This window comes from Pedobacter psychrotolerans (assembly GCF_004340665.1).
GTDB classification, from domain to species: Bacteria; Bacteroidota; Bacteroidia; order Sphingobacteriales; family Sphingobacteriaceae; genus Pedobacter; species Pedobacter psychrotolerans.
In genome coordinates this window covers 1-57,671 of the sequence record NZ_SLWO01000012.1, presented here as the reverse complement: position 1 = coordinate 57,671, position 57,671 = coordinate 1, and the positions used below count along the sequence as shown (strand labels likewise).

General features: G+C 37.1%; 44 protein-coding genes (1 of these 44 running past the window's edge). 32 read left to right on the top strand and 12 right to left on the bottom strand.

The annotated features are described in order from the left end of the window. Positions 1-308, bottom strand: the 5' portion of a protein-coding gene (locus EV200_RS21255) for a DUF4783 domain-containing protein (RefSeq protein WP_132536413.1). The gene continues 91 nt to the left of window position 1, outside the view; the window shows 308 of its 399 coding nt (coding positions 1-308); it begins with the start codon at positions 306-308; its stop codon lies off the left edge, out of view. 170 nt (positions 309-478) lie between these two features. On the opposite strand from EV200_RS21255, the gene gpmI reads away from it, so the two are divergent. Continuing rightward, the gene (gene gpmI, locus EV200_RS21250) at positions 479-2,002 is read left to right on the top strand and encodes a 2,3-bisphosphoglycerate-independent phosphoglycerate mutase (RefSeq protein ID WP_132536411.1); all 1,524 of its coding nucleotides are present in this window, start codon (positions 479-481) and stop codon (positions 2,000-2,002) included. Next, a complete protein-coding gene (locus EV200_RS21245) occupies positions 2,002-2,535 on the top strand; it encodes a hypothetical protein (protein WP_132536409.1) in 534 nt (177 codons plus the stop codon). The genes gpmI and EV200_RS21245 overlap by 1 nt, the downstream gene beginning before the upstream one ends. A 49-nt stretch (positions 2,536-2,584) precedes the next feature. On the opposite strand, the gene EV200_RS21240 is transcribed toward EV200_RS21245, so the two are convergent. Beyond that, positions 2,585-3,205, bottom strand: a complete 621-nt coding sequence (locus EV200_RS21240) for a tetratricopeptide repeat protein (RefSeq protein WP_132536407.1) — start codon at positions 3,203-3,205, stop codon at positions 2,585-2,587. Between the two features lie 311 nt (positions 3,206-3,516). Between EV200_RS21240 and lon the strand changes: the two genes are divergently transcribed. Both lon and EV200_RS21230 read left to right on the top strand, forming a co-directional pair. Continuing rightward, the gene (gene lon / locus EV200_RS21235) at positions 3,517-5,988 is read left to right on the top strand and encodes an endopeptidase La (protein WP_132536405.1); all 2,472 of its coding nucleotides are present in this window, start codon (positions 3,517-3,519) and stop codon (positions 5,986-5,988) included. Positions 5,989-6,070: 82 nt separating this feature from the next. Then, positions 6,071-7,018 carry a lipid A deacylase LpxR family protein gene (locus tag EV200_RS21230; protein ID WP_132536403.1) on the top strand — a complete coding sequence of 316 codons (948 nt, stop codon included), beginning with the start codon at positions 6,071-6,073 and terminating at the stop codon, positions 7,016-7,018. A 74-nt stretch (positions 7,019-7,092) separates the two neighbouring features. On the opposite strand, the gene arfB is transcribed toward EV200_RS21230, so the two are convergent. Beyond that, on the bottom strand, positions 7,093-7,512 hold the full coding sequence (arfB, locus tag EV200_RS21225) for an alternative ribosome rescue aminoacyl-tRNA hydrolase ArfB (protein WP_132536401.1): 420 nt from the start codon (positions 7,510-7,512) through the stop codon (positions 7,093-7,095). 74 nt (positions 7,513-7,586) lie between these two features. Here arfB and cmk point away from each other — a divergent pair, with 74 nt between their 5' ends. From cmk to EV200_RS21170, 11 genes are all read left to right on the top strand, one after another. Next, the gene (gene cmk, locus EV200_RS21220; RefSeq protein ID WP_132536399.1) at positions 7,587-8,267 is read left to right on the top strand and encodes a (d)CMP kinase; all 681 of its coding nucleotides are present in this window, start codon (positions 7,587-7,589) and stop codon (positions 8,265-8,267) included. 60 nt (positions 8,268-8,327) lie between these two features. Continuing rightward, positions 8,328-9,158 (top strand): 3-keto-disaccharide hydrolase, encoded by an 831-nt coding sequence (locus EV200_RS21215; protein ID WP_132536397.1) that lies wholly within the window; start codon positions 8,328-8,330, stop codon positions 9,156-9,158. Positions 9,159-9,183: 25 nt separating this feature from the next. After that, complete coding sequence (locus EV200_RS21210) at positions 9,184-10,689, top strand: TPM domain-containing protein (protein WP_132536395.1); 1,506 nt, start codon at positions 9,184-9,186, stop codon at positions 10,687-10,689. A gap of 128 nt (positions 10,690-10,817) precedes the next feature. Next, positions 10,818-11,798: an SH3 domain-containing protein gene (locus EV200_RS21205; RefSeq protein ID WP_132536393.1), complete on the top strand. Its 981-nt coding sequence runs from the start codon at positions 10,818-10,820 to the stop codon at positions 11,796-11,798. Between the two features lie 27 nt (positions 11,799-11,825). Then, the gene (locus EV200_RS21200; RefSeq protein ID WP_132536391.1) at positions 11,826-12,032 is read left to right on the top strand and encodes a hypothetical protein; all 207 of its coding nucleotides are present in this window, start codon (positions 11,826-11,828) and stop codon (positions 12,030-12,032) included. Beyond that, the gene (locus EV200_RS21195; RefSeq protein ID WP_132536389.1) at positions 12,022-12,351 is read left to right on the top strand and encodes a type II toxin-antitoxin system RelE/ParE family toxin; all 330 of its coding nucleotides are present in this window, start codon (positions 12,022-12,024) and stop codon (positions 12,349-12,351) included. Before EV200_RS21200 ends, EV200_RS21195 begins: the two co-directional genes overlap by 11 nt. A gap of 314 nt (positions 12,352-12,665) precedes the next feature. Next, on the top strand, positions 12,666-14,600 hold the full coding sequence (rpsA, locus tag EV200_RS21190; RefSeq protein WP_029288947.1) for a 30S ribosomal protein S1: 1,935 nt from the start codon (positions 12,666-12,668) through the stop codon (positions 14,598-14,600). Between the two features lie 149 nt (positions 14,601-14,749). Beyond that, on the top strand, positions 14,750-16,417 hold the full coding sequence (locus EV200_RS21185; RefSeq protein WP_132536387.1) for a beta-N-acetylhexosaminidase: 1,668 nt from the start codon (positions 14,750-14,752) through the stop codon (positions 16,415-16,417). Between the two features lie 67 nt (positions 16,418-16,484). Then, entirely contained in the window at positions 16,485-16,664 is a 180-nt protein-coding gene (locus EV200_RS21180) for a hypothetical protein (protein WP_132536385.1), read from the top strand. A 12-nt stretch (positions 16,665-16,676) separates the two neighbouring features. Beyond that, a complete protein-coding gene (locus tag EV200_RS21175; RefSeq protein ID WP_132536383.1) occupies positions 16,677-17,153 on the top strand; it encodes an RNA polymerase sigma factor in 477 nt (158 codons plus the stop codon). Between the two features lies 1 nt (position 17,154). After that, positions 17,155-17,754 (top strand): hypothetical protein, encoded by a 600-nt coding sequence (locus tag EV200_RS21170; protein ID WP_132536381.1) that lies wholly within the window; start codon positions 17,155-17,157, stop codon positions 17,752-17,754. On the opposite strand, the gene EV200_RS21165 is transcribed toward EV200_RS21170, so the two are convergent. Next, entirely contained in the window at positions 17,743-18,669 is a 927-nt protein-coding gene (locus EV200_RS21165; RefSeq protein ID WP_132536379.1) for a helix-turn-helix transcriptional regulator, read from the bottom strand. The two genes, EV200_RS21170 and EV200_RS21165, sit on opposite strands and share 12 nt — an antisense overlap. A gap of 250 nt (positions 18,670-18,919) precedes the next feature. Here EV200_RS21165 and EV200_RS21160 point away from each other — a divergent pair, with 250 nt between their 5' ends. The 3 genes from EV200_RS21160 to EV200_RS21150 all read left to right on the top strand — a co-directional run bounded on the left by EV200_RS21160 (position 18,920) and on the right by EV200_RS21150 (position 21,218). Beyond that, positions 18,920-20,425, top strand: coding sequence for an aldehyde dehydrogenase family protein (locus tag EV200_RS21160; RefSeq protein ID WP_132536377.1), 1,506 nt, complete (start codon positions 18,920-18,922; stop codon positions 20,423-20,425). Between the two features lie 101 nt (positions 20,426-20,526). After that, on the top strand, positions 20,527-20,901 hold the full coding sequence (locus tag EV200_RS21155) for a DUF779 domain-containing protein (protein WP_132536375.1): 375 nt from the start codon (positions 20,527-20,529) through the stop codon (positions 20,899-20,901). A 110-nt stretch (positions 20,902-21,011) separates the two neighbouring features. After that, the gene (locus tag EV200_RS21150) at positions 21,012-21,218 is read left to right on the top strand and encodes a hypothetical protein (RefSeq protein ID WP_132536373.1); all 207 of its coding nucleotides are present in this window, start codon (positions 21,012-21,014) and stop codon (positions 21,216-21,218) included. Here EV200_RS21150 and EV200_RS21145 read toward each other — a convergent pair. Further along, positions 21,209-21,613, bottom strand: coding sequence for a thiol-disulfide oxidoreductase DCC family protein (locus EV200_RS21145; RefSeq protein WP_132536371.1), 405 nt, complete (start codon positions 21,611-21,613; stop codon positions 21,209-21,211). The genes EV200_RS21150 and EV200_RS21145 overlap by 10 nt on opposite strands. A gap of 68 nt (positions 21,614-21,681) precedes the next feature. On the opposite strand from EV200_RS21145, the gene map reads away from it, so the two are divergent. From map to EV200_RS21120, 5 genes are all read left to right on the top strand, one after another. Continuing rightward, on the top strand, positions 21,682-22,446 hold the full coding sequence (gene map / locus EV200_RS21140) for a type I methionyl aminopeptidase (protein WP_132536369.1): 765 nt from the start codon (positions 21,682-21,684) through the stop codon (positions 22,444-22,446). A 70-nt stretch (positions 22,447-22,516) separates the two neighbouring features. Then, complete coding sequence (pyrR, locus tag EV200_RS21135) at positions 22,517-23,071, top strand: bifunctional pyr operon transcriptional regulator/uracil phosphoribosyltransferase PyrR (RefSeq protein ID WP_132536367.1); 555 nt, start codon at positions 22,517-22,519, stop codon at positions 23,069-23,071. A gap of 93 nt (positions 23,072-23,164) precedes the next feature. After that, positions 23,165-24,094: an aspartate carbamoyltransferase catalytic subunit gene (locus EV200_RS21130; RefSeq protein ID WP_109932580.1), complete on the top strand. Its 930-nt coding sequence runs from the start codon at positions 23,165-23,167 to the stop codon at positions 24,092-24,094. A gap of 527 nt (positions 24,095-24,621) precedes the next feature. Further along, on the top strand, positions 24,622-27,645 hold the full coding sequence (locus EV200_RS21125) for a tetratricopeptide repeat protein (protein ID WP_132536365.1): 3,024 nt from the start codon (positions 24,622-24,624) through the stop codon (positions 27,643-27,645). Between the two features lies 1 nt (position 27,646). Beyond that, positions 27,647-29,347 (top strand): TonB-dependent receptor, encoded by a 1,701-nt coding sequence (locus EV200_RS21120; protein ID WP_229676894.1) that lies wholly within the window; start codon positions 27,647-27,649, stop codon positions 29,345-29,347. Between the two features lie 1,717 nt (positions 29,348-31,064). On the opposite strand, the gene EV200_RS21115 is transcribed toward EV200_RS21120, so the two are convergent. The 4 genes from EV200_RS21115 to EV200_RS21100 are packed head-to-tail and all read right to left on the bottom strand — an operon-like array spanning position 31,065 to position 37,495. After that, on the bottom strand, positions 31,065-32,663 hold the full coding sequence (locus EV200_RS21115) for a SusD/RagB family nutrient-binding outer membrane lipoprotein (protein WP_229676893.1): 1,599 nt from the start codon (positions 32,661-32,663) through the stop codon (positions 31,065-31,067). Positions 32,664-32,669: 6 nt separating this feature from the next. Continuing rightward, positions 32,670-35,771 carry a SusC/RagA family TonB-linked outer membrane protein gene (locus EV200_RS21110; protein ID WP_132536363.1) on the bottom strand — a complete coding sequence of 1,034 codons (3,102 nt, stop codon included), beginning with the start codon at positions 35,769-35,771 and terminating at the stop codon, positions 32,670-32,672. Between the two features lie 32 nt (positions 35,772-35,803). Beyond that, positions 35,804-36,805, bottom strand: a complete 1,002-nt coding sequence (locus EV200_RS21105) for a FecR family protein (RefSeq protein ID WP_132536361.1) — start codon at positions 36,803-36,805, stop codon at positions 35,804-35,806. A gap of 48 nt (positions 36,806-36,853) precedes the next feature. After that, positions 36,854-37,495 carry an RNA polymerase sigma-70 factor gene (locus EV200_RS21100; protein WP_165877997.1) on the bottom strand — a complete coding sequence of 214 codons (642 nt, stop codon included), beginning with the start codon at positions 37,493-37,495 and terminating at the stop codon, positions 36,854-36,856. Between the two features lie 293 nt (positions 37,496-37,788). Between EV200_RS21100 and EV200_RS21095 the strand changes: the two genes are divergently transcribed. Beyond that, complete coding sequence (locus EV200_RS21095) at positions 37,789-40,902, top strand: SusC/RagA family TonB-linked outer membrane protein (RefSeq protein WP_132536357.1); 3,114 nt, start codon at positions 37,789-37,791, stop codon at positions 40,900-40,902. 17 nt (positions 40,903-40,919) lie between these two features. Continuing rightward, positions 40,920-42,557, top strand: coding sequence for a SusD/RagB family nutrient-binding outer membrane lipoprotein (locus tag EV200_RS21090; protein WP_132536355.1), 1,638 nt, complete (start codon positions 40,920-40,922; stop codon positions 42,555-42,557). A 729-nt stretch (positions 42,558-43,286) separates the two neighbouring features. Here EV200_RS21090 and EV200_RS21085 read toward each other — a convergent pair. Then, on the bottom strand, positions 43,287-43,481 hold the full coding sequence (locus EV200_RS21085; protein ID WP_132536353.1) for a hypothetical protein: 195 nt from the start codon (positions 43,479-43,481) through the stop codon (positions 43,287-43,289). 11 nt (positions 43,482-43,492) lie between these two features. Further along, the gene (locus EV200_RS21080; RefSeq protein ID WP_132536351.1) at positions 43,493-44,653 is read right to left on the bottom strand and encodes a YeiH family protein; all 1,161 of its coding nucleotides are present in this window, start codon (positions 44,651-44,653) and stop codon (positions 43,493-43,495) included. Between the two features lie 537 nt (positions 44,654-45,190). Here EV200_RS21080 and EV200_RS21075 point away from each other — a divergent pair. The 7 genes from EV200_RS21075 (at position 45,191) to EV200_RS21045 (ending at position 55,956) form a co-directional block, all read left to right on the top strand. Further along, complete coding sequence (locus tag EV200_RS21075; protein WP_132536349.1) at positions 45,191-47,107, top strand: HU domain-containing protein; 1,917 nt, start codon at positions 45,191-45,193, stop codon at positions 47,105-47,107. Further along, on the top strand, positions 47,107-47,814 hold the full coding sequence (locus tag EV200_RS21070) for a MotA/TolQ/ExbB proton channel family protein (RefSeq protein WP_132536347.1): 708 nt from the start codon (positions 47,107-47,109) through the stop codon (positions 47,812-47,814). Before EV200_RS21075 ends, EV200_RS21070 begins: the two co-directional genes overlap by 1 nt. Then, entirely contained in the window at positions 47,814-48,215 is a 402-nt protein-coding gene (locus EV200_RS21065; protein ID WP_132536345.1) for an ExbD/TolR family protein, read from the top strand. The genes EV200_RS21070 and EV200_RS21065 overlap by 1 nt, the downstream gene beginning before the upstream one ends. Continuing rightward, the gene (locus EV200_RS21060; protein WP_132536343.1) at positions 48,215-49,030 is read left to right on the top strand and encodes an energy transducer TonB; all 816 of its coding nucleotides are present in this window, start codon (positions 48,215-48,217) and stop codon (positions 49,028-49,030) included. Before EV200_RS21065 ends, EV200_RS21060 begins: the two co-directional genes overlap by 1 nt. Positions 49,031-49,213: 183 nt before the next feature. Beyond that, positions 49,214-50,503 carry a bifunctional folylpolyglutamate synthase/dihydrofolate synthase gene (locus tag EV200_RS21055; RefSeq protein WP_132536341.1) on the top strand — a complete coding sequence of 430 codons (1,290 nt, stop codon included), beginning with the start codon at positions 49,214-49,216 and terminating at the stop codon, positions 50,501-50,503. A 68-nt stretch (positions 50,504-50,571) separates the two neighbouring features. Further along, the gene (gene pafA, locus EV200_RS21050) at positions 50,572-52,230 is read left to right on the top strand and encodes an alkaline phosphatase PafA (RefSeq protein WP_132536339.1); all 1,659 of its coding nucleotides are present in this window, start codon (positions 50,572-50,574) and stop codon (positions 52,228-52,230) included. A gap of 333 nt (positions 52,231-52,563) precedes the next feature. Then, positions 52,564-55,956 (top strand): methylmalonyl-CoA mutase family protein, encoded by a 3,393-nt coding sequence (locus EV200_RS21045; protein WP_132536337.1) that lies wholly within the window; start codon positions 52,564-52,566, stop codon positions 55,954-55,956. A gap of 58 nt (positions 55,957-56,014) precedes the next feature. Here EV200_RS21045 and EV200_RS21040 read toward each other — a convergent pair whose 3' ends face one another. After that, a complete protein-coding gene (locus EV200_RS21040) occupies positions 56,015-56,995 on the bottom strand; it encodes an acyl-ACP desaturase (RefSeq protein ID WP_132536335.1) in 981 nt (326 codons plus the stop codon). Positions 56,996-57,671 lie beyond the last annotated feature (676 nt).

Below are 57,671 nucleotides of genomic sequence, written 5' to 3'. Positions count from 1 at the left end.
GAGGTACTTAAAATTACAACACCAAACCGATAATTTGGACTATTGTTAATTTTATGAAAAACACTTGTTTTAACAGGAGGATGTTTGACAAAAAAATCCCTCAAAATTTGTTCACCCTGTGCTTTAGAATAGACATCTTCTTCGTCAACAATAATCAGTTCAATAGTTGAAGCAAAATTTTTAGCAATCTCTTTAGCATTACCTGCTTTAAAATACGATGATAAATCATCAATAATATCAGCCTGAATGGCTTTAGAACTATATAATGACGATAAACTAATGATAAGTAAAAAGAAGCTCCGGATCATTTCTGTATTTTATGCAGAAAGAGTAGCTAAAATTATGCCATTAGCTTATCAAAAAACAGATTTCTTAATGTGTATAACCTTCAATAAAGTTATATTTGCCATGTGAATAGAATACTAGAACACGATTTACAAGAAAATGTTTTGTTCTTAATTATAATTTTTGAATATATATGGTAAATAATAAAAAAGTCGCTCTTATCATTTTAGATGGCTGGGGTTACGGACATCAGGATAATTCTGATGCTGCATACGCTGCAAAAACACCTTTTTTTGATTCCTTATTACAACACTATCCAAATTCAAAGCTGGAAGCATCCGGCGAAGCTGTAGGATTGCCTGCCGGACAAATGGGAAATTCAGAAGTTGGACATATGAATTTAGGTGCTGGTAGAGTTGTTTATCAGGAACTTGGAAGAATTAACAAATCCATAACAGACCGGGAATTGCATGTAAATCCTATTTTACTTAATGCTTTTGATTATGCGAAACAAAATAATAAAGCTGTTCATTTTATCGGTTTAGTTTCAAATGGAGGTGTTCACGCACATATTGAACATTTAAAAGCACTCTGCGATGCAGCAAATGAAGCTCAGGTTGAAAAAACTTTTGTACATGCCTTTTTGGATGGCAGGGATACAGATCCAAATTCTGGATTAGGTTTTATTACCGATCTACAAAATCACCTTCAGCATGGAAACGCAAAACTGGCTACAATGATCGGCCGTTACTATGCAATGGACCGTGATAACCGCTGGGAGCGTGTAAAACGTGCCTATGATGTAATGGTGAACGGTGTTGGAGAAAAAACACAGGATGCTTTGAACGCCATTCAAAATTCATATCACAATGGCATTACGGATGAGTTTTTAAATCCGGTAGTGCTTACCCAAGCAAATGGAGCGCCTATCGCAACTATTCAGCCTGATGATGTGGTAATCTGTTTTAATTTCCGTACAGATAGAGGACGAGAAATTACTACTGCATTAACACAAAAAGATTTTCCGGAGCAGCAAATGCATAAGTTACCATTGTATTATGTAACCATGACCACATACGATGAAAGCTTTGAGAAAGTGAATGTGATGTTTACCAAAGATGATCTGACCAAAACTATTGGTGAGGTTCTATCTCAAAATAATAAGAATCAGATTCGTATTGCAGAAACGGAAAAATATCCTCATGTTACCTTCTTCTTTTCGGGCGGAAGGGAAACTGAATTTCCAAATGAGAAACGCATCTTAATTCCTTCACCTAAGGTAGCCACATATGATTTGCAACCAGAAATGAGTGCAGCCGGAATAACAGAAGCCATCACCGCAGAAATGGAATCGGGATGGGCAGATTTTATTTGCTTAAACTTTGCCAATCCGGATATGGTAGGCCATACAGGTGTTTTTGATGCGGTGGTAAAAGCCGTAGAAACAGCAGATAAATGCGCTGAAACTGTAGTCAATAAAGGTTTGGAAAATGGTTATTCATTTATTTTATTAGCAGATCATGGGAACTCTGAGTTTATGGTTAATGGCGATGGATCTGCAAATACGGCCCATACCACTAATCTGGTTCCTTGTATCCTTATCGACAGTGATTATAAAACTATTGCCGATGGAAAACTTGGTGATATTGCCCCTACCGTTCTTAAAATTTTAGGCGTTGATATTCCAGCTGAAATGACTGGAAACGTATTAATATAATGATCAAACCCCTTTATATACTGGTATTTGCTTTGGCACTTCTTTCATGCAATCAGCGTGAAGAAGCTAAAGCAAATACCGATTTAACTTATTTCGATTTAAAAGGCTACTTTGGAAAAGAGATTCTTCGTTTGAAAAAAGCCAAAACCAAAGTAAATAAAACGGTAAGTATTAACGGTATCGAAGAGAATAAAACCTCACTGATTAATGACTGGGATAAAGAACTTGCCATTTTTGTAAATGCAGATATTAACAAAAACTCCTGGAAAGGTAGTTTTGAAGTTAATAAAAAAGTTGACGTAGATACTTATACAACTAACAATAAGAAGATTCCAATTAAGAAAATCTCAGTAACACACCGATTCTCTCAAGTAAGTAAAGTTGAAATCATCATTAATAACAAGAATATTTTATTTCAATCACGGGATACGCTTATCTATGTTCCAGATCAATTGTATCAGATTAAAAAACAACAGAAAATAAGATTTCTTGACACTAAAAATTATTCAATAATTGCCAGATTTAATCCATAAAAAAAGCAGTCAAACTAATGTTGACTGCTTTTTTTATGGATTTTTAAATTTATTTTAAGCTGGCTATCTGTGCTTTATCGTAAGTAACCCAGTCGATAATATCTTTTCTTAATGGCTGCATGGTGAGTACTTTCTGAAAATCGGCAATTGAACTGTTAAATAAACCGATACAGGCAACCTTCTCTGCTCCCTTTTTTACTTTGTAAGATTTATAAATTGCATAATCTTTATAGGCTAACCCACGATTTTGAAACATCTGTGTATCCTCATCTCCATTAATTTCAATGGCTTTGGTAAAATCCTTAATGGCAGCAGTATAGAAATTTTCACGCATGGTATTCAGCGATTCTTTCGGATCATTTGCGATATTTAATCTTGCTTTTCCACGGTAATAATAGGCAGAAACCTCATTAGGCTTCATGGCCAGTAAACGACTATAGGTTGCAATACACTTTTCATATTCTCCATTTTGAAAATAAGAATAACCCAACATTTTTAAAACATTGGCATTATCAGGGGTTTTGGTATCAGCTTTTTCTAATTGTGTAACAGCAGTTTTATAATCACCCTTCATCATGGCCTGCATGCTCTTTTCATAATTGTTCTGGGCAAAACTTGTAGTTGATGAGAAAATAATTAATCCTAAAATCGCTTTTTTAAAATAGTTCATGTATGAATAATAATTTAGATAAATCTAGCACCTTCAGGGGGTGTTTTTTTTGCAATATAATTCTATTATAATAATTTAATAGTTTTTAATTTTTTTACCCTTAAAAAACGGAATGCCCCAGATATTAGCATTAACGCTAAATTAGAAGAATTATGATATTTATCTCAACAATTATATTTCTCTGCCTTTTTAACATAAGATTAATATAGTTTTTACTTTGGCACAAGAGTTGAATTTATTATATTACTAACATAATTAAACAATGTGAATACGATCAAACTGCCAGTTTGTCGTGAGAGGAAAACGTGAAAATGAGTAAACAAGATATATTTGATTTCCATTCTGCTATGCCAATAATCAATGAGGATACCGAATTTTTCCCTTTAATGTCTCAACAAGACGAAGAGGAAATGAACAATGAGGATACGCCTGAAACATTAGCTATTTTACCCTTAAGGAACACCGTTTTATTTCCAGGAGTGGTTATTCCAATTACCGTTGGAAGGGATAAATCAATAAAATTAATAAAAGAAGCTTACAAAGGAAACAAAATTATTGGGGTAGTATCTCAAATGGATGTTTCTATTGAAGACCCTACCTTTGAGCAACTTAACACGGTGGGTACAGTGGCTAATATCATTAAATTGCTACAAATGCCAGATGGCAATACCACTGTAATTATACAAGGTAAGCAAAGATTTAGTCTGATTGAAGAAGTTCAGAATGAGCCTTACATCAAGGCTGTTGTCAAAAAATTTGAGGAGCAAAAACACAAGGCTGATAAAGAGTTTAAAACTTTAATTGCGTCTATACGTGAAATGTCAGCTCAAATTATTCAGCTGTCTCCAAATATTCCAAGCGAGGCTAGTATTGCTTTGAAAAACATTGAAAGCAATTCATTTCTGATCAATTTTATTTCATCAAACATGAATGCCGAAATGGCCGATAAGCAAAAGATTCTGGAAATGAATAAATTGCTGGATCGGGCACAGAAGGTAATGGAATTGTTGATGGTTGAATTACAGATGCTGGAATTAAGAAATCAAATTCAATCTAAAGTTCGTACCGATCTGGATAAACAACAACGTGATTATTTCTTAAACCAGCAGTTAAAAACAATTCAGGAAGAATTAGGTGGAAACTCTGCCGACTTAGAGTTTGATGCTTTACAAGAAAAAGCAAAACTGAAGAAATGGACAAAAGAAGTTAATGATCACTTTGAGAAGGAGCTTGATAAACTAGGTAGGATGAATCCGGCTGCTCCAGATTATTCTGTTCAATTGAATTACCTTGAATTGCTATTGGATTTACCCTGGAGTGAATTTACAAAGGATAATTTTGATTTAAAAAGAGCACAACGCATTTTAGATAAAGACCACTTTGGCTTAGAAAAAGTAAAACAACGTATTGTTGAATATCTTGCTGTACTGAAGCTTAAGCGAGATATGAAGGCGCCGATCTTATGCCTGGTTGGCCCTCCGGGTGTTGGTAAAACTTCATTGGGAAAATCCATTGCGAAAGCTTTAGGCCGTAAGTATGTTAGAATGGCTTTAGGCGGCATTCGCGATGAAGCAGAGATTCGTGGTCACCGTAAAACGTATATCGGTGCAATGCCAGGTCGTATTATTTCATCCATCAAAAAAGCTGGTGCAGATAACCCTGTATTTGTTTTAGACGAGATTGATAAAGTTGGAACTGATCACCGTGGCGATCCATCCTCAGCGTTACTTGAGGTATTAGATCCTGAGCAAAATAATGCTTTCTATGATCATTATGTAGAAATGGATTATGATTTATCTAACATTTTATTCATTGCAACAGCCAATTCATTGAGTACTATACAACCAGCATTATTGGATCGTATGGAAATTATTGAGGTGAATGGTTACACAATTGAAGAAAAGATTGAGATTGCTAAGAAATACCTTCTGCCAAAACAGAAAGAAAACCACGGCTTACAAAATAAACATATCAACCTCAAACCTGCGCTGATTGAAAAGGTAATTGAAGACTATACCCGTGAATCTGGCGTACGTGGTTTAGAAAAAAGAATAGGTTCTCTAGTGCGTGGTGTGGCTACTAAGGTAGCTATGGAAGAAGAATACAATGTAACTTTAACCAATGAAGATGTTGAACGCATTTTAGGTGCACCAATTTATGATAAAGATTTATATGAGGGCAATGAAGTAGCAGGTGTGGTTACTGGTTTAGCCTGGACAAGTGTTGGTGGTGATATCTTATTTATTGAATCTAGCTTAAGTCCGGGTAAAGGGAAACTGACTTTAACGGGTAATCTGGGGGATGTCATGAAAGAATCAGCGGTAATTGCGCTGGCTTACTTACGTGCACATGCAGCAGAATTTGGCATTGATTATGCGCTATTCGATCATTGGGATGTTCATGTTCACGTACCTGCAGGTGCAACACCTAAAGATGGACCTTCAGCTGGTGTAACGATGTTAACCGCACTAACCTCTGTATTTACCCAACGTAAGGTAAAACAACATTTAGCCATGACGGGTGAAATCACCTTGCGTGGTAAAGTTTTGCCTGTAGGGGGGATTAAAGAAAAAATCCTGGCTGCCAAAAGAGCAAATATTAAGGAAATTATCCTTTGTAAAAGTAACCGAAAGGATATTTTAGAGATTAAAGAAAGCTACATTAAAGACCTTACTTTCCATTACGTAAGCGAAATGAGTGAGGTAATAGAATTGGCTTTAACAAAAAATAAAGTTAAAAAACCATTAGACCTGAGTATTAAAGCTGCTCCGATTGTCAATTAAATGGTAAATCTTTTGGATGATCTTTCGAAAATTCAATAACAATAAATACATTTATAGCCCGGGTAATCATCCGGGCTTTTTTATGAAATTATTTTTCACCACTGCTATTCTTTGCTTAATCTGTCTAACAGGTTTCAGTCAGTCTTTCAAAAATGAATTTGGTTTTAAAACCGAAAATGATGCTTACTTAGCTACCTTAAACGACCGTTACTATACCAATGGATTATTCCTTTATTTTCGTAGGGCAATAGATCCAGCAAAATTTTCAGAAAAAATAGAAAAGAAAACCTATGAAATTTCTGCCGGTCAGAAAATGTATACACCATATTGGGGGCAGGTAGCTAAAAGAGAAGATCAAGACCGGCCTTTCGCCGGTTATTTATATGCCGGTGCTGCTTATTCTGTATTTTATAAAAATGAAAGTGTTTTGAAAACCAGTGTAGAAATAGGAACCGTTGGGCCAAATTCACTGGCACAGGATGCACAGAAATTCCTACATAAAACAGTTGGCTTTTATACCCCTGCCGGATGGGAATATCAAATTAAAAATGAATTCGCTGTTAACCTTGCTGCAAACTACAGTAAGCTTTTGGTACGATCTAGCGATAATATAGTTGATTTAAGTGGCCAGGGTTATGCAAACTTAGGTACTACATTTTCAGGCTTAGGTACATCAATTTTATTTAGAGCAGGAAGATTAAACCAGTTGTTTAATAGTGCTTATCATAATGCGGTGATAGGTGACTCAAAAACAGCTGCATTAAATAAATCAGAATTTTTCTTCTATGCCAAACCCCAATTAAATGTTGTGGCTTATGACGCTACTATACAAGGCAGTTTATTTAAGAACAATAGTCCGGTTACTTTTGATGTACAACCAATTGTTTTCGAACAACAGTTTGGCGTAAACTACAGCTCAAAGAGATTTACGGCAGATTTCAATATTATATTTAAAACAAAGGAAGTTAAAAGTGTTGCTAAGGCGCAGAATTATGGTGGCTTGAGTTTGTATTATCGATTCGGAATATAAAACCACTAAATCAACTAAAAGGACTTTTGACTTTCTATAGTATTAATAAAAATAGCAGTTTTTTACTTTGGGTTTTATTCCCCGTTTAGGGTGTTTGGGGCTTTTCGGCTTTTCTTTCGATCAGAATTAACTGCCTTATTTTTTAAGCGCTTTTGAATAACAGCTTTAGGAATTTTGGTTGGCTTTCTCCTTTTCTGTACATGAAGAGACTGTTTAAGAAGTTCAATTAGTTTCGCAACAGTTTTCTCCTTATTTAGCAATTGGCTTCGATCTTCCTGAGATACAATATGGAGTAAACCTTCGCTATCTAACCTATTTTCCAAACGAGATTTCAATAGAGTTTTCTCCTCTTCACTAAGATAATCATTTGCTTCTAAAGCGAAAATCAATTCGACCTTACTAGAAACTTTGTTTACATTTTGCCCACCTTTGCCCCCACTTCTGGAAGTTTTGAAAGTAACTGATTTTAAAATTTCTTCTCTGGTGGGTAACATGTTACAAAATTATAAAAGATAATCCAACTAAAAAAGCTAGTAACTAAACAGTCTTTTTTTACCTTTGTAACAGAATGAAGAAGAACTTAGTTATAGCTATTGATGGCTATTCATCGTGTGGAAAAAGCACCCTTGCAAAGGCCCTGGCTAAAAAATTAGGTTTTATTTATGTAGATAGCGGCGCCATGTACCGTGCCGTTACACTATATTTTTTGAGAAACAATATTGATGTGAGTGATGATGCAGCTGTTATTGATGCTTTACAACATATTGAATTAAACTTTCATTCCAGAGATTATGAGTCACATATCACTTTAAATGGTGAGGAAGTTTCTGATGAGATTCGTTTAATGCCAGTTTCACAAAACGTGAGTGAAGTGTCTGCTCATAAAATTGTTCGCCATGAAATGGTAAAACAACAGCAGCGGATGGGCAAATCAAAAAGCATTGTGATGGATGGCCGCGATATTGGCACCACCGTTTTTCCGCATTCACCTTTAAAGTTTTTTATGACTGCTGATCCGAAAATCAGGGCTGAAAGAAGGTTTAAAGAATTAGAAAGCAAAGGCAATAATCAAACCACGCTGGAAGAAGTTTTTGAAAACCTGGCACATCGTGATTATGCTGACACCACCCGTAAAGAAAGTCCCCTAGTGCGGGCTGATGATGCCATTATTTTAGACAATACAAATTTAACCCAGGAGGAACAGCTCAATTTTGCAATCGGAAAAGTTGAACCGTTGATGGCCGGATAGTATTTTATATTTATCTGCTTATTTTAATTTCATACATTTAGTGGTAATTATGATGCTACTATGAAATTAAAACACCTAACCGCACTTGCTCTATTTTTTACTATTATTTCTTTTAATGCCCATGCGCAAAAAGGCTGGATCAATCTTTTTAATGGAAAAGATTTAAAAGACTGGAACATCAAAATTTCCAAGCATAGTTATAAGGAAAATTATGCCAATACTTTTCGGGTAGAAAATAGCTTAATGAAAGTGAGTTATGATGGCTATCAGGAGTTTAATCAACAATATGGCCATATCTTTTATAAAAAACCATTTTCTGCTTATTTATTAAAAGTAACTTATCGGTTTGTTGGCAACCAAGCCAAGGGCGGAGAAGGTTGGGCAATTCGCAATAGCGGTGCCATGTTGCACTGTCAGAATCCGGCAACCATGTTAAAAAATCAGGATTTTCCCATTTCTATTGAAGCACAAATTTTAGGTGGAGATGGCGAACATATTCGCCATACCAGTAATGTCTGCACACCGGGAACACTGATTAATTACCAAGGTAAGCTGTTTACCGATCATTGTTTAGATTCAAAGTCGAAAACATATTCCGGAGATCAATGGGTTACTGCAGAATTTCTGGTTCTTGGAGATTCTGTAATTAAACACATCATCAATAAAGAGGTAGTACTGGAATATACCAAACCACAAATTGGAGGTGATAACGTTTCTAATTATGACCCAAAAATAAAAATTGATGGCACCCCTTTAAAATCTGGCTATATCTCATTGCAAAGTGAAAGTCACCCAATAGAATTTAAAACTGTTCAACTTTTTGACCTGGAACCTTATCTGAAAAATAAAACGAAACTTGATCAGGTAGTCAATCAGTTATTAGAAAAGTAACCTTAATCTATTTATTGCTAGATAAATGATGCGCTTAACCCATTCTTCGATCAGACACTTTATTCCTTTTTTATTTTTATTTATAACTACAATTGCCTTCGGACAAAAAGCATATACAATTACTGAAATACCTGATCCGAAAAAACAAGATGGTGGTTGGGTAAGTGACCCGGACAAAATATTATCGCCTGATGATATTTTACAAATTAATAGTAAAATATCTGAATTTGAAAGTAAAACCAATGTTCAGATGGCTGTTGTAATTGTAAATGATTTCAACCATGATCAGGAAGATTTTGACTTTGCCTACACCCTTTTTAATACTTGGGGAATTGGCTCAAAAACCAGTAATAACGGTTTACTTTTATTTATTGCTAAAGACAGACGCAAATATCGATTTATTACGGGCACCGGAGTTGAAGGTGTTCTACCGGATGTGAAACTTAAACACATCGCAGAAAAAAATCTTATTCCAGCTTTTAGAGAAAATAATTTTGGCACTGGCATTATCAATACCATTGATGCACTTGGCGTAATCATTTTGAAGCCAGAAAACAATTCTGAACTCAATCAATTCTTCACCCAAAAAGAAAGCAATAGTTCATTGGGAAAGTTTTGGATTCCCATGCTGCTCATCATTTTAGGCTTTTGGGCGATTTTTAAAATCGTAAACAGGCAGTCTAAAAAAGAAAAGAAATCAAAATCTTCAAAACAGGAAAGTTATGATCCCGCTCTTATAAAAGGCTGTGCCGGCTTTATTTTTTTTGGTTTCCTTTTAGTATTCGCTATTGTATTTTTCGGAGGGTTCGATCTTATTGAAAAAATAAAACTAGCCCAAATACCTATTATTGCTTTCATTATTTTGTCCATCATGCTTTTCTTCAGGTATTTGTTTTTCATTGCCTCCATCAGAAATCAACATCAGGACGATAAAAATTTCTTTAATGCAGTTAAGGCTTTTCATCAGAAAAACTGGTGGCTGATCTTTTTTTCTCCGCTTATCATCATTGCCATCATCAGACATCTGATCAAGAGTACTAAAACTAATGATCGTTTTAAGCCTGTTTTAGATAGCAAAAACGAGGAGATGACCCGTGTTGACAGGGATATTAATATAGAGGGAACTCCTTATTTAACACCCGGCCAACGTAAAGAAGAAAAGGAGAAAGTTTATGATTACGACATTTGGGAAAATAAAGGCAAAACAGAACATATTATAAAACAGTGGCCTGCTGAAGAATTTGACAAATTTTTGGAGTGTCCGGCTTGCGGATTTAAAACTTACAAACTAAATAAAAAAATCACAACTAAATCTGCAACTTATAGCCATGAAGGGCAAGCCAAGATCATTAATGAGTGTAGCTTCTGCAAAAAAACTGAGTTTATCAGATGGATAACATTGGCCATGCTGGTGGAGTCAAGTTCATCATCGGGATCATCTTCATCTAGCAGTAGCAGCAGTTCTTCGTCTTCCTCGAGTAGCTGGGGTGGCGGTAGCAGTAGCGGCGGTGGCAGCGGAGGAAGTTGGTAGCTAAACGACATTTTAACTGTTTTCTATGCCTAATTAAAAGTATTTCCTAATTTTGACTTGCTTAGCACGATGTTTGCGCTTTGCGTCGTTATCCTATCACCCTTTAAAACTGATTGCAGAATCCCATTATGATGAATAGAATTTTCTTTATATTAATTGCCCTTTTTATTTTCTCCAGCCGTGTTAGTGCTCAAGATACCTATCGTGTAACGGCTGATGAATTACGGGTTAGAGAAACCAATAACCCTAAAAGTAAGGTTATAGGCTCCATTATGCAAAATGGAAAGGTTGAGGTTTTAGACACCACGAATGCGAAATTCTATAAGGTTAAAATAAAAAAACGTGAAGGCTGGGCAAGTAAAGATTTTATTCAAAAAACTTCGGTTACAAAACCAGCAGTACCTCAAGCGAATGCACCTACACCAAATGCAACAACCAGTTCTACAGCAGATGTGATTTATCGGGTAACTACCGATAACCTGAGAGTAAGGGAAAAGGCTGATGCTAAGAGTAAGATAACCGGATATTTACCTGAAAATGAAAATGTAGCTGTAATTGATTCTACAAATAACAGTTATTATAAAATTAAAGTAAGTAATGGCGAAGGTTGGGTAAGTAAGTCATTTTTGGTTAGGGTTTCGCCAATTACTAAACCTGTTGCTGCAAAAACAGGTGTTTCTGTTGAAGTACCAAAAATTGCTAAAGATTATTCTAATATTATTCTTTTCGCTATAGTTGCACTGGTTTTTGGCACTATTCTTTATTTTATCTTTAAATATTCCAATCAGAATAAAATACTGATTGGCATTTCTGCAATAGTAGTTCTGGTGGTTGTTTATTTTTGCTTTGTTACTTTTATACAGCCAAAAAAAGTTTCAGGAACTTATGTCAGTGATAGTGATACACAATATAAAACCTTCGATTTTGGCACTCAAGATTCTGTATTAGTAAAAGACACTTACACGGATTCTACCTTTAAAGCAAAGTATGTTATTGAAGGAGACATGATCAAACTTTATGATCAGCAAAATATGATCTTACTATTGATTAGAGATGAACAAACCTTGGTTGGAGAAGGATTTACCAGGGGAACTTTTACAAAGAAGTAGGGCTATAAAATTTGTATATTTGGTATTATGAAAGTATTATTAGAGATTCCAGATCACAAAGCATCTTCTTTATTGGATGTGCTGAATAGCATTCCTTATGTTAAAGCTAAAAAAATTATTGAGCCTAAGGATCTTTTAATAGCAGAAATAAAAGAAGCCGTTGAAGAACTTAAATTGATCAAGCAGGGTAAATTGGAAGGAATACCAGCAAAGCAGCTGCTTGATGAATTATGATGTTATAGCAGTTCCTAGTTTCAGAAGGGAGCTTAAAAAACTTTCAAAGAAATATCATTCACTAAAGGCGGATTTAGCTGTCTTATTCGATGATTTAGAAAAAAACCCCGCGATAGGTACTCCTATTGGCAAAAACTGCTTTAAAATTCGAATTGCAATTACATCCAAAGGTAAAGGCAAATCAGGCGGAGCCAGAGTTATTACAAACTTTATAATCACTGAGTCCACAGTTTATCTACTTTCCATTTATGATAAATCTGAGCAAGATAACATTTCTGATAAGGAGCTTCTCGAGCTATTAAAAGAAATATCAGGATAACTTTTCTGCTTTAGCATATTTATCAATTTAAACCCGTTAGAGCGAATAGCATATAGCACAGCGAGGACTATTAGCAATAATGGGACTGCTACGTCCAAATAATTAACGCACACTCATTTCTAAATAATTGAGAAAAATCGCATTAATGTTATTTGAATTTTACGATTCAGATGCTGAAATAAATTCAGCATGGCGACTAGTAGAATCTTAATAACCTAAAAATCAGCAACATTTATTAAAAAAATCTTTTCTATTAATTAAAAAATTTTTACCTTTGCAGTCCCTAAATAGGGGAAAAAGGAGATAATTAATTAATGGCTAAAAAACAAGTAGCAGAAAAAGAATTAGCAGCAAAAACAGCTGAACTTCAGGGAGAAGGCGGACGCCTGACTGAAAAAGAAACGATTGAATCAGAAGCTGATTCAGTTTCGATCGAATCGATCAAATCATCATTAGCAACACCAACCGAAGATTTCGACTGGGATGCAGATGAAAAAGTTTTCGGCAATTACAATGATGCAGACCGTAAAAAGTTTGAGGACATGTATGCTGGAACCTTCAATCAGATCACTAAAGGTGAAATCATCAGCGGTATTGTTGTTTCAATTAACAACAAAGATGTAGTATTAAACGTTGGTTTTAAATCAGACGGTTTAGTTTCTACTTCAGAGTTCCGTGATACACCAGATCTTAAAATCGGTGATTCAGTTGACGTTTTCGTTGAAGCACCAGAAGATGCTAACGGTCAGTTGATCCTTTCCCGCAAAAGAGCAAAAACACAAAGATCATGGGAAGCAATTAATGAGGCGCTTGAAAATGATAGAATCATCAATGGTTTCGTTAAGAGCCGTACTAAAGGTGGTTTAATTGTTGACATCATGGGCGTTGAGGCTTTCTTACCAGGATCTCAGATTGATATTAAACCTATCCGCGATTACGATGTATACGTGGGTAAAACAATGGAATTTAAAGTTGTTAAAATTAACCATGAGTTTAAAAACGTAGTAGTTTCTCATAAAGTGTTAATTGAAGACGATTTAGAAAGCCAAAAAGTTGAAATCGTTTCTAAATTAGAAAAAGGACAAGTATTAGAAGGTACTGTTAAAAATATTACTGATTTCGGTGTGTTCATCGATTTAGGTGGTGTTGATGGTTTACTTCACATTACTGATATTTCTTGGGGCCGCATAGAGCATCCAAAAGAAGTATTATCATTAGATGAAAAAATCAACGTTGTTGTTTTAGATTTCGATGATGAGAAAAAACGTATCGCTTTAGGCTTAAAACAATTAACTCCACACCCTTGGGAGAATTTAGATGCTAACTTAGCTGTTGGTTCTAAAGTAAAAGGAAAAATCGTAACTGTTGCAGATTACGGTGCTTTCTTAGAAATCATCCCAGGTGTTGAAGGTTTAATCCACGTTTCTGAAATGAGCTGGTCACAAAACTTAAGAAATCCACAAGAATTCTTAAAAGTTGGTGATGAGATCGAAGCTGAAGTTTTAACTTTAGATAGAGACGAACGCAAAATGAGCTTAGGTATTAAACAATTATCTAACGATCCATGGCAAGAAGTAGCTGCTAAATTCCCAGTTGGAAGCAAGCACCAGGCTACTGTTAAAAACATGACTAACTTCGGTGTTTTTGTTGAAATCGAAGAAGGTATTGATGGTTTAATCCACATCTCTGATTTATCTTGGTCTAAAAAAGTAAACCACCCTAATGAATTCACTAAAGTTGGTGATGTATTAGACGTTGTTGTTTTAGAATTAGACGTTGATAACCGTAAATTAAGCTTAGGTCACAAACAATTAGAAGAAAACCCTTGGGATACTTTCGAAACGATCTTTACTTTAGATTCGGTTCACCAAGGTACTGTTGTAAAAGTAACTGATAAAGGCGCTGTGATTGCTTTACCATATGGTGTAGAAGGTTTCGTGCCAACTAAACACATGGTTAAAGAAGACGGTACTTCAGTTAAAGCTGAAGAAACTAACGACTTCAAAATCATTGAGTTTAACAAAGAAGCTAAACGTATCGTAGTATCTCACGCCCGTATCTGGGAAGAGGTTAAAGCTGAAGCTGTAGCAGAAGAAAGAAATGCTAAGAAAAAAGAAGCTAAAGCTGCTGTAACTGCGGTTAAAAAAGTTAAAGATTCTGTAGAGAAATCTACTTTAGGAGACTTAGACGTATTGGCTCAATTGAAATCGCAATTAGAAGGCGAAGAAAGCAAAGCTAAAAAAGGCTAGTTCTTTTTAACTGATAAATTTAATCCCGATAGCGAAAGTTATCGGGATTTTTTTTTGCAGCCAAACCTATCAGTTTTTTAAAAACTGATAGGTTTAAATATTCATCCGCCTATAATTATTACTTTTGACAGGACTTATCAACCCTTGTTATGAAGAAATTTATCTTTTTGTTTCTAACCTTATTTGCATTAAATCTTTCTGCCCAGGAAGTAAATATTATTCCGCTACCGGTTAAACTTGATATAAAACAAAAGATTGTACCATTTACTATTGACCAAAACACGCAGATTATTGCGCCAGACTCGCTAATTAACAGCATCACCTATCTCAAAGATTATATTTTAAAATATTATGGAATCGTAATCGGCGGAGATAGTACTTTCAATAAAAAAGGTAACATCATCAAACTGGAAATAAACGCGATCAAAACCGTAAATCCAGATCGGTATGAGCTTTCTTCGGACGATAAACAAATCCAAATCAGTGCTTCATCTCCAAAGGGAATTTTCTACGGCATCCAAACTTTAATTCAACTATTACCGTATTCCCGTAAAGCTTTTCCTGTTCAAATCCCTGCCGTTTCTATTGTCGATTATCCCCGTTTCGGTTACCGAGGCATGCACCTCGATGTAAGCCGCCATTTTTTTGATGTAGCCTTTGTAAAACAGTACATCGACTACTTAGCGCTGCATAAAATGAATTATTTTCATTGGCATTTAACCGATGATCATGGATGGAGAATCGAAATCAAAAAATATCCTAATCTTACTGAAATCGGCGCATGGCGTAACGGAAGCATTATTGGCTTGTGGCCGGGAAAAGGAAATGAAAATATAAAATATCAAGTATTGTCATCAGAAGTAAAAATTACACCAAAGGATGCTAAGATTAAAACTGATGAGATTCGCTACGGTGGTTTTTACACCCAGGAACAAATTAAAGAAGTAGTTGATTATGCCGCTAAACGTTATATCACCATTATTCCTGAAATAGAAATGCCTGCCCACAGTATGGCTCTACTAGCAGCTTATCCAGAACTTGGCACTGAACCAAATAAAAAATATGAAGTTGCCCAAACCTGGGGTATGATGAATAAGTATAACAATGTACTTCAAGCTTCTGATACTACTTTTAAATTTCTCGAAAATGTTTTAACGGAAGTGATGGCATTATTTCCCTCACCCTATATCCACATCGGTGGCGATGAAGCATCTAAAATTTGGTGGAAACAATCTGCGGTTTCTCAACAAATTATTAAAGCGAACGGTTTAAAAAATGAAAGTGAGTTACAAAGTTATTTCATTAGAAGAATGGAAAAATTTGTGAACAGTAAAGGTAAAACCATTATCGGCTGGAACGAGATTTTGCAGGGTGGATTGGCTCCAAATGCCGTAGTGATGAGCTGGCAAGGAGAAAAAGGCGGTATGGAAGCTGCTAAGCAACAACATAAAGCCATTATGACGCCAGAAGATAAACTTTACTTTAACCATGCTCAATTTATTAAAGAAGACAGTTTAACGGCAGGTAAAGCCTCTTTGCTTATTAATGTTTACAATTACGAACCAATACCTGCTGAATTAAACAACGAACAGGCTAAATACATTTGGGGCGGACAAGGTTGTTTATGGAGTGAGTATATTACTAATCCAGCGAAAGTTCAATACCAGCTCTTTCCGCGATTAGATGCCTTAAGCGAAATTTTATGGAGCCCTAAAGAAAAACGGAATTATACCGATTTCCAAAAAAGATTAAGAATTCAATTTAAACGATACGATTTAATGGGTATCACTTATTCAAAAAGGTATCTCGAAAATTAATTTTCATTTCCTGTAATTTTTTAACATGCATTGCTTACTAACTGTTCACATAATTTAAAAAAAAGCAATGGATAACAGAAACTCAAAATTTGGCTTAATAGGATTTTTTCTTATTGTAGCCAGTCTTCAGGCTACGCCTATCTATATTAAGTATTTTCTACTCACATTAGCAGTAATATCTTTAGTTAGGGTAATTTATCAGTACCAGAAAGAATTTAAAAACAATCGTTTATCAAAAAGCAGATAAGGAATATCTAAAATGATTGAAAAATCTTATCTGGAAAAATTGGAGGAGCATAAAGGCATTATCTATAAAATGGTAAACCTTTATGCCGACAACGATGAAGATCGTAAAGATTTATATCAGGAAATTATTTCCCAAAGCTGGAGTGCTTATCCGCGTTTCAAAGGTGAGGCTAAATTTTCTACCTGGCTTTACAAAATAAGTTTAAACGTGTCACTTTCATTTTTAAGCAAACAGAAGAAGCTAACCCAAATCAGGGATCATGATGAATTTAACTCTTATTTCGAACCTCCGGAACTTTCTGAACGTGCCGATTGGCTTTACCGTTGCATTAAACAATTATCCGAAATAGATCGAGGTATAATTATGCTTCACCTTGATGGATTTACCAATACAGAAATAAGCGAAATGACAGGCATTTCGAGAAATAGCACAAACGTTAAACTACACCGAATTAAACAACAATTGACTACACTTTTAACCGGAAAGTAATATGAATTTAGAACAGGAATGGCAAAACTTAAGCGTTGAATTCAACTCAAAAGCAGATCATATAAATATTGCGAATATCACTATTGACGAAAAATCACATCATCTTTTGCAAGACTTGATATTTAAACTGAAATGGAAACTAAGGTGGATTAGAATTATTGATTTACCAGTTTTAGCTATGGCATTTGTTGTTAAAGGAGATTTAAAGTTTTTATTACTCGGCATTTTCATAATCTATGAAATTTCAAGAGCCTTTAGTATTAAAGACTTTAATAAAATAAAAACAGGCATTAACTATAACACTGACTTAAAGCAAGTCCTATCAGATAATCTCAAGGCAATTAAGAGAATTTTAAAGGTTGAAAATATTTTCGGATATATCTTCATACCGCTTTCAGGCCCTATTGGATTACTTGCATATCGTTTATATGTATATGAAACTTTTGATATGGTATTATCCTTACCACATTTTTTTCTTCAATTGATTCTTGTTTCGCTAATGGGTATTCCATTAATCTATTTGGCAAAAAAAATGAACGATAACATTTTTTCTAAACCCTTAAAAGAACTTAACAAAAAGATTAACGATTTAATGAATTAGCTTTTTGGTCATTTGTAACTGGTAGGTACCAGGTGTCATTCCAACAGCTTTTTTAAAAGTTCTGATAAAATGATTGGCATCACTAAATCCCAATTCGTAACTAATTGAAGCTACTTTATCACCAGATTGAGCCAGTAGAATCTTCGCTCTATTTATTTTCTCAGCCAAAATAAAATCATTCGGACTAATGCCTAACTCTCGTTTAAATAGCCTGTAAAAACTTGCTCTGCTCATACAGGCTTTATCACTTAAATTCTTAATGCTAATTTTCTCCCCCAAATTTGATTTTATATAATTCAATACAAAGGCCAGTGGGTTTTGATTAAGATTATAGCTTTCATCGCTAATGGTTTTAAGGTTTTGTGTTTGCATAATCCTCACTAAGAGTTCTTTCAAAGTTAAATCTGCCAAAACATCTTTTTCCTTTGCTCCTTCTGAACAAATTCTGATTACTTTATTAATGAGATAGGCAATTTCTTCATTGTTGTAAAAATGATATTCATCGTAATTTAATAACCACTTTTCATTGCTTCCCTCCTTCGGAAAAAATTCATTCAGGTATGCTATTGTTTTTTTAATCTGATCCTGATCTATGGCCAGTGCTATACATTGTGTTGGACTAAGCTGGCTTGCTTCTGGAAAATCAATTTTCATGGTTACTGAAGGCGGAACAATCACCGTTTGTCCTGGAAAATAATCAAATCCTTTTTTGTCAAAGAGGTGCATAACCTTTTTGCCTCGCAGCATACTTGTAATTACGAAATCATTAAAAGTTAGTGGCACCAGGTAAGATTCGGCATAGGTTTCAAATACGTTTAATTCACAATGTGATAAAGTATATGAAGTTCTGTTCTCAACTAATGTTTGTAATTTTTCGGTTTTACTTAAACTGACCTGATCTAATATATGTGGCATAACGATAAAGATTTGGTTAGAGCGCATTGCTGATTACTCAAATATATCGATAAGTATTTCACAAAGGTTACATAGACTGCAACAATAATGCTATTACTTGATGCAATTATACTACCTCTACAAACAGATTTGCCATTAGGTTTGTGATAACCAAATCTTTTAGTCACGAAAAATATGACGGGATAATTTTATCAGAATTGAAAATCTTTTAAAACATCAGTGATATTTTTCAACCTTAAAAATCATAATTATGGCAAATTTAATAGAAAGACCATCATTCAAATCCCATTACGACAATTATATCGACGGAAAATTTTTAGCACCAGTTAAAGGTGCCTATTTCGATAACATCTCCCCGATTGATGGAAAAGTTTTCACTAAAGCCGCTCATTCTACCAAAGAAGATTTAGAACTGGCGGTAAATGCTGCGCATGAGGCTTTCAAAACCTGGAGCAAAACCTCCTCAACTGAAAGGAGCATTATTCTGAATAAGATTGCGCAACGCATGGAAGATAATTTAGAATACCTTGCTACCGTTGAAACCATAGATAACGGAAAAGCCGTGAGAGAAACCTTGGCAGCTGATTTACCTTTAGGCATTGATCATTTCCGGTATTTTGCAGGAGTAATCCGAGCAGAAGAAGGATCACTTTCAGAATTGGATGCCAATACTGTTTCGCTAATCGTACACGAGCCTATTGGTGTGGTGGCCCAAATCATTCCATGGAACTTTCCACTTTTAATGGGAATCTGGAAGCTGGCTCCTGCCCTGGCCGCAGGTAACTGTGTGGTACTGAAACCTGCTGAAAGCACGCCAATTTCTATCATGGTTTTAATGGAGTTGATTGGCGATTTATTGCCTCCAGGTGTTATAAATGTAGTGAATGGTTTTGGTGCAGAACTAGGTCGTGCTTTGGTTACCAATCCAAAAATTTCCAAAGCTGCATTCACAGGTTCTACGCCTACCGGCAGATTGGTGATGCAATATGCCACTGAAAATATTATTCCTGTAACCTTAGAATTAGGCGGTAAATCGCCTAATGTATTCTTTAGTTCAGTAATGGATGAAGATGATGCTTTTTTGGATAAAGCTGTAGAAGGCGCGGTAATGTTTGCCTTAAATCAGGGCGAAATCTGTACTTGTCCATCACGCTTGTTGATTCAGGAAGACATTTATGAAAAATTTATAGCAAAAGTAATTGAAAGAACTGAAGCCATCAAAATCGGTAGTCCTTTAGACCCAACCGTAATGATGGGTGCACAGGCTTCAAAAATTCAATACGAAAAGATTGCTCAATATATCAAATTAGGAAAAGAGGAAGGTGCAGAAGTATTAACTGGTGGCGAGGTAAATAAGCTGGAAGGCGAATTGGAAACCGGCTATTACATCAAACCAACCATTTTCAAAGGCCATAACAAAATGAGAATTTTCCAGGAAGAAATTTTCGGACCTGTGTTAGCCGTAACGACCTTTAAAACAGTAGAAGAGGCTATTGAAATCGCTAATGATACGCTTTATGGTTTGGGGGCTGGGGTTTGGACCAGGGATGCGCACGAGCTTTATCAAGTTCCCAGAGCCATTCAGGCTGGTCGTGTTTGGGTAAATCAATACCATTCTTATCCTGCCGGAGCACCATTCGGAGGGTATAAACAATCAGGCGTGGGTAGAGAAAACCATAAGATGATGTTGGGACATTACCGCCAGACAAAAAACATGTTAATCTCTTACGATAAAAATAAATTAGGTTTCTTTTAATTTGTAGAACAACATTGCTAATTCCCCGTTGATTGTAAGAATGCCGCAGTTGAGTGAAAATCTCAGCTGCGGCTTATTAATGAAATTATAAATATTGAATCATGGTAAGCAGAATTGATAGTACTAAAGAAGCAAAAGAGCTGATCGCAACGCTAAAAGAAAAGCATGGCGAGCTCATGTTTTATCAAGCCGGGGGATGCTGTGAAGGCACTCAACCTCAATGCTTCGAAAAAGGTGGTTACTACTTACGCATGAATGATGTGTGTTTAGGCGAAATAGAAGGTTGTGAATTTTGGGTAGATCGAGATTTATTTGAATATTGGAAATACTCACATTTTACTTTAGATGTTTTAGATGGCTTTGGTGTTGGCGGGTTTTCATTAGAAACGCCTTTACAAAAAACTTTTAAAATCCACTATCGCCTTTTTTCAGCAGCGGAATTACAAAACTTAGCGGATGTAAAAACAGCAGATTAACATTTTTTTTTGCGAAATGAGATGGAAGTCAGTTTAGAATCATTCCGTTGAATTTTATTTTCTGATGAATCTTTTTAAAAAATTATGCAATCTTTGTTCAAATTTCAATCATGCGTAAAATATTTGCAGTCGTTTGCACCATCCTCACCTTATTTGTTTTAAAAGAAACCGTTAATATTTTCATTACCGATGAAGCAGATATTGTAAAACAACGCAGTATATTTATTGTAATTGCCCTGAGCATCTCCATTCCACTTATTATTTTAACGCTTTGGCTTTGGAAACCAAGGAATAATCAAGAGCAAAATCAATCGTAGAATTTTTGCCTTAACTCGGGAGTTGGCACCCAGCAACTCTCCTGCCTTCCCCACCACTTATAGCGGTTTTTAGCAACAAAATCATAAACCCAATCTCTAATAAATTTTGGAATGATGATGAAAATATAGAGCATAGGCCATAATCCATTCAACTTGCGTGCTATTCTTAAAGCTGCTGATGATTTAGTGTAGAGTTCTTCATTTTCCACCAACACAATCGAATTAACTTTATTTAAATCTACATTAAACTGAGGCAAAGTCTTTTTTGCATATTCACCCTGTAAAGCCGTAAACCTAAAAATATTCTTCTTATCGCGTTCAATTGCAAACTGTACGGATGCGTTACAGAGATTACAAACACCATCAAAAAAAATTACAGGATTTTTCGATATCATTGTCACAAAGCTATTCAATTTATTAAACTAAAAGCTAAAACGCTAATTTTAGCAAAAATAAAAAGCCTATGTCAATCACTACAGAAGAGGAATTATTCGGAATGAAACGTGTAAGCAAAGCAGTTGCCTACACGCTTAAGGAAATGCGCAATTTCGCAAAACCGGGTATTTCTACTAAGCAACTAGATGATTTTGGTGGTGAGATATTACAAGATTTAGGTGCTAAATCTGCACCCAGATTAACTTATCAATTTCCAGGGTGGACATGCATTAGCGTAAACAACGAAGTCGCACATGGCATCCCTTCTGATAAAAAAATATTAAAGGAGGGTGATTTAGTGAATGTAGACGTTTCAGCTGAGTTAAATGGTTTTTGGTCAGATAATGGTGGTTCTTTTGTTTTAGGTGAAGATTTACACCAACATCATTTATTAGTTGATGCTTCCAAAAAGATTCTTAAAAAGGCAATTAATCAGATAAAAGGTGGTGTTAAAATTTCAGAAATTGGTCGTTTAATTGAAACGGAAGCCAGAAAATCAGGTTTCAGGGTCATTAAAAACTTAACTGGGCATGGCGTGGGCCGAAGCCTGCATGAAGCACCACATGAAATTGCCAATTTCTACGATCGTTATAATTTCGACAGGTTTAGAAAAAACACTACTGTGGCGGTAGAAACATTCATTTCTACGGCATCCAGCATTGCTGAAACCCAAAAAGATGGTTGGACGCTTGTTGGAAATAAGGGCGGATTCGTTGCCCAACATGAACATACCATATTAATTACCGGTGATAAACCACTGATTTTAACTGCAGAAAACGACATTTGGATTTAACGATCAGCTATTTTCAAATTCAACTTCCCAACCTTAAAACATTTTTCTATATTTGCCCAATCCTTCTTCAATGCAAAAGAAAACAATCTTTGACGGACAAAAAATTCAGATTACAATTAAGCGGCTTTGCCATCAGTTAATTGAAAACCATGACGATTTCTCGAATACTGTGCTTATTGGTATCCAGCCAAGAGGCATATTTTTGGCCGATCGGATTCACCAGGAACTCCAGCAAATTCTTAAAAACAAGAAACTTTTAAAGGGAAACCTTGATATTACTTTTTTCAGAGATGATTTCCGCCGGAAAGATGGTTTGGTAACTGCGAGCAGTAATTCTATCGATTTTATTATCGAAGGTAAAAAAGTGATCCTGATTGATGATGTACTTTGGACAGGGAGAACCATCCGTGCAGCACTGGATGCCTTATTGGCTTACGGTCGTCCGGAAAAGGTAGAACTGCTGGTTTTAATCGACCGCAGATTTAGCAGGCATTTACCAATAGAGCCAGATTATACCGGCCATGTGGTAGATAGCTTAAATTCTCAGCAGGTTAAAGTTACCTGGGCAAGTGAAGGAGCAGAAGATAAAGTAATTTTATTATCCGAACCGCCCTCGCCAAAATAAGCATAAACGCTTACAGAGGGTATTTTGGCAAGGAAGCTCTATCTGACAGTTAATAACATTATAATACACAGATAAAAAACAATAATATAGAAAATGGCAGCAGACAAATTATCAACCCGACATCTTTTAGGCATTAAAGATATTAACCGGAATGATATTGAATTAATTTTCGAGACTGCAGATAATTTTAAGGAGGTGATTAACAGACCGATCAAAAAGGTTCCTTCACTTCGGGACATTACCATTGCCAATATCTTTTTCGAAAACTCAACACGAACAAAACTTTCTTTCGAATTAGCAGAAAAAAGACTTTCTGCGGATGTGGTTAATTTTGCCGCTTCTTCCTCTTCGGTAAGTAAAGGTGAAACGCTGATTGACACCGTGAACAATATCCTTTCAATGAAGGTGGATATGGTGGTCATGCGCCATCCTTATGCAGGTGCTGGTCAGTTTTTAAGCAAACATGTTAAGGCGCAAATTGTAAATGCGGGTGATGGTGCACATGAACACCCAACACAGGCCTTGCTTGATGCTTTTTCCATCCGCCAGAAGCTGGGTGATGTTGCCGGAAAAAAGGTAGTGATCGTTGGTGACATTCTACATTCTAGAGTGGCCATTTCTAATATTCTTTGCCTGCAACGTTTAGGCGCCGAAGTGATGGTTTGTGGTCCCACAACCTTAATTCCGAAACACATTCATCAACTTGGCGTTAAGGTAGAACATAACCTTATCAAAGCCTTAAACTGGTGTGATGTGGCTAACATGCTCCGCATTCAATTAGAACGTCAGGATATTAAATATTTCCCATCATTACGGGAATATGCCATGATGTATGGACTGAACAAACAAATCCTGGATAATCTAGATAAAGAAATTATTGTTATGCACCCAGGCCCGATTAACCGGGGTGTGGAGATTACCAGCGATGTTGCCGACAGCAAACAATCTATCATTTTAGAACAAGTAGAAAATGGTGTGGCGGTAAGAATGGCGGTGCTTTATCTATTGGCCAGCCAGGGATAGGTTAATTAGTTTATTTGTCATTTGTTCATTAGTGCAGGGTGCATAGACTAACATGGCGCATTAATAATTGTTCATTTCTCCGTGTTGAAAAGTCTGGTGTAGTGTATTGATCATTCTTTATTGGACTTTGTTCTTTGGTTATTATCATTGTACGGTGATAAAATGAACTCCTCAGAAACAGTTAACAGATTTTAATAACTAACCAATGCAATAAAGCTTGCCTGCTGCAAGCAAGCTTTGTTGGGAAAAGACCATCCTGCAATGCTGGATGCGGCGGTACTAATGACAACTGAACAAGTGAACCACTGAACTACTTTTTTCCACATTCTAATTTCTTCCATACCAATTTAATAAACCCTTCGTTAAAGTGTGTTATTAACAGATGTTAATTACTTATGTTGATAAACACCGAGACTATTTCTAATTTAGTACCAACCATATTTGAAACCAATGGGGCCGTTGTAACCTTAAACGCTTGCGATAATGGATTAAGGCGGCATCATTACCAATGAAAAAGATATAGAATAATGAAAAAAAAATACTTATTAATTCCGCTACTTTTGGCAGGAAGTTTTGGCTCGTATGCACAAGTTAGTGCCGTGCAAAACCTCAATAAAAACTATCAAACGGGCTTAGAATTATTAGACAAAGAAAAATACACTGCAGCTGCACAACAATTTAAATTGGTTGAGCAACAACGGCTTAAACCTTCTACCCAAACAGAGAGCAATGCAGAATTATCCCTTTTAAAAGAGAATGCAAAATTTTATGCGGCAGTTTGTGCGCTGGAATTAACAAATAGTGATGCTGAAAGTTTATTTCAGGCTTTTATCCGTGATTATCCGCTAAACCCCAATACCAAACTGGCATATTTTTATGTAGGTAAAACCTATTTTGGTCAGAAAAATTATCAAAAAGCGTTAGAGTGGTTCGAAAAAACAGATCCTTCTACCCTTTCTGCGAAGCAAAGAAATGAATACCAGTTTAAACAGGGCTATTCTTATTTCGAATTAAAGCAATACGATAAAGCTGAACCTTTATTTGAGCAGGTTAAAAAAGAAGAGGGGGATTTCCAGGAAAGTGCTACTTACTATTTTGCCTATATCAATTACTTGAATAAGGAATACAAAACGGCACTTGCAAACTTTGAGAAGCTGAAAGGTTCACCCACTTATGAAGCGAGTTATCCTTATTACATCACTTCAATGTATTACCTGGATGAACGCTACGATGACGTAATCAGCTATGCATTGGAATCGATTCAAAAAACAAAACAGCAGTTCGAACCTGAAATGTTAAGTTTGGTTGCGGCATCTTATTTTGCTAAATCAGATTTTAAAAATGCTGAAAAATATTTTGCTGAATTTTATGCTCAGGATAAAAGCGAAACTAAAAACAACCTATTTATTTATCAGTATGGCTATTCACTTCTTCAGAATAAAAAATATAAAGAATCTGTAGCCGTTTTAGAAAAGCTAAACACAGATGATGTCTATCTTCAAAACGGGATGCACACCTTGGGTAAAGCTTTTATACAGCTGGGTAATAAACAAAAAGCACAAAGTGCATTCTTCAGGGCTTCACGTTTAGATTTTGATAAAGGCATTCAGGAAGAAGCCTGGTTAAGCTATGCCAAGTTAAGTTATGAACTGGATTTCCATCAGCAAGCATTAGAAGCCACTCAGGGCTTTTTAAAAGCATTTCCAAAATCACGTAAAATCAATGAAGCTAAAACCTTATTGGGTGAAGTTTTATTAACCACTAAAAATTACCAGGCAGCAGTTGATATTTTAGAGCCTATTCCTGATAAAACTTTAGAAGCCAGAGAGGCATATCAAAAAGTTACTTATTTCCGCGGTTTGGAATTTTATAATGAAAGGGCTTTCCCTAATGCCTTATCCATGTTTTTGCGTTCAGATAAATATCCTGAAGATAATGAAATCTATGCCTTAAACACTTACTGGAAAGCGGAATCAATGTATGAACTGCGTAAATTCGGTGAAGCAGTTTCTACCTTTGAGAAGTTCTTAAAAATGCCTGATGCAGACAAAACTGGTGTTTATAATTTCGCCAATTATGCATTGGCTTATGCAGCATTTGAAGATGAGAAATACAGCAAAGCCGCTAATTATTTCGAAAAATTCTTAGCTGGAAATGACAAAGACCAGAAAACCATAGATGATGCGACGATCCGCTTAGCCGATTCTTATTTTGTAAATAAGAGTTATGGTCAGGCGATGAGCAACTATAATAAAATTATCAGCAGACACACTTCTTCTGAAGATTATGCGACTTTCCAAAAAGGGATGATCCAGGGATTGGAAACACAATACGATGCAAAAATTGCTACCATGCAAAGCTTGTTATCTCAGTTTCCAAACTCAAACTACGCTGATGATGCTGGATTCGAAACGGCCTATACTTATTTCAACAAAGGCGATTTCGATAAATCAAAATCAGATTTAGTGGCTTTGGTAGCCAAATATCCGCGAAGCAGTTACGTACCAAAAGCTTTGGTAACCATTGGTTTGGTTCAATATAATCAGGATCAGGATGATGCTGCCTTAGAGTCATTTAAAAAGGTAGTGACAGAATATCCTGCTGTTGATGAATCTAAACAGGCAATGGAATCCATCAAAAACATCTACATCGATCGTGGTGATGCCAATGGTTTCATTACTTATGCAAACACTACTTCGCTTGGAAATTATTCAAACACTGAGCAGGATAATATCATTTTCGCCGCAGCCAATAATTTATATTTAAAAGGCGACTTTAGCGGAGCCTTCCAGGCGGTTAATGCTTACTTTGATAAATTCCCTAAATCAATTCATGAGAAGGAGGCTAAATTTATCAGGGCAGAATCATTAGTGAAATTAAATCGCCCTGATGAGGCCATTCCTGATTATGAATTTATTTTAAACGATTGGACAAGTGATTATACAGAACGTTCTTTAGTGAGTATTTCTCAGTTGTTCCTTAATCAGAAAAAATATAACGAAGCCATTGTTTATTTAAAACGACTGGAAACCACTACTGATTACAAATCACATTATAGTTTTGCCATCAATAACTTGTTAAAAGCTTATACGGCTTTAAACATGCCTGATGATATGCTTAAATATGCGCAACTGACTAAAGAATCGGAAAAAGCATCTGAGGAAGAAAAAAATAGTTCTGGTTTATTCTCTGGTAAAGCCTATTTGTTAAAAGGTGATACTACAAGCGCCGTAACTGCATTTAAAAATGTGGTGGCCAAAACCAAAACGGTTGCCGCAGCAGAAGCCAAGTACAACCTTGCATTGGTAGAATACAATAAAGGTGATTATAAAACATCTTCGAAAACATGTTTCGACCTGGTTAACAATATGGCATCTTATGATTATTGGGTAGCGAAAGCTTTTATCCTTTTATCTGATAACTATGTTGCGTTGAAAGATAACTTACAGGCAAAAAGTACACTGCTAAGTATCATTGATAATTACGAAGGCAAGGATGATATTATCCCAACAGCCAAAGAGAAACTAGAAAAATTAAACCAGAAGAAGTAAGATGATGAAGTCGATTAAATATATATATAGTTCACTGTTTTTTTTAGCTGCAGGATTAATGACTGTGCAGGCGCAGGAAAAAAAAGCAGAGGAAAAGGCAGTAGTTAACGAAGAAATTGAAGTAGTTCGTCCGTATAAACCCATTTTGGCTGAAGCAGTAAAATTAAGAAGAAGCCCGAATCTGGATGATGTTAAAATCTATAAAGCGAAGCTTAATTACAGTATTACGGATAGAAAGCTTGAATTAAACAGCGATATCCAAAAGTTACAGGCACAGGCTGTAGCGGATGAAAAGGAAAGTGTCTTAATCAATAATTATGTTAAAGGTGCGTTTGGTTCTCAGTCTACTTTACTGGGCGAAGCCTATTTTAACACGGGGAAGGATGAGGCTTTACAACTTGGTGGATATTTTAAACATTTCAGTCAGGAAGGAAGCTTGAACAAGCAAAATAGCAGTAACCAACAACTGAGTGTTTTTGGCCGCAGCATCATGGATACACATACCGTGAGTGGACGAATTAATGTAGAGCGTAACGGCACTTATTTCTATGGAATTGATGATACCAGACCTACTTTAAATCCAAATCCACAAAAACAGGCATTAACTTTTGTGGAGCTTGAAGGTGAATTGGTGAAGAACTACACTGAAGATCAGGATGCCTTAAGTTACGCATTAAAGGCCAATGGATATATCTGGGGAGACAAGTTTGAAGCGAAGGAAAGTTATTTAACCTTGAATGGTTATCTGAATAAACGCATCAGCTCATTCAATTTGGGTTTAGCTGCCTCAACTGAATTTGGAAGTACGAAAGATGCTTTAACCAGTGTAGGCAATAACCTGCTTCGTTTAAATCCATACATTCGTTTACAGGTAAAAGGTGCTAAAGTTACTGCTGGTGTTAATTTTGTTCAGGAGTTTGGCGCATTTAGCAGCACCAGAATCTTCCCTGCTGTTACTGCAGATTTCACCTTGATTCCAGATTATTTACAGGTTTTTGGAGAAGTAAAAGGTGATGTGAACAGAAATTCATTGAAAGGTTTTACGGATGAAAATCCATGGTTAAATAGCAATATCCTAATCAAAAATACCGTAGAAAAATTAAGTTTCAGTGCCGGAATTAAAGGCACGGGTGGACCTGGTTTTGGTTACAAAGCAAGGGTTTACATGAAGCAGTTTGATGATATGCCATTGTTCGTCAACAACTTTACTGACTTCAATAAATTCGATGTGATTTATGATTTCGGTAAAACTAAGCTCACCGGAATAGAGGGTGAAATTTCGGTACAAGTGAGCGATGCTTTAAAATGGACTGGAAAATTAAACCTTGACGATTGGAAACCTGCTCAGGAGACTTATTCATGGTTTAAACCTGGTTTGAAGGTAAGTTCTAATTTCGTTTATACTTACAACAAAAAGTTAAGTTTTAATGCTGCCGTGGTGGTTCAGGATGATTTGAAGGCTAAAGTATATACAGCTGCTCCGGTTAATCCATTACAATATTTAGTGCCTAATACTGCAATTGAATCTATTGTTACCGTAAAGGGTTTTGTTGATTTAGGTTTAGGTGCAGATTATAGAATTAATAATAAATTCTCAGTTTTCGCAAAAGCCAATAATATTTTGAATAGCAAGTACAACCGCTATTTATACTATCAGGTGAATGGTTTCAACGTTTTCGGTGGATTAACTTATTCATTTTAAATAGGCGGTAGCATTTATCAAAAAGAGGCGGTATCATAATGATACCGCCTCTTTTTTTTGGTAGCCTTTTGGCCTGTAAATGAAAGGGCTCGGCATATTTGGGAAAGGTGCCGTTTTTTCCGCTTCTTCTTTGTTCTTGATAACAAAGAAGCAAAAAATCAAGGCTTGGATCTGATGTCGGATTAGCGCGTCGAAATTTAAATGGCGGTAGCACAAGGGCTCGATTCATTTTTAATAAAAAGATTTATCTTAAGAGCCGTTTGCGCTACCTTGGGTTGTGGAGGGATTTGAACGGAGGTGCAAAAATTTCAACGGCTTCTCCTTCCATCATCTCCTAGGCCGGATAGTACGGTGGAAATAGCAGGATTGTCATCCTGAGGCACGAAGGATCCCTGCGTTTTAATCTACTGACTTCATTCCGAACAGAAACTATTATGCCGGATAACAGGGTGGAAATAGCAGGTTTCGATCGCGAGGTAAGAAGAATGCTCTTTTCTATGCTCTTTCCCTCCTTAGGAAATTGTCTTTATGCAGATAAGGGCGTTTTCCCGCGGCGCTGGCTTGCCTCGGCAACTGATGAAAAATCGGTACAGGTCGACCGCCGAAGGGCTTCTTCTTTGTTCTTGATAACAAAGAAGCAAAAAATCAAGGCTTGGATCTGATGTCGGATTAGCGCGTCGAAATTTAAATGGCGGTAGCACAAGGGCTCGATTCATTTTGAATAAAAGATTTTATTTTAAGAGCCGTTTGCGCTACCTTGGGTTGTGGAGGGACTTGAACGGAGGTGCAAAAATTTCAACGGCTTCTCCTTCCATCATCTCCTAGGCCGGATAGCAGGGTGCAGATAGCATAGTGCAGATTTCAAAGCGCTAATTCAGGCGTGTAGTAACTTTCCCTCCTTGCTGTCATCCTGAGGCACGAAGGATCCCTGCGTTTCTACCCACCAACTTCGTTCAACACCGAACCTTTTTTCGCATTTGTATGAATGGTGGGTTAAAGCGATCGTCATCCTGAACTTGATTCAGGACCTAAAGAAAAAACCTTCATTGTAGGTTCTGCATCTATTCAAACTTTGCTTAAGTAACATAAGGTTTGCAGTAGGCAACATAAGCTTTGCAGTTGATGATATAAAGTTTGCGGTGGGCAACATAAGCTTTGCAGTAGGCAACATAAGCTCTGCAGTAGGCAACATAAGCTTTGCAGTAAGCAACATAAGCTTTGCGGTAGGCAACATAAGCTTTGCAGTAGGCAACATAAACTCTGCAGTAAGCAACATAAGCTTTGCAGTAGGCAACATAAGCTTTGCAGTAGGCAACATAAGCTTTGCAGTTGATGATATAAAGTTTGCGGTGGTTTATCTTAACCTGGAGCTAAAGAATGTTTTACTTTATCTTTATAATCAGAGTTCGATTAATATGCGCCTTAAAAAGCTATTTGAACGGTTTTATTTTTTGTTTAACCGCCCCGACCTTTGGGCACCCTCGATGCATCGGAGGGAATTACGATCGCCATTCCCCTCTTTCAGAGGGGTGGTCGCAGACCGGAGTGTTAGAATTAATTGATAATTTTTGAATTCGGATTTATACTACGATAGTTAACGAGATAGCTGCGTAGATAATCTTAATGGCTATTAAACAAAAACAGCAACTGATTTTCTTTTTGTTGCTGTTTTATATTGTGAATGAGATGGGGACGATTGTTTTCTTAGTCTCTCTTTTTAACGATCCCACCAAACCCTTGATGTCAGTGCATCTCCACCAGCTATTCTCGCTACTGCAGCCTTATAGTTTTCTGGATTATTTAAAACCTCTGTAGAAAGGTAAATCATTCGCCTCGGGATGGTACTATTGGTTACATTGCCTTTATAATTTACAGGGTTCAGCTTTGGGTAATCGCTCCGCTTCCAGTTTAACCAGGCTTCAATAAAATTAAAGTTAGTACCCGTAGCGACCCAATATTGTGTATTGATCTCACTTATGGCCGTTTCCGTACTGCTTTCATCAAGCGGATGCTGAAGAACAAATTCATTAATTTTATTGGCTTCTAGTGTGGCTATCGGGTCTATCTGGCTTAGTGATTGTAGTGCACCCATTAACCCATTTGTAAAATGCTGGTTAGCTGTACCCGGTATATTCCATCCCCTAACTTTAGCCTCGGCCAATAAATATTCAATCTCCGCGTAGCTTAATATAAAAATTGGTCCGCCTAATTTTAAATATACGTTTGTACGTGGTCTGGAATATTTACCCAGAGGTGCAAAATCACTTCCGTTGCCAGTGCCGCCTGGATAATCTGCTGACTGGCTGATATCGGTAGCCCCATTTTGCAAGTCAAATCCATTCGGAAGTCCAAGCTGAACGCTGGCATCTGTATTTCCAATTAAATTCTGATTTGCACTGTTGGTTAATCCATCCTTTGGTACTTCTCCGATGATGCCGAGTCTAGGATCGTTGGTATTTCTGAGCTTATTGATTAAGGTTTTACTCCACCGAACTTCCAGGTAATCAGAATAGGTTCTCAAAGCGAGTGAAGTTCCATTTTGACTATCAAAGGATGATGCATCTGTTAATAGTATGGCGTTATCCTGTATGCTTGTGAAAGTTTTAGCAGCTGCTTTTTCGGTCCAGAGCCTTGCCTTTTCGGGATTAACTTTGGTTAACCTCATGGCTAATTTTACCATTAAGGAATAGCCAAATTTCTTCCATTTAACAATATCGCCTTTGTAAAAAAGATCAGCAGTTGGGCTTGGTTTGTCAGTATCTAATTGTGCGATGGCTTTTTCCAGATCATTCAACATTTGGTTATAAATATCTTCCTGCCTATCGTAAACCGGGTATTTAATTCCTTCCATCGCTTTTACGGCTTGCGAGTAAGGCACATCGCCATAAGTGTCGGTAATTCTTTGTAAAATCATCACGAACATGATATCACCAATGGCAATCAGGTTTTGATAGGCAACAGGATCTTTCAACTTCGCCAGCCTTTGCATCTCTCTGATGTAGGATGCATCCTTATAGCCCTCATCAAAAATACGCCCCTGGTAATCGGTAAAACTGCCCACGTTAATATACTTATCGCCATTGTTGTAATAATAATACGTAGAAGCCAGTAATTGCATCATGGTGCTTTGATACAAAAGCTGATAATAACCCATATTGGCATATTTTAACTGTGCTTGTGCAAGCAAACTATTTGGATCATAATCATTTTCTGTGAGTTTAGTCGGATCGGTATTGATCTCATCAAGCTTTGCTTTGGAACAACTACCAATTAAAACCATCCAGAAAAAACCCATTAAATACCATTTTTTCATCATGCCCATTTACTTGAATTTAAAATTAAAATTGATACCAAATGTTCTTGTGGGAGGAAGTGAAGCACCTTCTATTCCGGCATAGCCAAGTGTTGGCGAAAACTGTGATTCTGGATCTACATTCTTGGTGTATTTTAGCAAGGTAAATAGATTTCTACCGGTTAGGTCTATAGATACTTGGCTAAATGGTGTTCGTTTTAAAAAACGGGTATTAAAAGTATAACCGAGCATCGCCTGACGAAGCTTAATAAAACTGCCATTGAGCACTGATAAAGCAGATATATTAGTAGCCAATTCTGGATAATAGGTATAAGCTGGAACGTTTATGGTATTTTTTTGTCCGTTTTCCAATACTCCATCGGCAACAATTCCGGTTTCCCTTCCAACTAAAGTGGCTTTGTTTAAACCGGATACGTAACTGTAATATTCCGTTGCAGATAATATTTTATTGCCGAAACGGTAATCTATTAAAAATGAAAAGCTAAACTGCTTGTAACTGAAACTATTGGTTATGCCTCCGTAGAGCGTTGGCATGGTACCACCCATGGGGATAAAATCTCCACGTTTAGGAATGCCATCTGATCCGATAATGATATTTCCATTGGCATCTCGTAGATAATCATAAGCCATAATCTGTGTGATGGATTTGCCTACCACTAATGCAGTATTGGCGTTTAAAGGTCGGTAAGCTCCTGTAAGTGTATAATTGCTATTTCCATCAATAGAAAGTAGGGTGTTTTTAACCTTCGTTACATTCAGGTTAATCTGCCACTTGCCTTTAGTGGTCAGAATCGGCGTATAACCTAAAGCAATCTCTACGCCTGCATTTCGGGTTTCACCGAGATTAACATAGGCTGAAGTAAAGCCAGTGGTAACGGATTGTTTAGCGTTGATGATTTCATTGTGCGTGAGCCGATTAAAATAGGTAAAATCAAGATTCAACCGACTATTAAAAAATTTAAGATCTAGGCCAGTTTCTACTTCATTAAGGGTATAGGGCTTTAAATTATAATTGGGCAAGTCGCTTGAAAAACCACCTAAAGGAACACCATTTACCTGATTATCTGTTGTGTAGTAGATTTGCGTGGTATAAGGAACGATGGGTTCGCCGCTGGTTTTGGCATAATCAAGTCTTAATTTGCCAAAATCAAATCCTTTCCACTTTAAAAGATCTGAGAAAATAAAACTACCTGATACACCTGGTACAAATATGCCACGATTGTTTGCCGGCAAAGTAGAATAGATGTCGTAACGGCCGGTTATGGACAAGTTTAAATATCGGTTATAGCTCACATCGGCCGTATAATAAGCTGATTCTGTAACAATGCTCGATTTTGCAAATGTTTTAGTGGTGGTGATCAGATTTTCAGGAACATATAAATAGGGCACCTTAAATTGTGAGCCTTTTAGTTTTTCTGAACTATTTCTTCTTTCCCGATAATTAGCGCCTGTAGCCAGTTCGAGTATGATTTTATCGCCTAGGTTACGGGTGGCTGTAAATAAAATATCGCTATTAAATTCGGAGGTTTGATTGTGATCATAAGCATTTATACCACCTTCCCTGTTGATGGAAAATGCTGTGCCTGTGGGTAAAATACTCACCAACTCATCCTTACTGAAATCGTAACCCATTCTACCCTGAAGCATTGCCCAGCTGGCTAATTGATATTTTAGCACCGCAGAGGAGATATAACGGCTCCGATTGGCATCATCTGCCTGTTTGTTCATTAAAAAATATGGGTTGGTTTTATATTCATCTGCATTCCACCTACTTTCAAAACCAGTTCTGGCATCAAAACCCGGCGCCAATAAAGATTGATCTAAACTGGTGGCCAGCGTAGAAATTCCATAATTAGCGTTTAACGGGCCATCGCTGAGGTAACTTTTGTTCTTGTTTCGCTCATCGATATAATTTCCGGTGAGGCTTAATGTTACTTTAGGACTTAAAGCGAGCGAGCCATAGAAATTTATCGTTTTTCGGTTCAGTGCTCCATTACTTAAAATGGAATTATAATCGAGGTTGGAAACGGACACCCGATAATGCTGATGGGTATTTCCACCCACTACAGAAAGTGTATTGGTAAAAGCCGGAGCAGTGCGGTAAAAAGTTTGGATGTTATTTTTGACAGGGGAATATGGCTGCATGGAACCATCTACCTGTGGTGTTAATTTTCCATCCATCATTTCACCCCAACTTAATAAGCTGGTTGAAATGGCGTTGTATAAATCGGATGGTCGTTTATTTTGTGCACCCTGTCCATATACATACTGATAATCTGTAGTGTTTACCGGAACATCAAAGGCTAAATTGGTATTGTATTCAAATTTTGCAGCAGCATGATCTCCTCCACTTTTGAGATTAATTAGAATCACACCATTTGCAGCTCTGGCACCATATAAAGCAGAAGCAGCTGAGCCTTTTAAAATGGTAATGGTTTCAATATCATCTGGATTGATATTACTAATTCCATCGCCATAATCGGCCCCTCCGTATTCGTTTGCACTTCCTCTAATGCTATTATCAATGGGAACGCCATTTACCACAAATAAAGGTGATGCAGCCGTCATGCTGGAAACGCCCCGTATAAGAACACGGGCGGCAGATCCCGGGCCTCCATTCACACCCGTAATATTTAGTCCGGCCACCCTACCCTGCAGCGCCATGATTAAATTACTTTCTCTTGCTTTGGCGATGGATGATCCTTTTATGGTGGTTAAGGCATAGCCAACCTGTTCATTATCTTTTTCGATACCCAATGCGGTAATGACCACCTCCTTTAATAAACGGGCACTATCTCTGTCCATTTTTTTATCAGTATTTTTCCTGATAACAATTAAATGATCGGAAAGAAGTGTAAAGCCATAACCACTATTGCGCAATAACTTTTCAATTACATTGATTGCTTCTTCATTTTCTATTTTAATGGAGACCTGATGCGTGGGGATTTTAGATTCGCTATAGGTAAACTGGTAAATGGTTTGTTGCTGAATGGCTTCTATTACCTGCTCAAAATTTGCATTGGTGAAATTTAAGCTGACTTTTGTTTGCGCCTGAATACCTAGCGGAAAAATCAATCCAATAATCAACATGATTTTCTGCACGCCATTCATGGCTACAAATATACATGCCTTTACCGTTTGTATTAACGATAGATGTAGACATTTTTACCGTTTATGGAATAATTGAAGTTTTCGATTAGCTTGAGTACATCTAATGCTTCATTTAAGGCTTCCTGATCAACGCGTCCGGTAAAGGTTATCGCTTTAAGTTCTGGATCTTTAAAAACGATTTTCACACCATACCAACGCTCAAAGCGACGGGCAATTTCATCAAAACGGTTGTTTTTATAAATGAGTTGATGATTCGTCCAGGCGGTTTCCATCATCTCCTCTTCTTGATCGCTACTCACTTCACTCATTAATACCTTACCATCTGCTAAAGTAAATTTATCATTAGGCTTTAGTGTAAACAGCTGTTTTTTATCATCCTTTAACAAGATTTGCACCTTCCCTCTTATTAAAGTAGTTTCTTCAGCGGCATCATTAGGATAAGCCTTCACATCAAATGCGGTACCCAGAACTTTTACTGCTGTATTTTTGGTATGGACGATAAAAGGATGTTGCGAATCTTTTTTTACTTCAAAAAATGCTTCACCAGAGAGGTAAACATCTCTTATCGCTCCATTAAATTTCGTAGGATAACTTAATTCGCTGGCCGAATTTATTTTTACAGTTGAACCATCAGCCAGTGTAATGGTTTTCATTTCAGCTGCGTTGGTTTGTACTTTAATTAAGGCCACCTGATCTGCTTTATTGGAAATAAACAGGTCACTGCGGTAAACCAGAATGCCAATCAGGATAACAGCTGCTACCGCAGCTATTTTTAACCAGATCTGATTCCTTGTATTAATGACTTTAAGAACAGGTACTGCAGGAACCTGAATCTGACTTTTGATGCGATCAAAAACCACATCGATATTTTTTTCTTCCTCTGTTTCAGATTCCAGGTAGTTTTGCAAAAGTTGATATTCTTTATTTAATGCTGCATTATTCTCTAAAATTGATTTCAACTCCAAAGATTCATCCGCAGAAATTTCTCCGGCCAATTGTTTACCAAGCAATTCTGTAAATCTTTGATCTGTCATTTTAGTTATGTTATTCTATTTTAAGGTTCCTATTTTATTGAAAATTGCCTACAAGTAATATAAAAAAGATAAAGTGCCTAAAAGAAACAACAAAGAAATTATTCTTCTGCTTCTATTCTCGCCAGAATCCATTTCGCCTAATGGCTTTAGAATTAACCGGAGTTTAGCAATTGCCCTGAATAATTGTGTTTGTACGGTGCGTGGAGAAATATTTAACATTTCGGCAACCTCTTTATACTTCATTCCGCCTTCTTTAATCAACCGGAATACCTCACGCGACTGGGGTGCCAAACTCTCAATGGCGAGATTAAGTTGCTTGTGGAGTTCTTTCGTTTCTAAAATGTATTGTGGCGTTTGTGCGGTTACCGAAACATCGTCATCTACATCTACTAAATCAATAAATGTAACAGAAGAATTTTTTTTCAGGTATTTAAGTGATTGGTTTTTAACCGCGATAAAAAGATAGCTTTCGGGATTTAGAATTGATGTACCTGAATTACGATTTTCCCAACATTTAACAAAAACCTCAGTCACCAGATCTTCTGCGGCTTGTTTATCGCCAACGTAATAAACAGAGAACCTGATCAAACGGCTATATAGATATCGATACAGCTGCTCAAAAGCGTTGATATCACTTTCTAGGCAAATCTTATTCCATAAAACGATCAGATCTGGCTTTGCTGCTTTCAAATTAATTAGTTTAATTAATCAAACGTAAAGTAATCAAAAAAAATCTAGTAGGGAGACAGTTTAATAGAAAAATGTTACTTCTATAATGGTTACCAAAACGTTATCCAATGCGAATAAACATATTTTAATACCATGATTATCAAGCTTGAACAAATAAATTTTAAAATCATTAGTTTTTCTGTAGGCAATTTGCACCGAACAAATGCTCTTAACTAATAGACCATCCAGATGGATTCTGTATGGCGACTAACAATTAACCAAATAATTATTATTCAAAATTATTCTTAATGAATATGAAAAAATCTTTACAGCTAACTTGTTTATTGCTTTATGCATCTACAGGTTTATACGCAGCTGCACCTATCAATCATTTCAAACACGCTATTTCCTTCCACTCGGTTTATCAGGATGTGATTAAAGGAACGGTAAAAGATGAAAAGGGCGTTACCCTACCCGGTGTAACAGTTGTTATAAAGGGCACAAAAACTGGCACGCAAACCAATACTTCAGGCCAATATAGCATTTCTGCTAAAGCTGGCGATGTTTTGGTATTCTCTTTTATCGGTTATCAGAATAAAGAAGTAACGGTAGGTACAGAAAGCACTGTTGATGTTTCGATGGGTGCCGATTCGAAAAATCTGGAAACGGTTGTGGTGACCGCACTAGGAGTTAAAAGATCAGAAAAATCATTAACCTACAATACGCAGCAAGTATCGGGCGATGAATTATCGAAGGTTAAAAGTCCTAATTTAATGAACTCGCTAAATGGAAAAGTTGCGGGTTTAACCATTAGCCCAAGTGCATCGGGTGTGGGTGGTTCTGCCAAAGTAATTTTACGTGGTAGCCGTTCAGTGAGCGGAAATAACCAGCCTCTATATGTAATTGATGGGGTGCCAATCAGTAATAATGGTAATGCAAACGGTCAGCAGAACAGTGTTTTTGGTGGTGGCCAGGATGGTGGAGATGGGATTTCTAACCTTAACCCTGATGATATTGCCAGTATTACTGTATTAGAAGGTGCATCTGCGGCAGCGTTATATGGTAGCCAGGCGCAAAATGGGGTAATTTTGATTACGACTAAACAAGGTAAATCGGGCAAAACTGAAATTGGTTTCTCATCCGGTGTAAACATTGATAACATCGCTTACAAACCGAAGTTTCAAAACAGCTACGGACCAGCATCTGCTACTACGAGAGATAGCTGGGGAAGTGCAATTAATAACACTACAGATAATTTAAGTAATTTTTTCCAGACTGGAATTAATACTTCGAATGCGATTAATCTTTCTGGTGGATCTGAAATTGCGCAAACTTATTTTTCTTACTCGAACACTTATGCAAGTGGAATTCAGCCAGGAAATAAGTTAAACAGAAACAACATCAACTTACGCGAAACCGCTAAGTTTTTAAATAACAAGTTAACTGTTGATGCAAGTGTGAACTACATCAATCAGAAAATTAACAACAGTCCTTCCTTAGGCTTATATTTAAATCCATTGGTGGGTTTATATCTTTTCCCAAGGGGCGTAGATATTAACCCTTATAAAGAGCAATATTTGCTTTCTGGTAATACCGGAACTGCCCGCCAGAACTGGTTAGGTGGTTCGGCAGATATTAACCAAAACCCTTGGTGGTTAACCAATTTGAATCCAAATACATCCATCCGCGACCGTTTCTTATTAAGTGGAAGTGTTAAATATGATGTGGCTAGCTGGTTAAATGTTCAGGTGAGGGGTAATATGGATAGAACGACTGATGATTATGAAAACCACAGGTTCTCTGGGATCAACGGAAACTTTAACTCTACCGGAACTGGTTATTTTGCACAAAGCAATCAGACTTTCGTCCAAAAATATGTAGATGCGATTGCAAACTTTACTGTTCCGTTAACAGGATCAGATTTTAAACTGAATGGATTAATTGGTGGAAGTATTAATGATCAGAAAACTTCTGGTTTATCTCTTGCAGGAAATTTATCAGCAGTTGATTTCTTCACCCCATCCAACACCATTGTGGCACAACCAGGTACTTTTACCGGGAATACGTTAACCAATACCACGGCGATTATACCAAACCACAATCAGTTACAGGCGTTTTTTGGTAATGCCAACTTATCTTATAAAGACTGGGCTTTCTTCACTGTTACAGGTAGAAATGATTGGTCTTCGAACTTATCTTATACGCCAAACAATTCTTATTTCTATCCATCTTTTGGTTTGTCTTTTATTGTTTCGCAAATGTTTAAATTGCCTGAGGCCATCAGCTATGCAAAAGTGAGAGGTACTTATGCGGAGGTTGGTAATACTGTGCCACCGTACCTTACTTTTATTCAAAATACCTTGAAGGCAGATGGGGCATTATTGTTTAATACCAATGCGGCTTTTAGAGAATTGCAGCCAGAACGTACCAAATCTTTCGAGATTGGAACAGATTTACGTTTCCTTGCTAACCGAATCAATTTTAGCTTTACTTATTACAAAACTAACACCAGAAACCAATACATTCCGGTAATTGCACCACCATCTTCATTGGTATCTACCGGATACTTAAATGCTGGAAATGTGGAGAACAAAGGTATCCAATTCATTTTAGGAGCTGATGTGGTTAAAGGCGACGGATTCAACTGGAACACATCGATTAATGGCTCTGCGAACCGAAATAAAATTATCGATATCGCTTCTGAAGACAGAATTTTCAGTGTTGACTTAACCGGCGGAGGTAATAATTCTTACATCTCCAGATTAAAAGTTGGTGGTTCTTATGGTGATATCTATGGTTATACTCTACAGAGAGATGCCCAAAACCGGATTATTTTGGCTGGAGATGGAACAAGTGCCTCACCTTATACTCCACTAAAAAGTGCAGACTTTAACTATATAGGTAATGCGAATCCAAAATTCCAATTGGGTTGGAACAACAGTTTCAGTTATAAAGATTTTAGTTTAAGCTTTTTGGTTGATGGTAAATTCGGCGGTCAGGTTTTATCGTTAACAGAAGCATTAATGGACGAAGCTGGCGTATCTGAAGCGACTGGTAACGCCAGAAATCAAGGTGGTGTTAAAATTGATGGTGTAGATACCAGAGGAAATGCAGTTTCTGCAAGCATTAATCCACAAAGCTATTATTCTATTGTTGGTGGAAGATCAGGCGTATCTGGCGAATACATTTACAGCGCTACAGTGGTTCGCTTAAGAGAAGCCGCATTAGGTTATACTTTACCATTAACTGGCAAAACTTTCAAAAGCATGAAATTTTCTGTTACTGGCAGAAACTTAGTTTACTTCTACAAAAAAGCACCGTTTGATCCGGAGATCACGATGTCAACAGGAAACGGTTTATCAGGCATTGATGTATTCAATCAACCTGCAACCCGCACTTTAGGTTTCAATCTAAATTTAACATTTTAATTCTATTGAAAAACAACATGAAAAATATATATCATAAATCCGCTGGTAAAGGGATTAAAGGACTGTCTGCTGTTTTGCTGGCATCTTTAATGGCTCTGAATTTTGGATGCACCAAAGACTTTGAAGAGTATAATACTAATCCAACTGCACTTTCACCAGAGCAAACTACTTCCCTTTTAAAATCTGCAATTGGCCCGATAGAGCAGGAAATTTTTCACAACTACCAAATTGCACAGAATTTAAGTGCGGATGCTTTTAGCGGTTACATGATGCCGCCAACGCCATTTAACGGTGGGATCAACAACATGAACTATTCGCTTAATAATGGATGGAACAGCACTGGTTTTAATGATCAATACAATTTCGTAATGGCACCAATTTCTAAAATTGGCCAGAGCGAGGTTAAAACAAAATCGCCTGAAGCTTGGGGAATTGCCCTTTTGGTTCAGGTAATGGCGATGAGTAGGGTGACTGATAAGTTCGGTCCGATTCCATATACTACAGCGGGTTCATCATTGGTATCTACGCCTTACGAGAATCAAAAAACAGTTTATGATGCATTTTTTAGACAGATTGATACCGCAGCAACTAACTTACAAGCATACATCACCGCAAAACCAGGAACTCCTGCTTTTTATGATAAAGGTGATCTAGTTTATCAGGGCGATCCGGTTAAATGGTTAAAATTGGCGAATTCACTCCGCTTACGTTTGGCCACGCGGATTGTGAAAGCTGATGCAGCTACAGCAAAACTTCAGGGAGAAAAAGCGTTAAGTGCACCAGGTGGTTTATTAACTACAGTTACAGATAATGCTGCAGTTGCCCAATCTGGAACCAGAGATAACGATTTATGGGTGGTTACCGTATCTTATGATGGCGATAATGCTTTAGGCGCAGCTTTACAGTCTTATTTAGTCGGTTATAATGATCCACGCTTACCAGTTTACGCTACACCTGCAACAGATCCGTTATTTGCTAATCAGTATGTTGGTATCAGATCGGGAGCAAATACATCGTTTAATGGTTTGGGTAAGGCAGGTTATAAAACTTATTCCAGTTTAAATTCAAGTGATAATCTAAGGTCACCTGCCGGACAAAAAGCACCTCAGATTTTAATGACTGCTGCCGAAGTTTGGTTTTTAAAGGCTGAAGCTGCTTTAAGGGGTTGGGCTGGAGCAGGCGATGCACAAACAAATTACGAAACCGGTATTACCACTTCACTTCAACAGTGGAATGTAAGTGCTGGAAATTATTTAGCGGATGCAACGAGTAGACCAACTGCCTATGTAGATCCTAAAAATCCGGCAAATAATGCTGCTGCAGTAAGTACGATTACGGTTAGATGGGATGCAGCTGCTTCGAATGAACAGAAACTAGAAAGAATTATTACACAAAAATGGTTGGCTATTTTTCCTGACGGACAGGAAGCCTGGTCTGAATTCAGAAGAACAGGTTATCCTAAACTGTTTACAGTAGCGAATAATTTCAGCAACGGAACAATTAATACCCAAACGCAAATCAGAAGATTGCCTTATCCATCTACCGAATTTGGAAATGGGAACAGTGCTGAAGTGGTTAAAGCGGTTGGCTTATTAGGCGGACCTGATAATGGCGGTACCAGATTGTGGTGGGATGTAGATAAATCTAATTTCTAATTAGAATTTTCATTGACAATAATTAAAGGTAGGATGACTTCGGTTGTCCTACCTTTTTTTGTGAGATCGAAATGGAAGCAGTTGACCATATTAACCACCCCACCCTTCGGGCAGCCTCCGATGCATCTGAGGGAATGGCGATTGTAAATCCCATCACGCGTCTTCCTGAACTTGATTCAGGATCTTTTTCTGCGTAACAAAGTATCTTACAGAAAGTACTGTACAAATGAGATTGCTTCGTCAGCTAAAAAAGCCTTCTCGCAATGACGATGAGCTGGAAAATCAGATTATTAATGCCCAAATACAAACGGTCGTCATTGCGAGGAGGCACGACGAAGCAATCTATTTTTAGTAAACTAAAAATAAATGATCGGGCAAATTAAACCGCCCCGCCCTTTGGGCACCCCTCCACAGGAGGGGAATGGCGATCGCATAAAAACCCGGCAAGGCCAAACCACTGTTTCTCCGTTCTGCTCTTTGACCGGCATGGTCAATTTTTCGGGATGGCACTGTCCTAGCCTGATTACTAACTTCAACAGAAAAATTGCGAGCCGGCAACTTTGCTTCTTTGGTTGCCCAAAGAAGAGACCCCGTCCGGCAAGGACAAAATAATGTCTTGCAAATGAGATTGCTTCGTCGGCTGAAAAAGCCTTCTCGCAATGACGAGACAGTGCAGAAGTGACCTAAACGATCAATAAATAAAGTAACGAAAAATGCTCAACGACTAACCTACTTAAAATCCGGAATCGAAAAAAGATACCCTCCAAACAAAATATACGACCATAAAAGCGTCCAGAAGATATTGAAAATCTGTGCCACCACAAATGTCAATGCAGGTTTGCCTCCCTGTAATTTAACGAGTGAAGAAAACTTAGCTTCCATACCAATTGAAATAAAGGCAATGGCAAACCAGATGGTACGCAAACCATTTAAAGTTAGCCCAACGCTTTTGGCGGTAGCAGAAACGAGAAGACTAATGATGCGCCTACAAACCCTAAAACAAATTTCGGGAAACGTTCCCAAACAATTTTTAACCCCGGACTTTTGGCCTTAACAACCGGCAGTGCACTCTCTTGATCTGCAGGTTTTCGGTAGGCCCACCAAATGGCAATAAAAAATGCGGCTACACCAATAAAAACATTTTGAGAGAATTTGGCAATTACGCCTGCTTTTACCGCAATTGGTCCGACTAAATCTCCTGCTGCCGTTACGGTTGCTGTGGTATCTAATGTTCCACCTAACCAGGCACCTCCTATTACTTCGGGTATTTGAAAATACCTGACTGCCCAAGGTAGAATGATCATCATGGGAATTGCCATAATCAATACCAATGTAGTGACATATGATAATTTCTTCTTATCCCCATTTATCGCTCCGGCGGCAACAATTGCTGCAGATACGCCACAAATAGATACGGCAGATGCCAAAATAATTCCAAATTCATCGTCTACTTTTAGCTTGCGACTTAGCCACAAAGAAAAGAACCACACAGCGCTTACCACAATTACTGCTTGAATAATTCCGGGTAAGCCTGCTTTAATTAAATCTGCAGACAAAATAGTTGTGCCTAATATTACAAGACCTGTTTTAATATAAAATTCAGACCGAACAGCCTCTTTTAGCCAAAAAGGAAGCTTAATCAGGTTGCCCATCAAAATCCCAATCAGCAAAGCAAATACCACATACTCCAAACCATAATAGGATACACTTTTGTTACCGCCAATAATAAAAGCCACATTCGCTAATATATAAATCAGGATAAATCCGGCGGCAAATCTTCCTACGTTTCCTCCAGATAAGGCAATGGCAATGCTTGCGAGGGCTAAAAAAACAATTCCTGTTTCCAAAATCAGCAGCAGGTTGCCTGGTGATAATATTTTATTCAGCAGATCTTCACTCCCGCTCCATTTATAGGCCGGTAAGGCAATGCTTGTACCATTATGTGTTAAAAATAGAACGGTAGCAATAATAACCGACCCTAAAATTACCGCCCACCAATCTTCAGTTAAGGATTGTAAAAAGGTTTTTTTATCTGGTGTGATTCCTGCATCCGTTAGGGCAGCGCTGTTTGCCGTAGCTGTGTTTTCTAATGACATAATTTTTTCCGGTACTGTTATTCAATTTCTATTTTAGAGATATCTTAATGCTTGAGTTTCGGTATGATAGCCGCACACGCCATAATAAGATTTGCCAATATCATCAAAGACCAGGTTAGTAAGCATTTTATAGTAGCCTGCAAATACCCAATATCATCATTTACCTGGTTCAATACTTCAGTTGCTATACCTTCTCCGTTTCATAAATATCTGAAATAAGTATGGGCTTTTCTCAAAACAGGCTCCTGTATTTCAAACCAAAATTTTATTTCGCTAAATCCTTTTAAGGATCCGACAGATAACGAATGGCTTTATATTTAGCTGCGCATTTGATTCGTAACATACCATTTTTATCTTTGTAACCGTTATCTTTGAAAGGATACCGATATCAATTCTTTAAAACAGTAAAATTAGCATGATAAAAATAATTTATTCCTACCCTTTTTTGGGGCTTTTTCCTGACTCGTTTTGTAAAAACCTGCTCAAAGACAGTTTAAAGGAATACAATTTTTAATTCTAAAACAATAATTTTACAAAATGGATATCTTGTCATACCTTTTCGAACTCTTGCAACAACGCAAAGAAGTTGGTGTTACCAGCTTGGGAACTTTTTACAAAAAGAAATACCCTGGCAGATACGACAAGGAACAACAATCTTTTTTGCCTCCTGGGTTTACTTTACAATTTACACGCGAGGTTAAAGAAGAAAATATTTTAGAGGATTACGTTTCAGCTAAGCGAAATATTTCAAAAGAAAGTGCGCAATACTACATTTCTCAATTTGTAAACGAAATTAATCAGCTACTTGAACAAGATCACGAAGCCATTCTTGACCGTATTGGAAGACTTTACTTTACGGAGCATGAGGGTTTAAGTTTCGATCCTGCTCAAAATATCAATTACGGTTCAGAATTTTTCGGTTTACCTACCCTATCGGATACGGTTACGGCAGAAGTAAAACCTGATGTAATAAAAGAAGATGAACCGGAAGCGCATACTGAAATAGCTGAAGCACCAGTTTCGGCTTCTCCATTTGCAAATAAATCATATCATCATCCAGCTATTGAAAATATCGAGCTGGATGAAGTTAAAGATGATTTTAAACACACTTTAAAACACACCGAAAATCCTGCTGAAGAAATTACAGAAGCACCAGATTTTATTAAAGCGCAACATGCTGAACATCCGAATCGTTTCGGTCATACGCCTGAAGAGGAAGATGCTGTTAAAGCCATCACACCTTCAAATGAGCAGGTTTCAATTGCTGATGAAGAAGAGGATAATCATGTAAAAGAAAATACCATTCAAGGTGAAGCAATAACTGAAGCGCCTGAATTCATTAAAGCGCAACACACTGAACATCCTAATCGTTTCGGCCATACGCCTGAAGAGGAAACTGCAGTAAATGCTTCCACAAATTCAAATAATGGTATCACAGCATCCACAGATGCAGAAACAGATATTATTTCGAGTAAAAATACGGAGCAGGAAGAACCAATAATTGAAGCACCTGAGGTAGTAAAAGCGCAACATGCTGAACATCCAAATCGTTTTGGTCATACGCCGGAATCAGAAGTGGAACACAAAGCTGCTGTTCAACATGAAATTGAAGATAGCAAAGCTCAACAGGAAACTAATTTACCTGAAAATAATTCAGCATCAGATAAGGTTGAATTTCAGGAACCAAATACCATTATACCAGTAGATTATTCAAGCCGTTTCTCTTTAAGATCTGATACAGAAGCGCCAAAGACATACATTAATTTAGAAGAAAATACAGAAGAGGTAGAACCTGTTATTGAAGCACCTCAATTTATGAAGGAACAGCATGCTGAACACCCCAATCGTTTTGGCCACGACCCTATTGTTCCGGAGGATGAAACACCACAAGGCATGTCTACCTGGTTAAAAATAACGATTATCATTTTAGTTCTGGTGATTATTGCAGCCATCACTTACCTGGTTAAACCTGAATTATTTAATGGTCAAAAAGAAACCATACCAGCTGCTAAAACAGTTATTGATTCTCCAAAAGCAGCCATTGATACAACTAAGTCCAGACAAGATTCTGCAGCTAAAACGGATAGCATTTTAAGGGTGAATCAGGTTCAGCAAAAAACAGATTCACTTGGTAAGCTCAGTAAGAAACCAGTGGTTAAACCTGCTGTTGAAATACCAGCAGAAAATAAAATCGCAGCAAATACCGGTCCTTCTACCTTTAATGTAATTGCAGCCTCTTTTCAATCGGAAAAGAAAGCACTGGTTTTCATTAAGCAAATGGAAAAAATTGGTTTAAAAGCCGAGATTGCCAAATTACCTGGTCGTTTAAAAAAGGTGAGCATCGCCAGTTTTAAAACACAGAAAGAAGCCGAAGCTCAAAAAGAGATTTTACAGAAAAGACTAAAAGGAAAAGGATTTTTCGTACAACAAATATTTACCAACACACAACCATAATGATTACTTTATTAATTCAAGACACCACGCAAGCGATTCAAGACACAGCAAATGCGGTTAACCAGGCGTTAACAAAACCAGCTCCGGAAGAACTTCATTTTATAGATCTGCTTTTTAAAGGCGGCTGGGTAATGATTCCACTGGCATTTCTGGCATTTTTAGCATTAGTAATCTTTGTAGAACGCTATTTAACCATTAAAAAGGCTACAAAAGACGAATCAAATTTGATGGGGCAAATCAGATCTTATATTCATTCAGGAAATTTAGATGGTGCAATGTCGCTATTGAAAAATAACAACTCGCCACTATCCCGCATGTTGCAAAAAGGATTGAAACGTATTGGCCGCCCGATTAAAGACATTGAAGGGGCAATTGAAAATGTAGGTAAATTGGAGGTTTCCAAATTAGAAAAGAACATCAGCATTTTAGGGATTGTAGCTGGGATTGCACCCATGCTTGGTTTCGTTGGAACCATTGTAGGGGTAATTACGATCTTTCATCAGGTATCCATCAAAGGTGCTATTGAAATTGGTACCATTTCAGGAGGTTTATATACCAAAATGATCACCTCTGCATCTGGTTTAATTATTGGAATTATCGCTTATGTTTTGTATCACATTTTAAATATTATGGTGGAAAAAATCATCTTAAAAATGGAAACAGATGCAATTGATTTTATTGATTTATTAGAAGAACCAAGCAAATAATGAATTTACGCAAAAGAACAAAAGGAAGTGTAGAAGTACATACATCAGCACTGAACGACATTATGTTCTTTCTGATGTTGTTTTTCTTATTGGCCTCAGCTGTCGTAAATCCTCAGGTGGTTAAATTGCTCTTGCCGCAATCTAGCAGCGGACAACAATCAACAGCCAAAAAAGCGGTAACGGTGAGTATAGACGATAAGTTTAATTATTTCGTTGATAAGAAACCAGTAACTACTGATGCTTTACAATCGGCAATTGAAGTTTACCAGAAAGCGGCACCTGATATGACCATCGTTTTATATGTGGCGAAGAATGTACCTGCAGAGAATATCATGGTGGCCTATGACGTGGCAAACAAATTGAAATTAAAACTCGTTTTAGCTGTAGAACCTAAAAAATAATGAAAACTACAGAAGAAAATAATTATCCTAAAGCCATTGCCATTTCCAGCGGGATTATGGCCGTGTTGCTTGCCATTAGCTTTCTGATTGTAATTAATTCTTTTGAACCACCTGAAGATTTGGGTATGGGTGGTATGGTGGTGAATTATGGTACTGCAGAAACGGGAATGGGTGATGATTATACCAGTATTGAAGAACCTTCTGCAGATCCAAACGCCAACAATAAGGCACCTGATAAAGTGGTACCAGAAGAGAAGGTAACGGAAAATACAACGGTAGAAACTGGTGAAAAGGAAATTCAGACACAAAACACTGAAGAGGCAATCGCTGTTAATACAAAGCCTACAAAAACGAAAACCCCTACCCCAACTACCGCTAAAGAGGAAAAACCAACAAAGCCTGTGGTGAATCAAAATGCGCTTTACAAGGGCAAGAAAAGTACTGGCCAGGGCGGTGGAGATGGAACCGGAAATACCCCAGGTAATCAGGGTTCTGTAAATGGCGATCCACTAGCCAACAATTATGGCGCTGGTGGTTCAGGATTTGGAAATACACCTCTTCCATTAAGGCGTTTTGCAAACTTAGAAAAACCAACAGATGATGGTCAGAAAACTGGCAGAATCGTAATCAGGGTGTATTTTAACAGATCTGGAAAAATAGTGAAGGCTACTCAAAACCTTAAAGGATCAACCACAACGGATACTGAACTCGTTAACAAATGTATTAAGGCTGTTTTAAATTCCTCGATCATTAAAGCTGAAGAAGGTGGAGATAATCAAACTGGACTCGTTACATTTAATTTCGGTGTAAACTAAAATAGCTGTTTTATAAGATTTTTTATTATTATTAATACAATGCAAAAAGCATGGGAAATACCTGCGCTTTTTGCGTTTAAGAAAGTTTATTTCTTCACAATTTTTGAGATTGAAAACCTACGTCAGGTAAGAAATTATAATAGTCAAATTTCAAGTTGAAATACCTTGATGTATATTTGCCCCATGAATTACCAGCAAACGCTTGATTTTTTATACCGTAAACTCCCGATGTTTACCCGGATTGGTGCAGCTGCTTTTAAAAAAGACCTTACCAATACTATCATCTTTTGTGAATCCTTAAATAATCCACAACACCAGTTTAAAAGCATTCATGTTGCTGGCACAAATGGCAAAGGTTCCACTTCGCACATGTTGGCCGCTGTTTTACAGGCGCAAGGCTACAAAACCGGCTTATATACCTCGCCTCACCTTAAAGATTTCCGCGAACGGATTCGCATCAATGGAAAAATGATCAGTAAAAGGGAAGTGGTTAAATTTGTCGAAGCACAGGTAAAACTGATTGAAGAGATAGAACCTTCATTTTTTGAAGTTACGGTAGCATTGGCCTTTGATTATTTTGCCAGGCATCATGTTGATATTGCAGTGATAGAAGTTGGACTAGGCGGACGTTTAGATTCTACCAATATCATCCAACCTGAGATTTCGGTGATCACCAACATCAGTTTGGATCATATGAATATGCTCGGCGATACCCTTGAAGAAATTGCAGGCGAAAAGGCTGGTATCATCAAAAAAGATACGCCTGTTGTAATCGGAGAAACCCAGGAGAAATCAGCCCCGGTTTTTATACAGAAAGCCAAAGAAATGAATGCGCCGATTGTATTTGCCGATGCGGAGTTAAATGTACAAAATACCAAAATCAAAAATACGAGACTTTCATTATCTGTTTATCAAAATCAGGAAATGATATACCCTAACCTGATCTGTGATTTAACAGGCGTGTACCAGTATAAAAATATCCTGACCGTAATTAAGGCTTTAAGTGCGCTGAAAGAAAAAACAAATTTTAAAATTTCGGATAACAGCATTTACTACGGGCTTAAACAAGTAAAGAAGTTAACAGGCTTAAAAGGCCGATGGCAAACTTTGCAAATCAATCCTTTAGTGATTTGTGATACCGGCCACAATGAAGCTGGCATTGCTGAAGTCATAAAAAACATTAACCAAACACCTCACAATAAATTACACATCGTTTTTGGTATGGTAAAAGACAAAGATATTTCCAAAGTTTTATCGCTATTGCCTCAAAACGCTACATATTATTTTTGCAAGCCAGATTTAGAAAGAGGATTAGCTGAAACGGAATTGGCGACACAGGCATCGGCTTTTAATCTTCTTGGTGATAGCTATGCATCAGTATTAGCTGCAAAGGAAGCCGCAATAAAAAATGCAGCAACTGATGATCTCGTATATATTGGCGGAAGTACATTTGTGGTAGCTGAAGCGATATGAAAACTTTACAAAAACTTCAAAAGTTCTTCATCTTAAAATTATTAATTTAGGCCCTTACTAAAAATAGAATGAAGAAAATTTCTTATTTACTCTTTTCACTCGCTCTCCTGTCTGCTTCAAGCGCATCAGCACAAACCAAGAAAACTGTTACAACTCAAGCTAAAACCTTTCCAGCTGAAGTCGCTCGACCAAAGTTAGTTGTGGGTCTTGTTGTTGATCAGATGAGATGGGATTATCTATATCGATATTATAACCGATACACTAATGGAGGTTTTAAGAGGTTAATTAACGAAGGATTTTCTGTAGAAAACACTTTCATCCCTTATACACCAACCTATACCGCCTGTGGCCATAGCTGTATTTACACCGGTTCAGTTCCAGCGGTTAATGGCATTATCGGCAACGATTGGTTTGATCCTGAAACAAAGAAAAGCGTATACTGCACGGAAGATACAAGCGCAGTAACTGTTGGAAGTACACCATCGCCAGAAGGCAATATGTCTCCAAAAAACCTGTTAACCACAACCATTACAGATGAGTTAAGGTTAGCGACTAATTTCCGCGGTAAAGTAATTGGAATTTCCTTAAAAGACAGAGGATCTATTCTTCCGGCAGGTCATGCTGCAAATGCAGCATACTGGTATCAGGGAAGTACCGGAAACTGGATCACTAGCAGCTATTATATGAAGGAAGTACCCACCTGGATTGCTGATTATAATAAACTTAAACTGGCTAACAAATTCTACGCAAAGAACTGGGAAACATTATACCCGATTAACACCTATGTCAATAGCACTGCAGATGAACAGGCTTATGAAGGAAAGCAAAGTACTTTTCCCCACAGTCTGGCACAATTTACAGGTAAAAACTATGATGCGATCAGAAGCACACCTTATGGTAATACCATCACGCTAGATCTTGCCAAATTAGCCATCCTTTCTGAAGATTTAGGTCAGGATAACATCACAGATTTCTTAGCAGTAAGTTGTTCCTCAACTGATTATGTTGGTCATGCTTATGGTCCGAATTCAATAGAAGCAGAAGATACTTATTTGCGTTTGGATAAGGATATTGAAGAATTTTTCAATTATCTTGATAAGAAAGTAGGCAAAGGAAATTACACCGTATTTTTAACAGCCGATCATGGTGCAGCTCATGTACCTGGCTTTATGCAGGCCAATAAATTGCCTTCAGGAGTTGTAAGTGATAAAGATATAGCGAGCAAACTAAATACTTATCTGAATGATAAATTCAAGGTTAATAACGTTGTATTAAGATCGATGAATAACCAGATTATTTTTGATCACGATAAGACAGATAATTTGAATGTAAGCTTTGATGTAATTAAATCAGCATCCATTGAATTCGTGAAGAAGATGGATGGCTTTGCCAACGTGGTAGACATTTCAAAAATTTCGCAAGCAACTTTACCTGAGATTCAGAAAAAAATGATCACCAATGGCTACAATGCCAGAAGAAGCGGAGATCTTTACTACATTTTAAATCCAAACTGGTTTAATGGTACCAGCACAGGAACTACTCATGGAAATTGGAATCCATATGATTCACATATTCCATTGGTTTTTATGGGCTGGGGAATCAAACCTGGTGCATCAAACAAAACACATTACATGACCGACATCGCACCAACACTGGCTGCATTGCTCCATATCCAAATGCCAAATGGCAATGTTGGAGAACCCATTATAGAAATCACAAACAAATAAATCAAAAAACTATGCCCCTGGCATAGTTTTTTTGTTTTACTGTAATGGTCAACCTGAATTCATTTCAGGGTCTATTCATTTGATTTGCCTCCAACTATTATGGGGTAATAAATCAGAGATACTCTGTTTTTTACACAGCAAACTTCTGACATAATCTCAGATGATTCGGGTAATAATAAAAATGCCAAGTTGCAGTAATTATAACTGAACCGAAAGCCATAACAGTATAAGGTCTACACCACTTAAGCTGCTTATTTTAGTACATTTGCATACCAAATATTTTGGAAACAAGGATAAGTGGTTTGAGCACAGGTATCCTTTAAATCCTATCATATGCAAACCGTAGAAATATACAAGCCTAAAAATAAAATCCGTTTTGTAACTGCCGCATCGCTTTTTGATGGCCACGATGCGACCATTAATATCATGCGCCGTATCTTGCAGTCATCAGGTGCAGAAGTTATCCATCTTGGCCATAACCGATCAGTTGATGAAGTGGTAAACTGTGCCATACAAGAGGATGTTCAAGGAATTGCCATGACTTCTTACCAAGGCGGACATATAGAATACTTTAAATACATGTACGACCTCTTGCAAGAAAGAGGTTCGGGTCATATAAAAATATTTGCAGGCGGTGGCGGAGTAATCTTGCCTTCAGAAATTGAAGAACTCCAGGCCTATGGAATTTCCAAAATCTACTCTCCTGATGATGGCCGTAAAATGGGTTTGCAGGGAATGATCAATGATATGCTCATTCAAACAGATTTCATCACAAATGAAGGAATTACGAACGAATTGCAAACCATTCCAACGAAAGACATTAAAGCCATTGCCGGAGCAATTACCGTTGCAGAAAATGATCCTGAAGGTGCTCAATCATTTGTAAATGAATTAAAAAAATTATCCAAAAATAACCTTGCCCCTATCCTTGGTATCACCGGAACAGGTGGAGCAGGAAAATCATCATTGGTAGATGAGTTGGTTCGCCGCTTTCTGGTTGAAGTGCCAGACAAGACACTAGCCATCATTTCCATTGATCCATCCAAGAGAAAAACCGGAGGCGCATTACTTGGCGATCGCATTCGAATGAATGCCATTAATAATCCGAGGGTTTACATGCGATCACTGGCTACACGACAAGCCAATTTAGCTTTATCTAAAAATGTACAGGAAAGTATCGACATCTGTAAAGCAGCAGGATATGATTTAATTATTGTAGAAACTTCGGGCATTGGCCAGTCGGATACTGAAATTACTGAACATTGTGATGTTTCACTTTATGTCATGACACCAGAATTCGGTGCAGCTACGCAATTAGAGAAAATCGATATGCTTGATTTTGCAGATCTGGTTGCCCTTAATAAATTTGACAAACGTGGCGCTTTAGATGCGCTTCGCGATGTGCGCAAACAGTACAGGCGCAATCATAATCTCTTTGATGCAAAGGATGAAGATATTCCAGTTTATGGAACCATGGCCTCACAATTTAACGATCCGGGCATGAACAATTTGTTTGTTGCTTTAATGGAAAAAATCAAAACCAAAACTGGAACTGATTTTAAAGCCAAAATGGAATTGACATCGGATCAATCAGAAAAAATCTACATCATTCCACCAGATAGAATCCGATATCTGGCAGAAATTGCAGAAGGAAGTCAGGCTTATAATGAGTGGGTAGATAAGCAATCAGAAATAGCCAGAAAAATGTACCAGCTCAATGGTGTAATTGATCTATTAAATAAACACCAAATAACGGATGAGAAAGGCAAAATCTCCCCTCCCGGAGATGATTTAACTGGGGCTTTATCTTTTTTTGAAGAACAATTAGATGGCGAATGTAAACGTTTACTTCGTCAATGGCCAGAAACAAAAAAGGCTTATAAAGAAGAATTTTTTATTTATAAAGTGCGAGATAAAGAGATCAGGCAACCTTTATATTACGAATCATTATCGAAGCTGAATATCCCAAAAGTTTCTTTACCCAGATATGAAGACTGGGGAGATATTTTAAGATGGCTACTTACAGAAAATCTTCCTGGCGAATTTCCTTATGCAGCAGGTGTTTTCCCTCTAAAACGTGATGGTGAAGACCCAACGAGAATGTTTGCAGGTGAAGGTGGGCCAGAGCGGACAAATAAACGTTTTCATTATGTTTCCTTAGGGCAACCAGCACATCGCCTTTCTACCGCTTTTGATTCAGTAACGCTTTATGGAGAAGATCCGCACATCCGTCCGGATATTTACGGTAAAATTGGAAATTCAGGAGTAAGTATTGCCACACTTGATGATGCAAAAAAGCTATATTCCGGTTTTGACCTTTGCGCCCCATCCACTTCAGTATCCATGACCATCAATGGCCCTGCTCCAATGTTATTGGGTTTTTTCATGAATGCGGCTATTGATCAGCAATGTGAAAAATACATTATAGAAAATGATTTACATGAAGAAATAGAACAGAAAATAGAGAAAATTTATCGTTCAAAAAATATTCCACGCCCCGCTTACAATGGTGCACTTCCTGAAGGTAATGATGGATTAGGATTAATGCTTCTGGGTGTAACAGGTGATGAAGTTTTACCTTCAGAAATTTACTTGACGATCAGGGCAAAAGCCATAAGTGCAGTTCGTGGAACAGTACAAGCCGATATTTTAAAAGAAGATCAGGCACAAAACACATGTATCTTCTCAACTGAATTTGCACTCAGAATGATGGGAGATATTCAAAAATATTTTATTGATGAAAAAGTACGGAACTTTTATTCTGTCTCCATATCTGGTTACCATATTGCCGAAGCAGGTGCAAATCCAATCTCGCAACTTGCTTTCACCTTAAGCAACGGATTTACATTTGTAGAATATTATTTGAGCAGAGGAATGCATATCGACGATTTTGCACCAAATCTTTCTTTCTTTTTTTCTAACGGAATTGATCCCGAATATGCTGTGATTGGCAGGGTGGCAAGAAGAATCTGGGCAAAAGCGATCAAAAATAAATATAAAGGAAATGATCGGTCACAAAAGTTAAAGTATCACATTCAAACATCAGGTCGTTCCCTGCATGCTCAGGAGATAGATTTTAATGATATCCGAACAACCTTACAGGCACTTTATGCCATCTACGATAATTGTAATTCGCTACATACCAATGCTTACGATGAAGCCATTACCACGCCTACAGAAGAATCTGTACGTAGAGCAATGGCCATTCAACTGATTATCAACAGGGAATTAGGCTTGGCAAAAAATGAAAATCCATTGCAGGGAGCATTCATCATTGAAGAATTAACTGATCTGGTTGAAGATGCCGTATTACAGGAATTCAAAAGAATTAATGATCGTGGAGGCGTTTTAGGCGCAATGGAAACGATGTATCAACGAGGAAAAATACAAGAAGAAAGTTTATATTATGAAACACTTAAACATACCGGCGAGTATCCGATTGTAGGTGTAAATACTTTTTTAAATAAAAATGGTTCGCCAACTATAGTTCCAGGAGAAGTTATTCGAGCTACTGAAGAAGAAAAACAGTTTCAAATTGATGCACTGAAAAAGTTTCAGGATAGGAACGCAGATAAATCAAATGATTTACTTAACCAACTCAAAAAATCTGCAGTAGATGGTAAAAATATATTCGAACAACTTATGGAAGTTTGCAAAGTCTGCTCACTTGGACAGATTAGTAATGCACTTTATGAAGTTGGCGGTCAATACAGAAGAAACATGTAACAAAAAAGTCCCGTTTTGAAAATAATCAAACGGGACTTTTATATTTTATATATATGGATTAACCAGCAATCCAGGTAAATTTATAATCAATTGTTGGTGTTTTCATACGATCTGCCACACGTAATAAGCGAGAAGGCAAAGCCATAATATAATCACGAGCCTTTTCACCAGCATCGTTTAAATCCTGCATGCCTTCAATTTTCCAATCTTCAATTAACTGTTGCATAATCTCCACATAATCAACAGCAGTGTAAACGCCTAAACGTTGTGCAGCATCTGTAAAATGGCCAAATGTCTGTCCGATTTTTAAACCCACTTCACGTAAGAAATGAGCTGGCATTACAATTTTTTTACGCATCATATCTTCAAAAGCAAGCATTGCCTCATTAGGATCTACTTCAAAAATACGATTCATAAAGTCTTTATAAGCTTTAGCATGTCTAGCTTCATCAGAAGCAATAACACCACACATCTTAGATAAAAGCGCATCACCATCTTTTTTAGCTAAAGAAGCTACTCTTCTATGAGAAATATTGGTCGCTAATTCCTGAAATGAAGTGTAAATAAAATTGCGATAAGGATCATGGCCAGTACCAATGTCAAAACCATCAGCAATTAAATATTGCGTGGAAATTTCCATCTGACGCATATCAACACGACCTGACAAGTATAAATACTTATTTAAAAGATCACCATGACGGTTTTCTTCAGCAGTCCAGTGCCTGTTCCATTTCATCCATCCACCATCTTCTTTCATGCTTGGACCTTGAACCATAGCCAGCCATGATTCGTAAGTAGGTAATGCCTCTTCGGTAATGGTATCACCAATTAATACAGCGACAAGATCATAAGATAAATCTTTTGCATTCTCTCTTAAAATTCTAATATCCTGATAAAATGTATCACTGGTAGAATCAGGTAGAAAATCAGATGGTTGCCAATTGGTATCAATAGGCTTAAGGTATGTATCCATCATTTCGAGCATATACTTCTCGATATGCACCATTACTTCCCTTCTCTTTTCTGCAAAAAAACTCATTACTCGTTTATATAAATTGTTGTTAAAAACAAAGATAACCAAATATTATGGCAAACCTTATTATATTAACAGATTTGCAATGAATCAGTTTTAAATATGATCTTTATTACAAATTTAATTATGAGAAATAATTCATGACGATTAATTATAAAAATTTGGATCGAAATAATAATGAATTTTATATTATATAAATTTTAGAAAAACTAAGCCAGCATCATTTGGCTGCTTCGGTCCTGCTGTACACTGCAATCTTTTGGTTAGGGTTAATCTTAAAATAGAATTTTCGTTTAACAAAAAGGATTTCTGTTTCCATCATGTTTATTGAAGACAGTTAGTGCATATATTTAAAGCCTGTCCCCAAGTCACTGTCATGCTGAGGCACGAAGCATCTCCAGGCTATGGAAACCTATCCGTTAATAACCGAATAAAATGATATCCAGTATCTCATCTTTTAATAACCACCCCGCCCTACGGGCACCCCTCCAGTGGAGGGGAATGGTATTACGCCATAAAAGATTTTACGCCATGCAGACCACTTTAGTCTTTCCACTTTAGTCTTTGGTCTTTCAGCTTTAGTCTTTTTTCTTTAAACGAAGAAACCCCTGCAGTTGTTACTGCAAGGGTTCTTGTTAAACGCCTCCTGGGCTTTTAAGATTTGGCACCGACCTACTCTCCC

Bases quoted from the DNA above. Each gene is read 5' to 3' on its own strand.
- EV200_RS21065 (WP_132536345.1), top strand. From the start codon at position 47,814: ATGAATTTACGCAAAAGAACAAAAGGAAGTGTAGAAGTACATACATCA.
- EV200_RS21150 (WP_132536373.1), top strand. From the start codon at position 21,012: ATGCGTAAAATATTTGCAGTCGTTTGCACCATCCTCACCTTATTTGTT.
- EV200_RS21080 (WP_132536351.1), bottom strand. From the start codon at position 44,653: ATGTCATTAGAAAACACAGCTACGGCAAACAGCGCTGCCCTAACGGAT.
- EV200_RS21185 (WP_132536387.1), top strand. From the start codon at position 14,750: ATGAAGAAATTTATCTTTTTGTTTCTAACCTTATTTGCATTAAATCTT.
- EV200_RS21115 (WP_229676893.1), bottom strand. From the start codon at position 32,663: ATGATGAAAAAATGGTATTTAATGGGTTTTTTCTGGATGGTTTTAATT.
- EV200_RS21145 (WP_132536371.1), bottom strand. From the start codon at position 21,613: ATGATATCGAAAAATCCTGTAATTTTTTTTGATGGTGTTTGTAATCTC.
- cmk (WP_132536399.1), top strand. From the start codon at position 7,587: ATGAAGAAGAACTTAGTTATAGCTATTGATGGCTATTCATCGTGTGGA.
- EV200_RS21120 (WP_229676894.1), top strand. From the start codon at position 27,647: ATGATGAAGTCGATTAAATATATATATAGTTCACTGTTTTTTTTAGCT.
- EV200_RS21155 (WP_132536375.1), top strand. From the start codon at position 20,527: ATGGTAAGCAGAATTGATAGTACTAAAGAAGCAAAAGAGCTGATCGCA.
- EV200_RS21215 (WP_132536397.1), top strand. From the start codon at position 8,328: ATGAAATTAAAACACCTAACCGCACTTGCTCTATTTTTTACTATTATT.
- EV200_RS21110 (WP_132536363.1), bottom strand. From the start codon at position 35,771: ATGAATGGCGTGCAGAAAATCATGTTGATTATTGGATTGATTTTTCCG.
- EV200_RS21175 (WP_132536383.1), top strand. From the start codon at position 16,677: ATGATTGAAAAATCTTATCTGGAAAAATTGGAGGAGCATAAAGGCATT.
- EV200_RS21040 (WP_132536335.1), bottom strand. From the start codon at position 56,995: ATGAGTTTTTTTGCAGAAAAGAGAAGGGAAGTAATGGTGCATATCGAG.
- EV200_RS21165 (WP_132536379.1), bottom strand. From the start codon at position 18,669: ATGCCACATATATTAGATCAGGTCAGTTTAAGTAAAACCGAAAAATTA.
- EV200_RS21205 (WP_132536393.1), top strand. From the start codon at position 10,818: ATGATGAATAGAATTTTCTTTATATTAATTGCCCTTTTTATTTTCTCC.
- EV200_RS21045 (WP_132536337.1), top strand. From the start codon at position 52,564: ATGCAAACCGTAGAAATATACAAGCCTAAAAATAAAATCCGTTTTGTA.
- EV200_RS21195 (WP_132536389.1), top strand. From the start codon at position 12,022: ATGAATTATGATGTTATAGCAGTTCCTAGTTTCAGAAGGGAGCTTAAA.
- EV200_RS21230 (WP_132536403.1), top strand. From the start codon at position 6,071: ATGAAATTATTTTTCACCACTGCTATTCTTTGCTTAATCTGTCTAACA.
- arfB (WP_132536401.1), bottom strand. From the start codon at position 7,512: ATGTTACCCACCAGAGAAGAAATTTTAAAATCAGTTACTTTCAAAACT.
- EV200_RS21180 (WP_132536385.1), top strand. From the start codon at position 16,485: ATGGATAACAGAAACTCAAAATTTGGCTTAATAGGATTTTTTCTTATT.
- EV200_RS21095 (WP_132536357.1), top strand. From the start codon at position 37,789: ATGAAAAAATCTTTACAGCTAACTTGTTTATTGCTTTATGCATCTACA.
- EV200_RS21090 (WP_132536355.1), top strand. From the start codon at position 40,920: ATGAAAAATATATATCATAAATCCGCTGGTAAAGGGATTAAAGGACTG.
- rpsA (WP_029288947.1), top strand. From the start codon at position 12,666: ATGGCTAAAAAACAAGTAGCAGAAAAAGAATTAGCAGCAAAAACAGCT.
- pyrR (WP_132536367.1), top strand. From the start codon at position 22,517: ATGCAAAAGAAAACAATCTTTGACGGACAAAAAATTCAGATTACAATT.
- EV200_RS21070 (WP_132536347.1), top strand. From the start codon at position 47,107: ATGATTACTTTATTAATTCAAGACACCACGCAAGCGATTCAAGACACA.
- EV200_RS21200 (WP_132536391.1), top strand. From the start codon at position 11,826: ATGAAAGTATTATTAGAGATTCCAGATCACAAAGCATCTTCTTTATTG.
- EV200_RS21245 (WP_132536409.1), top strand. From the start codon at position 2,002: ATGATCAAACCCCTTTATATACTGGTATTTGCTTTGGCACTTCTTTCA.
- EV200_RS21170 (WP_132536381.1), top strand. From the start codon at position 17,155: ATGAATTTAGAACAGGAATGGCAAAACTTAAGCGTTGAATTCAACTCA.
- EV200_RS21105 (WP_132536361.1), bottom strand. From the start codon at position 36,805: ATGACAGATCAAAGATTTACAGAATTGCTTGGTAAACAATTGGCCGGA.
- pafA (WP_132536339.1), top strand. From the start codon at position 50,572: ATGAAGAAAATTTCTTATTTACTCTTTTCACTCGCTCTCCTGTCTGCT.
- lon (WP_132536405.1), top strand. From the start codon at position 3,517: ATGAGTAAACAAGATATATTTGATTTCCATTCTGCTATGCCAATAATC.
- EV200_RS21060 (WP_132536343.1), top strand. From the start codon at position 48,215: ATGAAAACTACAGAAGAAAATAATTATCCTAAAGCCATTGCCATTTCC.
- EV200_RS21055 (WP_132536341.1), top strand. From the start codon at position 49,214: ATGAATTACCAGCAAACGCTTGATTTTTTATACCGTAAACTCCCGATG.
- EV200_RS21210 (WP_132536395.1), top strand. From the start codon at position 9,184: ATGATGCGCTTAACCCATTCTTCGATCAGACACTTTATTCCTTTTTTA.
- EV200_RS21075 (WP_132536349.1), top strand. From the start codon at position 45,191: ATGGATATCTTGTCATACCTTTTCGAACTCTTGCAACAACGCAAAGAA.
- EV200_RS21130 (WP_109932580.1), top strand. From the start codon at position 23,165: ATGGCAGCAGACAAATTATCAACCCGACATCTTTTAGGCATTAAAGAT.
- EV200_RS21125 (WP_132536365.1), top strand. From the start codon at position 24,622: ATGAAAAAAAAATACTTATTAATTCCGCTACTTTTGGCAGGAAGTTTT.
- map (WP_132536369.1), top strand. From the start codon at position 21,682: ATGTCAATCACTACAGAAGAGGAATTATTCGGAATGAAACGTGTAAGC.
- EV200_RS21160 (WP_132536377.1), top strand. From the start codon at position 18,920: ATGGCAAATTTAATAGAAAGACCATCATTCAAATCCCATTACGACAAT.
- gpmI (WP_132536411.1), top strand. From the start codon at position 479: ATGGTAAATAATAAAAAAGTCGCTCTTATCATTTTAGATGGCTGGGGT.
- EV200_RS21240 (WP_132536407.1), bottom strand. From the start codon at position 3,205: ATGAACTATTTTAAAAAAGCGATTTTAGGATTAATTATTTTCTCATCA.